General features: G+C 69.8%; 46 protein-coding genes (2 of these 46 only partly in view). 20 read left to right on the forward strand and 26 right to left on the reverse strand.

Going from position 1 to position 56,423, the window contains the following annotated elements; genetic code table 11:
• On the forward strand, window positions 1–1,667 hold the 3' portion of the coding sequence (locus AVTE2539_RS14965) for an EAL domain-containing protein (protein ID WP_284411731.1). Its footprint begins 1,648 nt before the window's first position; the window shows 1,667 of its 3,315 coding nt (coding positions 1,649–3,315); the start codon falls outside the window, past its left edge; its stop codon occupies window positions 1,665–1,667.
• Here AVTE2539_RS14965 and AVTE2539_RS14970 read toward each other — a convergent pair.
• Both AVTE2539_RS14970 and AVTE2539_RS14975 read right to left on the reverse strand, forming a co-directional pair.
• On the reverse strand, window positions 1,625–2,002 hold the full coding sequence (locus AVTE2539_RS14970) for an antibiotic biosynthesis monooxygenase family protein (protein WP_284411733.1): 378 nt from the start codon (window positions 2,000–2,002) through the stop codon (window positions 1,625–1,627). The genes AVTE2539_RS14965 and AVTE2539_RS14970 overlap by 43 nt on opposite strands.
• Window positions 1,999–2,394, reverse strand: coding sequence for an NIPSNAP family protein (locus tag AVTE2539_RS14975; RefSeq protein ID WP_284411736.1), 396 nt, complete (start codon window positions 2,392–2,394; stop codon window positions 1,999–2,001). The genes AVTE2539_RS14970 and AVTE2539_RS14975 overlap by 4 nt, the downstream gene beginning before the upstream one ends.
• 156 nt (window positions 2,395–2,550) lie before the next feature.
• Between AVTE2539_RS14975 and AVTE2539_RS14980 the strand changes: the two genes are divergently transcribed.
• From AVTE2539_RS14980 to AVTE2539_RS14990, 3 genes are all read left to right on the forward strand, one after another.
• A complete protein-coding gene (locus AVTE2539_RS14980) occupies window positions 2,551–3,294 on the forward strand; it encodes an ArsR/SmtB family transcription factor (protein ID WP_284412465.1) in 744 nt (247 codons plus the stop codon).
• A 301-nt stretch (window positions 3,295–3,595) separates the two neighbouring features.
• Complete coding sequence (locus AVTE2539_RS14985) at window positions 3,596–5,938, forward strand: FdhF/YdeP family oxidoreductase (RefSeq protein WP_284411738.1); 2,343 nt, start codon at window positions 3,596–3,598, stop codon at window positions 5,936–5,938.
• A gap of 38 nt (window positions 5,939–5,976) precedes the next feature.
• Complete coding sequence (locus AVTE2539_RS14990) at window positions 5,977–7,092, forward strand: catalase family protein (RefSeq protein WP_284411740.1); 1,116 nt, start codon at window positions 5,977–5,979, stop codon at window positions 7,090–7,092.
• A gap of 60 nt (window positions 7,093–7,152) precedes the next feature.
• On the opposite strand, the gene AVTE2539_RS14995 is transcribed toward AVTE2539_RS14990, so the two are convergent.
• Window positions 7,153–8,397, reverse strand: coding sequence for a BaiN/RdsA family NAD(P)/FAD-dependent oxidoreductase (locus AVTE2539_RS14995; RefSeq protein ID WP_284412467.1), 1,245 nt, complete (start codon window positions 8,395–8,397; stop codon window positions 7,153–7,155).
• 8 nt (window positions 8,398–8,405) lie between these two features.
• Window positions 8,406–9,530: a sterol desaturase family protein gene (locus AVTE2539_RS15000; RefSeq protein ID WP_284402889.1), complete on the reverse strand. Its 1,125-nt coding sequence runs from the start codon at window positions 9,528–9,530 to the stop codon at window positions 8,406–8,408.
• A 119-nt stretch (window positions 9,531–9,649) separates the two neighbouring features.
• On the opposite strand from AVTE2539_RS15000, the gene AVTE2539_RS15005 reads away from it, so the two are divergent.
• On the forward strand, window positions 9,650–10,150 hold the full coding sequence (locus tag AVTE2539_RS15005; RefSeq protein WP_284402939.1) for an acyl-CoA thioesterase: 501 nt from the start codon (window positions 9,650–9,652) through the stop codon (window positions 10,148–10,150).
• A gap of 133 nt (window positions 10,151–10,283) precedes the next feature.
• Window positions 10,284–11,177 carry a hypothetical protein gene (locus tag AVTE2539_RS15010; protein ID WP_284411742.1) on the forward strand — a complete coding sequence of 298 codons (894 nt, stop codon included), beginning with the start codon at window positions 10,284–10,286 and terminating at the stop codon, window positions 11,175–11,177.
• Between the two features lie 63 nt (window positions 11,178–11,240).
• Here the strand turns inward: AVTE2539_RS15010 and cobA are convergent, their stop codons facing one another.
• From cobA to AVTE2539_RS15040, 6 genes are all read right to left on the reverse strand, one after another.
• A complete protein-coding gene (gene cobA / locus AVTE2539_RS15015) occupies window positions 11,241–12,071 on the reverse strand; it encodes a uroporphyrinogen-III C-methyltransferase (RefSeq protein WP_284411744.1) in 831 nt (276 codons plus the stop codon).
• On the reverse strand, window positions 12,068–12,991 hold the full coding sequence (gene ybiB, locus AVTE2539_RS15020) for a DNA-binding protein YbiB (RefSeq protein WP_284411746.1): 924 nt from the start codon (window positions 12,989–12,991) through the stop codon (window positions 12,068–12,070). Before ybiB ends, cobA begins: the two co-directional genes overlap by 4 nt.
• A 64-nt stretch (window positions 12,992–13,055) precedes the next feature.
• Complete coding sequence (locus AVTE2539_RS15025) at window positions 13,056–16,004, reverse strand: nitrate reductase (RefSeq protein ID WP_284411748.1); 2,949 nt, start codon at window positions 16,002–16,004, stop codon at window positions 13,056–13,058.
• A gap of 743 nt (window positions 16,005–16,747) precedes the next feature.
• A complete protein-coding gene (gene nirD, locus AVTE2539_RS15030; protein ID WP_284411750.1) occupies window positions 16,748–17,146 on the reverse strand; it encodes a nitrite reductase small subunit NirD in 399 nt (132 codons plus the stop codon).
• A 66-nt stretch (window positions 17,147–17,212) separates the two neighbouring features.
• Complete coding sequence (gene nirB / locus AVTE2539_RS15035) at window positions 17,213–19,657, reverse strand: nitrite reductase large subunit NirB (RefSeq protein WP_284411752.1); 2,445 nt, start codon at window positions 19,655–19,657, stop codon at window positions 17,213–17,215.
• Between the two features lie 404 nt (window positions 19,658–20,061).
• Window positions 20,062–20,655: a MarR family winged helix-turn-helix transcriptional regulator gene (locus AVTE2539_RS15040; RefSeq protein ID WP_284411754.1), complete on the reverse strand. Its 594-nt coding sequence runs from the start codon at window positions 20,653–20,655 to the stop codon at window positions 20,062–20,064.
• A gap of 110 nt (window positions 20,656–20,765) precedes the next feature.
• On the opposite strand from AVTE2539_RS15040, the gene AVTE2539_RS15045 reads away from it, so the two are divergent.
• The 3 genes from AVTE2539_RS15045 to AVTE2539_RS15055 all read left to right on the forward strand — a co-directional run bounded on the left by AVTE2539_RS15045 (window position 20,766) and on the right by AVTE2539_RS15055 (window position 23,320).
• Window positions 20,766–21,566 carry an SDR family NAD(P)-dependent oxidoreductase gene (locus tag AVTE2539_RS15045; RefSeq protein ID WP_284411756.1) on the forward strand — a complete coding sequence of 267 codons (801 nt, stop codon included), beginning with the start codon at window positions 20,766–20,768 and terminating at the stop codon, window positions 21,564–21,566.
• A gap of 101 nt (window positions 21,567–21,667) precedes the next feature.
• Window positions 21,668–22,744: an alkene reductase gene (locus AVTE2539_RS15050; protein WP_284411758.1), complete on the forward strand. Its 1,077-nt coding sequence runs from the start codon at window positions 21,668–21,670 to the stop codon at window positions 22,742–22,744.
• Between the two features lie 141 nt (window positions 22,745–22,885).
• Entirely contained in the window at window positions 22,886–23,320 is a 435-nt protein-coding gene (locus AVTE2539_RS15055; RefSeq protein ID WP_284411760.1) for a GNAT family N-acetyltransferase, read from the forward strand.
• A 19-nt stretch (window positions 23,321–23,339) separates the two neighbouring features.
• On the opposite strand, the gene AVTE2539_RS15060 is transcribed toward AVTE2539_RS15055, so the two are convergent.
• The 3 genes from AVTE2539_RS15060 to AVTE2539_RS15070 are packed head-to-tail and all read right to left on the reverse strand — an operon-like array spanning window position 23,340 to window position 29,432.
• Window positions 23,340–24,980, reverse strand: coding sequence for an efflux transporter outer membrane subunit (locus AVTE2539_RS15060; RefSeq protein ID WP_284411762.1), 1,641 nt, complete (start codon window positions 24,978–24,980; stop codon window positions 23,340–23,342).
• Window positions 24,977–28,135, reverse strand: a complete 3,159-nt coding sequence (locus AVTE2539_RS15065) for an efflux RND transporter permease subunit (RefSeq protein ID WP_284411764.1) — start codon at window positions 28,133–28,135, stop codon at window positions 24,977–24,979. The genes AVTE2539_RS15060 and AVTE2539_RS15065 overlap by 4 nt, the downstream gene beginning before the upstream one ends.
• Before the next feature lie 13 nt (window positions 28,136–28,148).
• Window positions 28,149–29,432 carry an efflux RND transporter periplasmic adaptor subunit gene (locus tag AVTE2539_RS15070; protein WP_502868931.1) on the reverse strand — a complete coding sequence of 428 codons (1,284 nt, stop codon included), beginning with the start codon at window positions 29,430–29,432 and terminating at the stop codon, window positions 28,149–28,151.
• A 572-nt stretch (window positions 29,433–30,004) separates the two neighbouring features.
• On the opposite strand from AVTE2539_RS15070, the gene AVTE2539_RS15075 reads away from it, so the two are divergent.
• The 3 genes from AVTE2539_RS15075 to AVTE2539_RS15085 all read left to right on the forward strand — a co-directional run bounded on the left by AVTE2539_RS15075 (window position 30,005) and on the right by AVTE2539_RS15085 (window position 33,082).
• Window positions 30,005–31,654 (forward strand): methyl-accepting chemotaxis protein, encoded by a 1,650-nt coding sequence (locus AVTE2539_RS15075; RefSeq protein WP_284411768.1) that lies wholly within the window; start codon window positions 30,005–30,007, stop codon window positions 31,652–31,654.
• A gap of 141 nt (window positions 31,655–31,795) precedes the next feature.
• Window positions 31,796–32,452, forward strand: a complete 657-nt coding sequence (locus tag AVTE2539_RS15080; RefSeq protein WP_284411770.1) for a DUF937 domain-containing protein — start codon at window positions 31,796–31,798, stop codon at window positions 32,450–32,452.
• Window positions 32,453–32,635: 183 nt separating this feature from the next.
• Complete coding sequence (locus tag AVTE2539_RS15085) at window positions 32,636–33,082, forward strand: CBS domain-containing protein (protein ID WP_272568313.1); 447 nt, start codon at window positions 32,636–32,638, stop codon at window positions 33,080–33,082.
• 31 nt (window positions 33,083–33,113) lie between these two features.
• On the opposite strand, the gene AVTE2539_RS15090 is transcribed toward AVTE2539_RS15085, so the two are convergent.
• The 3 genes from AVTE2539_RS15090 to AVTE2539_RS15100 are packed head-to-tail and all read right to left on the reverse strand — an operon-like array spanning window position 33,114 to window position 35,247.
• Entirely contained in the window at window positions 33,114–34,040 is a 927-nt protein-coding gene (locus AVTE2539_RS15090; protein ID WP_284411772.1) for a DUF2145 domain-containing protein, read from the reverse strand.
• Window positions 34,041–34,066: 26 nt separating this feature from the next.
• Window positions 34,067–34,528 carry a hypothetical protein gene (locus tag AVTE2539_RS15095; protein WP_284411774.1) on the reverse strand — a complete coding sequence of 154 codons (462 nt, stop codon included), beginning with the start codon at window positions 34,526–34,528 and terminating at the stop codon, window positions 34,067–34,069.
• Window positions 34,529–34,587: 59 nt separating this feature from the next.
• On the reverse strand, window positions 34,588–35,247 hold the full coding sequence (locus AVTE2539_RS15100; RefSeq protein WP_284411776.1) for a DUF3313 domain-containing protein: 660 nt from the start codon (window positions 35,245–35,247) through the stop codon (window positions 34,588–34,590).
• A 159-nt stretch (window positions 35,248–35,406) separates the two neighbouring features.
• Here AVTE2539_RS15100 and AVTE2539_RS15105 point away from each other — a divergent pair, with 159 nt between their 5' ends.
• A complete protein-coding gene (locus AVTE2539_RS15105) occupies window positions 35,407–36,027 on the forward strand; it encodes a TetR/AcrR family transcriptional regulator (RefSeq protein ID WP_284403023.1) in 621 nt (206 codons plus the stop codon).
• A 164-nt stretch (window positions 36,028–36,191) separates the two neighbouring features.
• Complete coding sequence (gene treF, locus AVTE2539_RS15110) at window positions 36,192–37,862, forward strand: alpha,alpha-trehalase TreF (protein WP_284411778.1); 1,671 nt, start codon at window positions 36,192–36,194, stop codon at window positions 37,860–37,862.
• Between the two features lie 37 nt (window positions 37,863–37,899).
• Here treF and AVTE2539_RS15115 read toward each other — a convergent pair whose 3' ends face one another.
• From AVTE2539_RS15115 to AVTE2539_RS15140, 6 genes are all read right to left on the reverse strand, one after another.
• On the reverse strand, window positions 37,900–39,315 hold the full coding sequence (locus AVTE2539_RS15115; RefSeq protein ID WP_284411780.1) for a hypothetical protein: 1,416 nt from the start codon (window positions 39,313–39,315) through the stop codon (window positions 37,900–37,902).
• A gap of 119 nt (window positions 39,316–39,434) precedes the next feature.
• On the reverse strand, window positions 39,435–39,692 hold the full coding sequence (locus AVTE2539_RS15120) for a hypothetical protein (protein ID WP_284411782.1): 258 nt from the start codon (window positions 39,690–39,692) through the stop codon (window positions 39,435–39,437).
• Window positions 39,693–39,883: 191 nt separating this feature from the next.
• Window positions 39,884–40,690, reverse strand: a complete 807-nt coding sequence (locus AVTE2539_RS15125; RefSeq protein WP_284411785.1) for an ABC transporter ATP-binding protein — start codon at window positions 40,688–40,690, stop codon at window positions 39,884–39,886.
• Entirely contained in the window at window positions 40,687–41,634 is a 948-nt protein-coding gene (ntrB, locus tag AVTE2539_RS15130; protein ID WP_092745760.1) for a nitrate ABC transporter permease, read from the reverse strand. The genes AVTE2539_RS15125 and ntrB overlap by 4 nt, the downstream gene beginning before the upstream one ends.
• Before the next feature lie 54 nt (window positions 41,635–41,688).
• Window positions 41,689–42,933 (reverse strand): CmpA/NrtA family ABC transporter substrate-binding protein, encoded by a 1,245-nt coding sequence (locus tag AVTE2539_RS15135; RefSeq protein WP_284411788.1) that lies wholly within the window; start codon window positions 42,931–42,933, stop codon window positions 41,689–41,691.
• Between the two features lie 419 nt (window positions 42,934–43,352).
• The gene (locus AVTE2539_RS15140; RefSeq protein ID WP_272568327.1) at window positions 43,353–43,979 is read right to left on the reverse strand and encodes an ANTAR domain-containing response regulator; all 627 of its coding nucleotides are present in this window, start codon (window positions 43,977–43,979) and stop codon (window positions 43,353–43,355) included.
• 243 nt (window positions 43,980–44,222) lie between these two features.
• Between AVTE2539_RS15140 and AVTE2539_RS15145 the strand changes: the two genes are divergently transcribed.
• Window positions 44,223–45,374, forward strand: a complete 1,152-nt coding sequence (locus AVTE2539_RS15145) for a branched-chain amino acid ABC transporter substrate-binding protein (RefSeq protein WP_284411791.1) — start codon at window positions 44,223–44,225, stop codon at window positions 45,372–45,374.
• A gap of 40 nt (window positions 45,375–45,414) precedes the next feature.
• On the opposite strand, the gene AVTE2539_RS15150 is transcribed toward AVTE2539_RS15145, so the two are convergent.
• Window positions 45,415–47,805, reverse strand: a complete 2,391-nt coding sequence (locus AVTE2539_RS15150) for a peptidase S53 (protein ID WP_284411793.1) — start codon at window positions 47,803–47,805, stop codon at window positions 45,415–45,417.
• A gap of 212 nt (window positions 47,806–48,017) precedes the next feature.
• Between AVTE2539_RS15150 and tsaD the strand changes: the two genes are divergently transcribed.
• Window positions 48,018–49,058, forward strand: coding sequence for a tRNA (adenosine(37)-N6)-threonylcarbamoyltransferase complex transferase subunit TsaD (tsaD, locus tag AVTE2539_RS15155; protein WP_284411795.1), 1,041 nt, complete (start codon window positions 48,018–48,020; stop codon window positions 49,056–49,058).
• 179 nt (window positions 49,059–49,237) lie between these two features.
• Here tsaD and AVTE2539_RS15160 read toward each other — a convergent pair whose 3' ends face one another.
• Together AVTE2539_RS15160 and AVTE2539_RS15165 are read right to left on the reverse strand one after the other, a co-directional pair.
• Window positions 49,238–49,663: a CopD family protein gene (locus AVTE2539_RS15160; protein ID WP_284411796.1), complete on the reverse strand. Its 426-nt coding sequence runs from the start codon at window positions 49,661–49,663 to the stop codon at window positions 49,238–49,240.
• Window positions 49,660–49,986, reverse strand: coding sequence for a DUF3817 domain-containing protein (locus AVTE2539_RS15165; protein ID WP_284411798.1), 327 nt, complete (start codon window positions 49,984–49,986; stop codon window positions 49,660–49,662). Before AVTE2539_RS15165 ends, AVTE2539_RS15160 begins: the two co-directional genes overlap by 4 nt.
• A gap of 112 nt (window positions 49,987–50,098) precedes the next feature.
• Between AVTE2539_RS15165 and AVTE2539_RS15170 the strand changes: the two genes are divergently transcribed.
• The gene (locus AVTE2539_RS15170) at window positions 50,099–51,082 is read left to right on the forward strand and encodes a GlxA family transcriptional regulator (RefSeq protein WP_284412469.1); all 984 of its coding nucleotides are present in this window, start codon (window positions 50,099–50,101) and stop codon (window positions 51,080–51,082) included.
• A gap of 122 nt (window positions 51,083–51,204) precedes the next feature.
• Here AVTE2539_RS15170 and AVTE2539_RS15175 read toward each other — a convergent pair whose 3' ends face one another.
• Entirely contained in the window at window positions 51,205–51,582 is a 378-nt protein-coding gene (locus tag AVTE2539_RS15175) for an Hsp20/alpha crystallin family protein (protein WP_284411800.1), read from the reverse strand.
• Between the two features lie 346 nt (window positions 51,583–51,928).
• Between AVTE2539_RS15175 and AVTE2539_RS15180 the strand changes: the two genes are divergently transcribed.
• The 3 genes from AVTE2539_RS15180 to AVTE2539_RS15190 form a co-directional block, all read left to right on the forward strand.
• Window positions 51,929–52,738 (forward strand): DUF2242 domain-containing protein, encoded by an 810-nt coding sequence (locus AVTE2539_RS15180; RefSeq protein ID WP_284411802.1) that lies wholly within the window; start codon window positions 51,929–51,931, stop codon window positions 52,736–52,738.
• A 219-nt stretch (window positions 52,739–52,957) separates the two neighbouring features.
• Window positions 52,958–54,376 (forward strand): branched-chain amino acid ABC transporter substrate-binding protein, encoded by a 1,419-nt coding sequence (locus AVTE2539_RS15185; protein WP_284411804.1) that lies wholly within the window; start codon window positions 52,958–52,960, stop codon window positions 54,374–54,376.
• Window positions 54,377–54,501: 125 nt separating this feature from the next.
• A protein-coding gene (locus AVTE2539_RS15190; RefSeq protein WP_284411806.1) for an RHS repeat-associated core domain-containing protein crosses the window boundary here: on the forward strand, window positions 54,502–56,423 show its 5' end (the start). 3,055 nt of this gene lie beyond the right edge of the window; only the first 1,922 of its 4,977 coding nucleotides appear in the window; the start codon lies at window positions 54,502–54,504; its stop codon lies off the right edge, out of view.

Here is a 56,423-nt window from a genome sequence, read left to right on the forward strand (position 1 = left end):
AGAACCTGGGCTTCCTGCTGGAGGACCCGGGCGAGCCGCCGCTGGGCGCGCGCATCGCCCGCACGCTGCTGGACAAGGAGTCCTGGCAGGGCGAGGTGCGGTTCCGCCGCCGCTCGGGCGAGACCTACCCGGCCTGGCTGATGGTGTCGGCGGTGCGCGAGGGCGGCAAGGGCGGTGCCGTGGCCAACCACATCGGCATCGCCATCGACATCACCGACCGCAAGCGCAACGAGGAGCGCATCCAGTTCCTGGCCCACCACGACGTGCTCACCGAGCTGCCCAACCGTTCGCTGTGCGTGCAGCGGCTGCAGGCGGCCATCGCGCATGCCGCCATCACGGGCGAGCGCGTGGCGGTGCTGTTCATCGACCTGGACCGCTTCAAGTCCATCAACGACACGCTGGGCCACCACATCGGCGACGGACTGCTGCGATCGGTGGCGGCGCGGCTGCTGCAGGCCGTGCGCACGCACGACACCGTGAGCCGCCTGGGCGGCGACGAGTTCGTGATCGTGATGCGCGACGTGGAAGGCCCGGACGACGTGCTGCAGGCCGTGGAGCGCCGGCTGATCCCGCTCATCCGCCAGAGCCACCCGGTGCAGGGGCACGAGCTGAACGTGTCGTGCAGCGTGGGCATCGCCGTGTACCCCGACGACGGCACGGGGCTGGACGAGCTGATGCGCCGCGCCGACGCCGCCATGTACGAGGCCAAGACCACCGGCCGCGACATGGCGCGCCTGTATTCGCTGGAGACCGACCGGCGCGTGCAGGCCCGCCAGGCCATGGAGCAGATGCTGCGCCGCGCGCTGGAGCGCCACGAACTGGAGCTGCACTACCAGCCGCGCGTGGACACGCGATCGGGCCGCCTCACGGGCGTGGAGGCGCTGGTGCGCTGGAACCACCCGGTGCTCGGCCAGGTGCTGCCGGGCGAGTTCATCCCCATCGCGGAAGAGGCCGGCCTGATCCGCGCGATCGGCGGCTGGGTGCTGGAGCAGGCCTGTCTGCAGTGGACGCGCTGGCAGGCCGCGCACGGCGGCGGGCGTCACGCCGCAGGCCCGGGAGCGCAAGGCGCGGAGGAGGGCCAAGCCATCGCCCACGACGCCCGGCGGGCGCGGCCGCCCGTGGCGCTGGCGGGGCTGCCGGTGTCGGTCAACCTCTCCGCCGCGCAACTGGCCGACCCGGCCCTGGTGCCCGACATCCGCGCCCTGCTGGCGCGCTGCGGCATGCCCCCCAAGTGGCTGGAGCTGGAGCTGACCGAGTCGCAGCTGATGGAAAACGCCGAGGCCACGCAGCAGCAGCTGGCCGCGCTCAAGGGGCTGGGCGTGCAGCTGTCCATCGACGATTTCGGCACCGGCTATTCGAGCCTGGCCTACCTCAAGCGCTTTGCCATCGACAAGCTCAAGGTGGACAAGTCGTTCATCCGCGACATGCTGACCGATGGCGCGGACATGGCCATCACCCGCGCCGTCATCGCGCTGGGCCACACCCTGGGCCTCAAGGTGGTGGCCGAAGGCGTGGAGGACCTGGCCACGGCGCAGGCGCTGGATTCGCTCGACTGCGACGAACTGCAGGGCTACCACTTCAGCCAGGCGCTGCCCGTGCCGGCCCTGGAGGCCTGGGTGCGGGGCTACGCGGGCGAGCGCCCGCGGCTGGCGCTGCTGCCGTCGTGAACCGTGCGCGAATCGGCCGGCGCCTGCGCGCGCTCGTTCAGCCCGTAGTCGCGCAGCACGGCCGCCACGCGCAGGCGGTAGTCGGCGAACACGCCCGCGCGGCCGGCGGCCTGCGCATGGCGGTGGCTCTCGCACTGGCGCCACCGCGCCACGGCGGCCTCGTCGCGCCAGAACGACAGCGACAGCAGCTTGCCCGGCTGGCTGAGGCTCTCGAACCGCTCGATGGAGACGAAGCCGTCCATGCGCTCCAGCTCGCAGCGCAGCGCGGCGGCGGTGTCCAGGTAAGGCTGGCGGCCTGCGGCACTGGGCACGACCTCGAAGATGACGGCGATCATGCGCCGGCCCCGGCGGCGGGCGGCTCCCCTGCGGATGCCAGCGGCGACAGCGGCGGGTGCGGCGGCAGGGCAGGGCGCTGGAACGTGCCCTCCACCACCTCGGCGAACGTGCGCTGCTCGCGCAGGATGAAGCGCTGGCGCTGCGCCCGCTCGAAGTTGGCGCGGCCTTGCGGGTCGGTCCGCAGACGCGCGCGGTAGGCCTCGTAGGCCGCGAGGCTGTCGAACGCGATCAGGCCCCAGGCCTCGTCGTTGGTGCCCTCGCTGGGCACGAAGTAGCCCAGCAGGTGGCCGCCGCAGCGCGGAATGATGTGGCCCCAGTGTGCGGCGTACTCGCGAAACGCGGCGATCTGGAAGGGGTCGAGCTGGTAGCGGATGAAGCAGGTGAGGGCCATGGAGGGTTCCTTGGGTAGAAGGTTGGGGGCGAAGGCACGGGGCCGGCGGGGCGCCGCATCCGCACGGCATGGTGGCCATTGGGCCGCGTTCCGCGGGGTCGATGCTTCGCCGTGGAACGAAGCATCGCGGCCGGCGCCTGCGGCACACTGGCCGGCATGAACACCAACCAGATCGCGCACATCGCCGCGCTCGTGGGCGAGCCGGCGCGCACCGGCATGCTGCTGGCGCTGATGGACGGGCGGGCGCTCACGGCGCGCGAGCTGGCCGATGCCGCGCACATCACCCCGGCCACCGCCAGCCGGCACCTCGCGCTGCTGGTGCAGGCGCGCCTGCTGTCCGTGCAGAGCCAGGGCCGCCACCGCTACCACCGCCTGGCCTCGGCCGAGGTGGCGCGGCTGCTGGAGGGGCTGATGCAACTGGCCGCGGGCCAGGCCCCGTTGGCGCGTCCGGTGGCGGTGGGCCCGCGCGATGCGGCGCTGCGCAGGGCGCGCACCTGCTACGACCACATCGCCGGGCGCCTCGGCGTGGCGGTGGCCGAGCACCTGCTGCAAGAGGGCGCGATCGTGTTCGACACCGAGGCGGGCGGGCAGGTGACCGACCGGGCCGCCGCCGTGCTGGGGCGCCTGGGGCTGGACCTGGCGGGCCCGTCCGCCGGCCCGCCCCACCGGGGCCCGCGCCCGCTGTGCCGCCCGTGCCTGGACTGGAGCGAGCGGCGTCCGCACCTGGCCGGGCGCCTGGGCGCGCTGGTGTGCGCGCACTGCCTCGACCAGGGCTGGCTGGTGCGCCGCGAAGGCTCGCGCGCGCTCGCCATCACCCCACCCGGGGCCGCCGCCCTGCAGGGCTGGCTGGGCACCGCGCGCTGGAGCGGCGTGGTGCAAGCGCCATCGCCCGGCGCCTGAAACGACGAAGGCCCTCCCTGGCCTGCAGCGGCAGCCGCCCGGCCCGCCGCGCTGCCCCGTCGGCGAAGGACCCATCGGCCCGCTGTCGGCCAACGCGCATGGCCATTAGGCGCTCCATCCGACAGGGCCTGCACGGCCCCCAGCCGCGTAATCGGGGGCCACGTCCCATTGCCCGCCGAGCCCCGCATGCCACCCCCTTCGATCGATCGATTCCGACACCGCCATCCACTGCGCGCCCGCCCTGGCTTCCTGGAGCGGGCCGCTGCCCCGCACCGCCACAGGCCCGCGTTGAAAGCGGTCCATGTCCGATAAGCCGTCGCCCTCCACCCAAGACCTGGCCACGCCAGCCAGCAGCGCCTCCCCGGATGCAGGGCAGGATCCTCCGCCGTCCGGCGGCTGGGGCTCCGTCAGAGCGGTCGCCGGCACCTTGCTGCGCGATCGCCCGGGCGTCACGGTGATCAAGGCGCTGGCCCTGCAGAACAAGCACGACGGTTTCACCTGCTCCAGCTGTGCCTGGGCCAAGCCGCTGCATCCGCATCCCGCCGAGTTCTGCGAGAACGGCGCGAAGGCGACGTCGTGGGAGCTGACGGACCGGCGCCTGGACGCCGCCTTCTTCGAGGCCCACCCCTTGGCGGAACTCGCCGGCTGGACCGACCACGCGCTGGAGGCGGGTGGGCGGCTGACGGTTCCTCTGCGCTACGACGCCGGCCGGGACCGGTATGTCGAGGTCTCCTGGCAGGAGGCCTTCGACGGCATCGGCCGGGAGCTGAAAGCGCTGCAGCCCGATGCGGTGGTGTTCTACGCGTCGGGCCGGGCGTCGCTGGAGACGTCGTACCTGTGGCAACTCTTCGCCCGGCTGTATGGGACCAACAACCTGCCCGACAGCTCGAACATGTGCCACGAGAGCACGTCGGTCGGCCTCAAGCAGTCCATCGGGTCGCCGGTGGGCACGGTGGACCTGGACGACTTCGACCAGTGCGACGCCATCTTCTTCTTCGGCCAGAACGTCGGCGTGTCCAGCCCGCGCATGCTGCATCCCCTGCAGGACGCGCGGCGCCGGGGCGTGCCCATCGTGACCTTCAATCCGCTGCGCGAGAGCGGCCTGGTGGCGTTCAACAACCCCCAGTCGCCGGTGGACATGCTCACGCCGGGCAGCACCGCCATCAGCACGCAGTACCTGCAGGTCCGGCCCGGGGGCGACATCGCCGCGCTGACCGGCCTGTGCAAGTTCGTGATCGAGGCGGACGACGCCGCGCTGGCATCGGGCGGCCCCCGCGCCATCGATGCCCGGTTCGTCGCCGAGCACACGCAGGGCTACGACGAACTCGCGCAGGCGATGCGCGCCGCCTCGTGGGCCGACATCGAAAGCGACTCCGGCCTGCCCCGCTCGGCGCTGGAGGAGGCCGCACGCACCTACCTTGCGGCCGAACGCGTCATCGGCATCTACGGCATGGGGCTCACGCAGCACCGCGAGGGCGTGCTGAACGTGCAGATGCTCGCCAACCTGCTGCTGCTGCGCGGCAACGTGGGCAAGCCCGGTGCCGGGCTGTGCCCGGTGCGCGGGCATTCCAACGTGCAGGGGCAGCGCACGGTGGGCATCACCGAGAAGCCGGAACTCGCCCCGCTGGACCAGCTGGCCTCGCAGTTCCAGTTCGAGCCCCCGCGCAAGAAGGGCCTGGATACCGTCGCCGCCTGCCGGGGCATCCTGGACGGGTCGGTGCGGGCGTTCCTCGGCCTCGGCGGCAATTTCGTGCGCGCGGTGCCCGAGACGGGGCTCATCGAGGCCGCGTGGCGCCGGATGCGGCTGACCGTTCAGATCGCGACCAAGCTCAACCGCAGCCACGTGATGCATGGCGAGGTGGCCTACCTGCTGCCGTGCCTGGGCCGGGTGGAGATCGACCGGCAGGCCAGCGGCGAGCAAACGGTTTCGACCGAGGATTCGACAGGTTTCATGCACCCCTCCCGTGGCGTGGCCGAGCCGGCGGCCGCGACGCTGCGCTCCGAGCTGTCGATCGTGGCGGGCATCGCGCAGGCCACCCTCGCGCCGAACGCCTGCGTTCCGTGGGCCGGGTGGACCGACGACTATGCCCGCGTGCGGGACGCCATCGCGCTGACCTTCCCCAGGATCTTCCACGACTTCAACCGCCGGTTGGCCGTCCCGGGCGGCTTCGCGCGGCCCATCGCGGCCCGCCATCGGGTGTGGGAGACCGACAGCGGCAGGGCCGCTTTCGTCGCGCCCGGCGGCCTGCAGGCCGATCCGGACCAGGTGCCCACGCCCGTGGACGGCGAGGTGCTGCGCCTTTTCACGATCCGCAGCGACGACCAGTTCAACACCACCATCTACAGCCTGAACGACCGCTTTCGCCGGATCGAGGGCACGCGCCAGGTGCTGTTGATGAATGCCCACGACATCGAGCGGCTCGGCTTGCAGGCCGGCGCCCGCGTGACGGCGCGCACGCAGTGGCGGCAGGACGACGTGCGCCGCGAGGTGTCCGGACTGACCGTCGTGGCCTACGACCTGCCGCGCGGTGCCGTGGCGGGCTACTACCCCGAACTCAATCCGTTGATGCCCCTGGACCACCACGCCAGGGAAAGCCACGTTCCCGCCGCCAAGTCCATTCCCGTCCGCCTGTTCCCAGGCTGATGCGCCCGCCCCAATCCTCTCACTGCCAAGGACCCGCCATGCGCCAAGACCCCGCCAGCCAGTCGCCCGTTCGCTACCACCCTGCCGTCGAGCAGGCCGATCCCGACGAGGCGCAGGTGTTCGCCGATCTGGACCAGACGCTCGCCAAGATCCGCGAGACGACGTTCGAGCACAGCGGCCACGCGCGCCGCAGCGTCCATGCCAAGGCGCACGGCGTGCTGCGGGCGCAATTGACGGTGCTGCCGGACTTGCCCGAGCCGCTCGCCCAGGGACTGTTCGCCCGGCCCGGCACGTACGACGCCATTCTGCGGTTCTCCACCAATCCGGGCGACGTGCTGGACGACAAGGTGTCCCTGCCCCGGGGCCTGGGCTTGAAGGTCCTCGGCGTCGAGGGCGCGCGGCTCCCGGGTTCGGAGTCCGACACCACCCAGAACTTCGTCTTTGCGGACAGCCCGGTCTTCGCCGCGCCCACGGCCCGGAAATTCCTGAGCAACCTCAAGCCCCTGGCGGCCACGACCGATGTGGCACAGGGGGCCAAGAAAGCGCTGTCGGCCACCCTGCAGGTGGCCGAGAGGGTCGTTGAGGCCTTCGGCGGCAAGAGCGGCAAGCTGATCTCGCTGGGCGGGCATGCCCCGACGCACGTGCTGGGCGCCACCTTCTTCTCGGGTGCGGCATTGCGCCACGGCCAATACATCGCCAAGCTGTCGCTGGCGCCGGCATCGGACGCTTTGAAGGCGCTGGTGGATCAGAAGGTCGATTTCGACGGCCGGCCCGATGGCCTGCGCGAGGAGGTGGTCCGCTTTATGGCGGTGAACCCCGCGCAGTGGGACCTGCGGGTGCAGCTGTGCACCGACCTGGAGTCGATGCCGGTCGAAGACGCGTCCGTGGAGTGGCCGCAGGAACAGAGCCCCTACATCACCGTGGCCCGGCTGGTGGCGCAGCCGCAGACCGCGTGGAGCGAGGCCGTGGCCGCCGTGTCGGAAGACGGGCTCTTCTTCAGCCCCTGGCGCGGTCTGGCGGACCACCAGCCCCTGGGCAACGTGATGCGCGCCCGCAAGCTGGCGTACGAACGCTCCGCGCAGTTCCGCGCGGACCGCAACCAGACGCCCGTGCGCGAACCGAGCGAGATTCCGCCGTCCATCGGGCGTGCATGACCGCAGGCCCTGGCCTCGTGCCGGGGCCCGGGCTGGCGCCGGTGCCCGTGCCGGCGGGGCTCAGCCGCCCGGCAGCGCCTGCGCACAGGCGTGCGCGCTGGCCCAGGCCCACTGGAAGTTGTAGCCCCCCAGCCAGCCTGTCACATCGACCACCTCGCCGATGAAGTACAGCCCCGGCTGGGCCTTGGCTTCCATGGTCTGCTGCGACAGCGCCCGCGTGTCCACGCCGCCCAGCGTCACCTCGGCCTTCTTGTAGCCCTCGGTGCCCGTGGGCACCAGCTCCCAGCGCGACAGCCGCTCGGCCAGCCGCGCCAGCGCCTTGTCCGAGGCCTCGTTGATGGGCCGCTGCCAGTCCGCGTCCTGCTGCACCCAGGTGTCGGCCAGGCGGCTGGGCACCAGGCCGGCCAGTTCGTTGGCGATGCGCTTTCTCGACCGCGCCTTGGCCTGCGCGAGGAGAGCGGGCAGGTCGGTGCCCGGCGCGAGGTGGATGGACAGGGGCAGGCCCTCCTGCCAGTAGCTGGAGATCTGCAGCACCGCCGGGCCCGACAGCCCCCGGTGGGTGAACAGCAGGTCTTCGTGGAAGGCCATGCGCGCCTTTCTGGCGCCCGTGGAAATCTCCACCGGCAACGCCAGCCCGGCCAGCTGGGCGTAGGGCGCCCAGGCATCGCCGTCGAACGTCAGCGGCACCAGCCCTGGGCGGCGCTCCACCAGCGGGATGGCGAACTGCTGCGCGATCCGGTGGCCGAAGTCGGTGGCGCCGATCTTGGGGATCGACAGCCCCCCGGTCGCCACGACCACGCTGCGGGCCAGCACGGGACCGCGATCGGTATCAATTTGATAGCAGAACGCCCTAGTGGAATCTGTGCTGGAGGCCGAAAAGGCCACATTTTTCACCCGGCACGGCTGCCAGCGCTGCACGCCGCCCGCGGCGCATTCGGCCAGCAGCATCTGGATGATGTCCTCCGCCGAGCGGTCGGCGAAGAGCTGGCCCTTGTGCTTTTCGTGGTGGGCGATGCCGTGCCGGTCCATCAGCGCGATGAAGTCGGCCGGCGTGTAGCGCGACAGCGCCGAGCGGCAGAACTGCGGGTTCTGCCCCACGAAGTGCTTGTGCGGCGCGGCCGGGTCCAGGTCGCGGTTGGTGAAGTTGCAGCGCCCGCCACCCGAGATGCGGATCTTCTCGGCCACTTTTTCGGCGTGGTCGATCAGCAGCACCGAGAGGCCGCGCTGCCCCGCCTGCGCGGCGCAGAACAGGCCCGCCGCGCCGGCGCCGATGACGACGGCGTCGAACTGCTGCGCCGTGTCCATGGAAGCCACTAGCCCTTCCACGTGAACGGGAACTTGAGCTGTTTCATGAACCCGTTGGGCACGTAGTCGCCCAGCACGCCGTAGTGCTCGGGCCAGAGCTTGGTGCTCTTGACCGCCGTGCCGAACGCGTAGTCGATGAAGGCGAAGTGCGCCGCGTAGTTCTTGTCCAGCGCCTCCTGGTCCTGGCTGTGGTGCCAGTGGTGGAAGTTGGGCGTGACGATCAGGTAGCGCAGCGGCCCCAGGCGCACGCTCACGTTGGCGTGGTTGAACACCGCCTGGAAGCCCACGATCACGATGTACGCGTCGATCACCTCCTTGGAAAAGCCCAGCACATAGATCGGTGCCAGCACCAGCGTGCGCGTGATCAGCAGCTCCAGGATGTGCTGGCGAGAGCCGGCCATCCAGTCCATGCTTTTCACGCTGTGGTGCACCGCGTGCAGGCGCCACAGCACCGGCACCTCGTGGTAGGCCCGGTGCGTCCAGTACTGCACCAGGTCGGCCACCAGGATGATGAGGAACAGCGCCACCCAGAAGTTCAGCCCCTGCACCCAGCCGCGGACGCCGTCGCTCGCGGCCCAGCCGAAGAACTTGTGCACCAGCAGGTTGGTGGCCAGCAGCACGAAGCCCACCACCATGTGGTTCACGATGAAGTGGTGGAAGTCGGTCTGCCACTCGGCGCGGAACACCGGCTGGTCGCGCCGCAGGGCGAACAGCTTTTCGATGAAGATGAAGATCAGCGCGCTGCCCAGCAGGTCGAGGATGAACCAGTCCAGGCCGATGTAGGGCGTGTTGTCCGCGAAGTCGTTCACCGGCACCTTGTGCCCGCCCAGCAGCGCGGTGGACACCACCAGCAGGAAGGCCGCCGCCGACAGCCAGCGCGAGCGGTTGAACAGCATGTTGACGAGCGAGATGCCGCCCGCCGCCACCAGCGCGGCCAGCATGATCATGCGGATCACGTCCACGTTGTAGCTCTTGCGCAGCTCCGGCGTGGTGAGGTATTGCGGGAAGTGGAAGGCCAGCACCCCCAGCATGCACAGGATGGCCAGCGACAGGGCGATGACGCCCGAGACCAGGCCGCGGCCGGTGCGCAGTTCGCCATGGCTGGCGGTGAGTTCGTTGAGTTTGTCGAGCATTTTTTCTCCGGGCGGGAACGCCGGGCGCGAGTGTAGCGAAGCCGCATCACCGGCCCGATCCGCGCCACGCAAGGCCCGTGCCGCGGGCCCTCGCGCTTCTAAAATCGCGCGCCATGACGATCAACCTTCCGGCCAACCAGCTCAGCATGACCGTGCTGATGTCCCCCGACATGGCCAACTTCTCGGGCAACGTGCACGGCGGCGCGGTGCTGCGGCTGCTGGACCAGGTGGCCTACGCCTGCGCCACGCGCTACTCGGGCTGCTACGCCGTCACGCTCAGCGTGGACCAGGTCACCTTCCTGCAGCCGATCCACGTGGGCGAGCTCGTCACCTTCCTGGCCTGCGTGAACTACACCGGCAACTCGTCGATGGAAGTGGGCATCAAGGTGGTGGCCGAAAACATCCGCACCCAGGTGGTGCGCCACGTGAACAGCTGCTTTTTCACCATGGTGGCCGTGGACGAGGACCGCAAGCCCGTCGCCGTGCCGCCCCTGTCGCCCTCCACCGCCGACGAGCGCCGCCGCTGGGAGGCCGCGCTGCTGCGCAAGGCCCTGCGCAAGGAGCAGGCCGAGCGCTTCGAGCAGGTGCGGCTGGCGGCGGCGGGGCCGGCCGGCCTGTAGGAGACGTCAGAGACGCGGTGGCCGTGCGCCGGTGCGCGCACGGCTTCGCATGGTGGCATGCCCCGGTCGGGCCTGCCGCCCACCATGCTCCCCCACCGCCCGCCCGAGGGCGGGGCGCCTAAGGGAGCGAGCCATGAAAACCACCGACCGGGCCGGGTCCAGCGCCAGCGCTGCGGCCCCGGCCTTGACCACCCCATCCACTGCATCCCACGCACCCGTGTCACCCGCTGCTGCCTTGCCGCCACGGCGCCGTGCGCGCAGCGCGGAGCCGCCCGCCGGGTTTCCGGTCGACACCCGGGCGCGGGCGGCGGGCGCCGGGACCAGCGCCTCGGGCGCGAAGCGGCGCAGGATCGACCCCACGGCGTTGCCGCAGCCGGGGCGGCCCCAGGGGCGGGCTGCGGAGACGGAGGCGGCACCGCGGCGGGCGCGTTCGGCCTCGCCCGACAGCCGGCCGGCGCATTCCGCGGACGCCATGCCGTTCGCGCAGCTGGTCGGCGAGGCAGCGGCCCGGGGGCTGGACCGCGACTGGGGCACCTTGCAATCGGCCCGGGTCAAGAACGGCCACCCGCAGATCCACCCCTGGGAAGAGGCCTTGCACCCGCAGCGCGTCTCCATCCCGCTGGGCAACCCCGGTGGCGTGCGGCTGCCCGAGGTGCTGGACCTGCAGGCCATCCGGGAGGGAACGCCGGTCCTGTGGTCGATCGGCATGGGCGCCACGCTGCACCTGGGGCCGCACGCGCGGGTCGAGACGCCGGCCGGCGAGCCCGCCGGCAAGGAGCGCCGGATGGGCCACCCTTCACTGGTCGCGGGAACCCGGGACGAGGCGACCGGAGGCTGGTGGGGCAAGCAGACCCGCATCTCGGGCGAGCTGCTGTGGGATGCCCAGCGCGAGACGTTCTTCATCACCAACCAGTCGGGCCGCTACTCCAGGCACCCCGACCGCGGCGCCCCGCAGATGGCCCAGGTGGCGCGGCATTTCGAGGAGGGCGGGATGGCGGTGGAGGTGCGGCTCATCGGGGCGCCGTGAACGCGGGCGCGTCGACGATGCATCGGCGCATCGCGGTCGCTTGCCCGCAGCCCGCCGCGCGCCTCAGCCGCCCGCTGCGTTGCGCTTCGCGGAGGGCAGGGGGGCCGCGCTGCGGGTGCTGCCCCTGGCCGCCGCCACGCCGCTCACCACGTCGCCCACGACGATGACCGAGGGGCTGGCGAGCTGCTCGCGCTCGATGGTGGCGTGCAACTCGCCCAGGGTGGTGAGCGCGTGGCGCTGCTGGGGCAGGCTCACGTGCTGGATGACGACCACGGGGGTGCTGGCGGGCAGGCCGGTGAGCAGCTCCTGCTGGATGTGCGCGGCGCTGCTCACGCCCATGTAGATGACCAGGGTGAGGCGTGCATCGCGCGCGGTGGCGGCCAGCTGGCGCCAGTCGGTGCCGGCGTCGCCGGGCTTGGCGTGGCCGGTGACGAACACCACGCCATGCGCGTGCTCGCGGTGGGTGAGGGGCGTGCCCAGCAGCGTCATGCCGGCCAGGCCCGCGGTGATGCCGTTGACCACCTGCACGTCGATGCCGGCCGCGCGCAGGTGCTCGACCTCTTCGCCGCCGCGCCCGAAGATGAACGGGTCGCCGCCCTTCAGGCGCACGACGTTCTCACCCTCGTTCACGGCCATGACCATGAGCTTTTCGATGAAGGCCTGCGGCGTGCTCTTGCAGCCGCCGCGCTTGCCCACGTGGACGATGCGCGCGCCGGGCGGGGCCATGGCCACGATCTCGTCGCTGACCAGGTCGTCCACCAGCAGCACGGTGGCGGCCTGGATGGCCTTGAGGGCCTTGATGGTGAGCAGTTCCGGATCGCCCGGGCCGGCGCCGACCAGCGTGCAGCGGCCGGGGGCGACGCCTTCGAAGGCGGGAGTGGATGGGCGATTCATGGGTTTGTCTCCAAAGGGATTTGCCCGGCCAGACGCAAGATGTGTTCCACCTGACGGGACAGCGGCGCAGGCACCGGCAGCGCGCCGTCGAGCACCTGGCGCGTGTAGCGGGCGGTGGTGTCCACGTCGATGTCCTGGGGCAGGCCGGGCACCTCGCTGGCGGTGCCGGGCTGCTGCTCTTCCCACAGATGGTGCGCGCCGGCGACGAAGGCGTCGTAACGGGGCGTTCGGCGCGGATCGGCGGCCACTTCGCCCTCCAGCCCGCGCGAGAGCAGGGCGTTCATGCCCAGCGTGCCGAAGGTGGCGTGCAGCATCTCCTGGTATTCGGGGTGGGTGTAGGCGGTGACGACCAGCGACGGCCCGGCGCAGGGGTTCATCAGCTTGACCACGCTGTGGCCCGGGTTGCGCAGGCCGATGGCTTCGCGCGCGGCCAGCAGGCGGGCCAGGCCCGGGTGCAGGGCTTCGGTGTGAATGTGGGTCACGGTGCCGTTTGCTATCTTTTCAGGAGCATCCAGGGCAGATATTCCTAGGGCGTCGAGCACATCCGATGCCAAAACCCGCCGCGCCTCGGTGCGCATGCCGTGCAGCAGCACGGGCAGGCCCTCGCGCGCCAGCAGCAGCGCCAGCAGCGGGGTGAGCACGGGCAGCTTGCGCGCGCCGTTGTAGCTGGGCAGCACGACCACGGGCCGGTCGCTGGCGGGCAGGCGGGCCAGCCGCGCGTGGGTGGCATCGAGAAAACCGCACATCTCCTCGGCGGTCTCGCCCTTGATGCGCATGGCGATGCAGAAGGCGCCGATCTCCAGGTCGGTGACCTGGCCGTCCAGCACCTGGCCGAACAGGTCGTTGGCCTGCTCGCGGCCGATGGCGCGGGCGCCGCGCGCGCCGCGGCCGAGGTCCTTGAGATAGTGGCTGATGGCCATGGCGTGGGGTTTTTCTGGCGGATCGAAGGGGACCGGATTCTCCCCCACTTCTGCCAACTTTTGGTTATATGGAGAGGGCGGCGGCGGGGGCCTGCGGGGTGGCGGGGGCCAGCGGCCCGGTGGCGCGCACCATGCGTTTCAGCTCGGGCACGCACGAGCCGCACTGGGTGCCGCAGCGCAGCGCGCCCTGCAGCTGCGCGAGCCGGTCGGCGTCGGTGCCGTGGCACTGCGCCAGGTGGGCGGTGATGGCGGCGTCGGTCACGTTCAGGCAGGAGCACACGGGCTTGCCGCGCGACTGCACGGCCTGCGCGCCGGAGGGCGCCTGGGCGCCGGGCACGAGCAGCAGGCGGCCGTAGCCTTGCGCGGGCAGTTCTTCCTGCAGCAGGGTCTTGAGCCAGACCTCCGCCCGGGTGTCGCCGGCCAGCAGCATGCCGGCCAGCAGGCTGTCGCCGCCCTGGCGCTCCAGCCGCAGCGCGCGGCGCTGGCCCCGGCGGCGGTCGGCGTAGCGCAGGGTGTCGCGGGTGTCCAGGCCCAGCAGGGCCTCGATGCGTTCGATCAGCGCATCGGGCGCGGGCTCGTGGCCGGCGGCGCGCAGCAGCACGCCGTGGCGCTCGCGCTGCGGGCCCGCCAGAGGGGCGTTGTTGCTGAAGGGCACGCAGCTGGCGAAGGGCAGGGCGGGCATCAGCGCGGCCAGCGCCTCGCGCGCGGCCAGGGCGCTGTCGGCCGGCAGCCAGGCCATGGCGAGCAGCCGCCAGGGCAGCTCGGCCTTCAGGATCTTGACAGCGGTGTGCTTGAGTTCGGGCTGCTTGGAGGTGGGGCAGAAGGCGGGCGTGGTGAGCGCGTTCACGCCCGCCAGCGGCGTGCCGGTGGACGACTGCCCGCTCAGGTATTCGCTGCCCCAGTGCATGGCGATGAAGGCCTGCGACAGGCCCACGTCGGTGCTGCCCTGCACCGGCACCACGATGGCGCCGCGCGCGCTGGTGACGTGCACCAGATCGCCCTCGGCCAACTGGCGGCGCGCCATGTCCTGCGGGTGCATCTGCACGCTGGGCTCGGCCACGTGGCCGAACAGGCGGCCCAGCGTGCCGGTGCGGCTCATGCCGTGCCACTGGTCGCGCAGGCGGCCGGTGGTCAGGCTGAACGGGTAGCGCGCCTGGCGCGGCTCGGCCACCGGCTGCCAGGCGTTGGCAGCGAAGCGCGCGCGGCCGTCGGGGGTGGGGAACACGCCGTCTTCGTACAGGCGCGCTTTGCCCAGCGGGCGGGGCGGGGCCGAAGGATCGGCATCGGCATCGGTTTTGTCGGCGGTGCCGGCCGGGAAGGGCCACTGCTGCGGGCCCTGCGCATCGAGCAGCGCCCACGACAGGCCGGTGATGTCCAGGTCGCGCCCGCGCGTGGTCTCGCGGTGCTCGTTCCACACGGCCTCGGCGCCGCGCTCGGCCTCGCCGTCGCCAGTGGCATACGGAAAGAGCGTGGGCCGCCCCGGGCGCAGCCGCGCCTCCAGCCGGTGGGCGAACTGCACGGCGATGGCCCAGTCGTGGCGCGTGTCGCCGGGCGCAGGCACCGCGGGGCGCACGCGGGAGATGCGGCGCTCGCTGTTGGTCACCGTGCCGGTCTTCTCGCCCCAGGTGGTGGCGGGCAGCAGCAGGTCGGCGTACTGCGCGGTGGCGGTGGTGGCGAAGGCCTCCTGCACCACCACGAACTCGGCGCGCTCCAGCGCGCGGCGCACGGTGGCCTGGTCGGGCAGGCTCTGCGCCGGGTTGGTGCAGGCGATCCACAGCGCCCGGATCTCGCCGTCGGCCGCGGCCTGGAACATCTCCACGGCGGTCTTGCCGGGCGTGCCCGGCACCTCGGGCACGCCCCACAGGGCGGCCACTTCGGCGCGGTGCTGCGGGTTGGCCAGGTCGCGGTGGGCCGACAGCAGGTTGGCCAGGCCCCCCACCTCGCGCCCGCCCATGGCGTTGGGCTGCCCGGTGAGCGAGAACGGCCCCGCGCCCGGTCGGCCGATCTGGCCCGTGGCCAGGTGCAGGTTGATGAGGGCGGCGTTCTTGGCCGTGCCGCTGGTGCTCTGGTTCAGGCCCTGGCAGTAAAGGCTGAGCGTGGGCTGGCGCGCGGCCGTGGCGGCCCCCGCGCCCGGGTGATTGCCGACACCGGCGAACCAGCGCGCGGCGGTGGCCAGATCCGCCTCGCTGATGCCGCACACCTCGGCCACGCGGGCGGGCGTGCAGTCGCGCACCACGGCCTTGAGCGCGTCGAAGCCGGTGGTGTGCGCGGCGATGTAGGCGCTGTCCACCCAGCCTTCCCACAGCATGAGGTGCAGCATGCCGTGGAACAGCATGACGTCGCTGCCCGGCTGGATGGGCAGGAACAGATCGGCCAGCCCGGCGGTCTCGGTGCGGCGCGGGTCGGCCACGATGATCTTCATGCCCGGGTTGGCGGCCTTGGCGTCCTCGATGCGGCGAAACAGGATGGGGTGCGCCCACGCGGTGTTGCTGCCCACGATGAAGAGGCACTGCGCGTGCTGCACGTCGTCGTAGCAGGTGGGCGGCGCGTCGGCGCCGAGCGTGGTTTTGTAGCCGGCCACGGCGCTGCTCATGCACAGGCGCGAGTTGGTGTCGATGTTGTTGGTGCCAACCAGGCCCTTGGCGAGCTTGTTGAAGACGTAGTAGTCCTCGGTGAGGAGCTGGCCGGAGACGTAGAAGCCGACGGCGTCGGGGCCGTGCCGGGCGATGGTGTCGGCGAATTTTTGTGCGGCGGTGTCGAGGGCTGCTTCCCAGGCGATGGGCTGGGGTTTGTCGCCGCGCTGGGGGCGGTGCTGGGGGGTGAGCAGTCTTGTCTGGAGGGTGACGGGGCTGGCGGCGGTGAGGTGGAGGGTGGAGCCCTTGGTGCACAGGCGGCCGAAGTTGGCGGGGTGGGTGGGGTCGCCTCTCACGCCGGTGATCTGGGGGCCGGTGGATTCGATGATCACGCCGCAGCCTACGCCGCAGTAGGGGCAGGTGGATTGGGTTTGGGTCATGGCGTGGGTCTTTTGTTGGGCTGGTTGCCGGGTTTTTTGTTGGGTGGGGTGCTATTGTTTTTGTAGTTGCTGGATGGTTACGTTCCGGGGCCGGGAGTTGCGCCCGGCGGCGCACTCACTTTCTTTTGCTTCGCCAAAAGAAAGTAAGCAAAGAAAAGGCGACCCTGCTGGCTGCGTCCCCGTTCGCCTTTCGGCGAACGGGGAAACCTGCGGTGCTCGGTCGCGGGTCGCGCTGCGGAACTCGCTGCGTTCACTGCGTGAACTCCGCTCGGACAACCGCAGCGAGTCAGATGACGAAGGCAGGTGTGTCCTGCGGCACACCTGCCCGCCCCGCGCCCTGCGCTCCTCGGCGCATCCAGAAGGGAACCCGCCAGCCGGGCCATCGCTGCGCTCGGCCCGGCCTTCGCGGCGCGCAGCGCCTGCGCGTTGGGGGCCGAGCGCAGCGATGGCCCGTGTGTGGGCTGTTGGGTTCCCTTCTGGATGCGCCGAGGAGCGCAGCGGCTGGCGGAAAAAGGGCCGCGCGCTGTCTGAGCGCAACGCAGTGGAGCGAGTTTGCGCGGACCCCGCCAGCCGCGAGCACCGCAGGTTGCCCGGAGCGAAGCGCAGGGACGCAGCCAGTAGGGTCGCCTTTCTTTTGGGTACGTTTCTTTGGCGAAGCAAAGAAAAGTACCTCGGCCGCCGGGCCGAGACCCGGCCCCGGGAGAAAAATCCGCAGCCACCGCAAAAACAAAACACAGCCAGCCTCAAGCATCCAACCCAGAACCAACAACACCCCGCCTCAACGGCCCCGCCACCGGCCGCAAAAACTCCACCGCATGCCCCGCCAACTCCCCCGCATCCAAAAACACCTCCCCCCCCTCCACCTTCACCGCAAACTTCGGCGTACACCCCTCGTCCGGCGCCGAAGCCTGCCCATCGCACAACCCGATCGTCCAGTTGTGCAGCGGACACGCCACGCTCGTCCCGAACACGATCCCCTGCGACAGGGGCCCCCCCTTGTGCGGACACCGGTCCAGCAGCGCGAACACCTCGTCCGCACCGTTGCGGAACACCGCCACGTCCAGGCCCTGCGGCCGCGCCACGCGGCGCGAGCCCAGCACGGGAATGTCGTCCACACGGCAGATGTATTTCCAGTCGCTCATGGCGGCTCCTTGCGAATCGGGGGGATGAATGAATGAAAGGGGTGGTGGCAATGGCTGGGCCGGGGCTCACGGCGCGATGGCGGCGAACTGCCGCGTGTCCACGCTGGCTTCCTGGAAGTCGAACCACGGGTCGGGCTCGCCGTCCAGCGCGAACTGCAGCTGCTCCCACAGCGCCTTGCGGCCTTCGTGGTCTTCGAGGATGCGTTTTTTCACGTGATCGAGGCCCACGCGGTTCACGTAGTGCACCGTGCGCTCCAGGTACCAGCCTTCCTGGCGGTACAGCTCGCAAAAAGCCCCGGTGTACTCCAGCACCTCGGCCGCGGTCTTGAGCTTGGTGAAGAAGTGCGCCACCTCGGTCTTGATGCCGCCGTTGCCGGCGATGTACATCTCCCAGCCGCTGTCCACGCCGATGATGCCCACGTCCTTGATGCCGCTCTCGGCGCAGTTGCGCGGGCAGCCGCTCACGGCGAACTTGACCTTGTGCGGGGCGTACATGCGCCACATGGCGCGCTCCAGGTCCTTGCCCATCTGCGTGCTGTCCTGCGTGCCCATGCGGCACCATTCGCTGCCCACGCAGGTCTTCACCGTGCGCAGGGCCTTGGCGTAGGCGTGGCCGCTGGGCATGCCGATGTCCTTCCACACGGCCTGCAGGTCTTCCTTCTTCACGCCCAGCAGGTCGATGCGCTGGCCGCCGGTCACCTTCACGGTGGGGATCTGGTATTTGTCCACCACGTCGGCGATGCGGCGCAGTTCGCTGGCCGTGGTCTCGCCGCCCCACATGCGCGGGATCACGCTGTACGTGCCGTCCTTCTGGATGTTGGCGTGGCTGCGCTCGTTGATGGCGCGGCTTTGCGGGTCGTCCTTGGCCTCTTTCGGCCAGGTGCTGATGAGGTAGTAGTTGACGGCCGGGCGGCAGGTGGCGCAGCCGTTGGGCGTCTTCCATTCCAGGAAGGCGAACACGTCGCCGATGGACAGCAGCTTGTTGGCGCGGATCGCATCGCGCACCGCCTGGTGGCCGTGGTCGGTGCAGCCGCACACGGCCTTGGTCTTGGGCGTGGCGGAGTAGTCGCCTCCGGCCGTGAACATGATGATCTGCTCTACCAGGCCCGTGCACGAGCCGCAGCTGGCGCTGGCCTTGGTGTGCTTTTTCACGTCGTCCAGCGTGAACAGGCCCTTGTCCTTGATGGCTTTGCAGATGGCGCCCTTGGTCACGCCGTTGCAGCCGCACACCTCGTCGGTGTCGGCCATGGCGGCGGCCTTGCTGTGGCCCTGGTGGCCCGCGTCGCCGATGTTGCTCTCGCCGAACATCAGCTTGTCGCGGATGTCGCCCACCGTGCGGCCGTCGCGCAGCAGCTTGAAGTACCAGCTGCCGTCCACCGTGTCGCCGTAGAGGCACGCGCCCACGAGCTTGTCGTCCTTGATGACGAGTTTTTTGTACACGCCGCCGAAGGGGTCGCTCATCACGATTTCCTCGGTGCCTTCGCCGCCCTGGAAGTCGCCCGCGCTGAACAGGTCGATGCCCGTCACCTTGAGCTTGGTGGAGGTGAGCGAGCCCTGGTAGCGCCCGATGCCGAACTCCGCCAGGTGGTTGGCCAGCACCTTGCCCTGCTCGAACAGCGGCGCCACCAGCCCGTAGGCGATGCCCCGGTGCGCGGCGCATTCGCCCACGGCGTAGATGCGCGCGTCGGTGGTGGTCTGCAGCGTGTCGCTCACCACGATGCCGCGGTGGACGTGCAGGCGCATCTTTTCGGCCAGCTGCGTGTTGGGGCGGATGCCCACGGCCATCACCACCAGGTCGGCGGGCACCTCGGTGCCGTCCTTGAACCGCACGGCGGTGACGCGGCCGTCCGGCCCGCCCACCAGCTCCTGCGTCTGCGCCTTCATCAAAAATTGCATGCCACGCTCGGCCAGGGACTTTTGCAGCATCTTGCCCGCCACGTCGTCCAGCTGGCGCTCCATGAGCCAGTCGCCCACGTGCACCACGCTCACCTGCATGCCGCGCTTCATGAGGCCGTTGGCGGCCTCCAGGCCCAGCAGCCCGCCGCCGATGACCACCGCATGCTGGTACGTGGCGGCGGCGTCGATCATGGCCTGCGTGTCGGCGATGTCGCGGTAGGCCAGCACGCCTGAAAGTTGATTGCCCGGAATCGGCAGGATGAACGGGTTGGAGCCGGTGGCAAGAATCAGCCGGTCGTACTCGGCGCTGATGGCCTCGCCCGCCGCGTTGGTGGCGTGCACCACGCGGCGCACGCGGTCCACTTCGTGCACCGTGAAGCCCGTGTGCAGGTGGATGCCGTGCTCCTCGTACCAGGACCAGTCGTTGAGGATGATCTCGTCGATGGTCTGCTCGCCCGCCAGCACGGGCGACAGCAGGATGCGGTTGTAGTTGGGGTGCGGCTCGGCGCCGAACACCGTGATGTCGTAGAGGTCCGGAGCGATCTTGAGCAGCTCTTCGAGCGTGCGCACCCCGGCCATGCCATTGCCCACCATCACCAGCCTGGATTTTTTCATCGTGACCCCCATGGGTGCCCGCCGCGGCGCTGCAAAAACGAATGAACAGCGCCTGCCGGCAGACGAAGCCGAAACCAAAAACAAAAAAGGCGTCCGCACAGGGCGCGGGCGGTTGAAGCCTGCACTGCCTGTGGGGACGCCTTCGTCCTGACCGCCCCGTTTCCGCCATTGGAAGGGGCCAGCCATGTGACCGGCATTGGTCACGGGGACGCTGTTGCAATGCGCGTGCCAGGTCTGGGTGGGATCGGAGGGGTTGAAGGGAAATCGGGCCCCAGTGCATATTCCACTAGGGCATTGTGCTATTGATTTAATAGCGTCAGGTGGTGTGGCGTGGCCTGCACGGAGGCGAGGGCAGGGCGGGGGGCGACCCGCCTTGGTGCATGGCGCCCAGGCCGGTGCGTGGGTCAGTCCTCTTTTGCTGGCGGCGCGCTACGTGAGGGCGGGGGCACCCGCGCCGGGTTCTCTGCCTGATAGGCCACCATGAACGCATCCGACGCCACCTGATCGGCCAGCGCCCGCAGGCTCGCGGCCGAGGCCGGGCCCAGGACGGCCTCGACCCGCTCGTTGGCGGCGGCCCAGCGCCCGATCGCTTGCGCCAGCAGTTGCTTGCCGCGCGCGGTGAGCACGGCGTGCTTGGTGCGCCGGTCCTGGGCGTCCTGCTGCAACTCGGCAATGCCGTCGCGCACCAGGGGCCTGAGGGCATGGGTCAGCGCCGATAGTTGAATGGCCAGCCGGTTCGCCAGGTCCTGCAGGGTCGGCCCCTGCCCATCGGCACTCTGGAACTTGCCGATCTCGACGATCAGCGCCAGCTGCGTCGCCTTGATGTTCAGGGGCGCGAGGGCGTCGTCGTACAGCTGCCCCAATCTGCGCGCCGCCAGGCGCACCGACGTGTTCGTGCAGACCTGCACACCGGTCGCGGCGGTGACCTCCGCGATCGCCTGATTCAAGGCGCAGTCGGCATCCGCAGCCGCACCGACGGGGTGGTTCGTAATTCCCATATTTTCCAAATGGTTGAGTGCTGCACTATTCGGAATGCATTGCTGGCCTGTTCTACATTTGAGCCCTCAACTTATTTGGTTGAGCCCTCAATTTTATTGGAGAACACCCGATGACCCGTCCCCATTCCAACAAAGTCGCATTGATCACCGGGGCTTCTTCCGGCATCGGTGCGGTCTATGCCGATCGCCTCGCTGCGCGTGGATACGATCTTATTCTGGTGGCCCGGCGTGCCGACCGCCTGCAAGCCCTCAGCGCCCGGATCGCCGAGGCCCACGGCGTGAAAGCCGAGCCGGTGGTGGCGGACCTCGGCAAGGCCGAGGACCTGGCCCGCATCGAAGCCCTCCTGTCCACCAACGAACGCCTGCACATCCTGGTGAACAACGCCGGAATCGCCCGCCTGGGGCCCGTCGCCCAGCGGTCTGCCGATGACGCGGTGTCCCAGATCGACCTCAACATCACCGCCCTGACGCGGCTGACCCAGGCGGTGCTGCCCCCCTTCATCGCCAGGAAGCAGGGCGTGATCATCAACATCGCCTCCGTGCTGGGCATCCATGCGCTGCCCGTCAGCGCGGTCTACAGCGGCACCAAGGCTTTCGTCCTGCAATACACCCGAGGCCTGCAGCAGGAACTGGCCGACACGGGGGTGCAGGTCCAACTGGTCCTGCCCGCATCGACCGCCACCGAACTCTGGGACCTGTCGGGCGTGCCGCTGGCGGCACTCAACCAAGACACCGTGATGACCACCGAGCACCTGGTCGACGCCGCGCTCGCCGGGCTGGACCAGGGCGAAACGGTCACCTGGCCGTCCGTCGCCGACACCGGCCTGTGGGATCGCTACGAGTCGGCCCGCGCCGCGCTGCTCGCCGGCAGCCAGGTGGGAACGCCGGCCCCTCGCTACAACGTCGTTTGACGCCCGCCCATGGACCCCACCGCCATCGGACGCGGTTCTCCGCACGCCGATGGCCTTTTCCTCCGTCGTTTTCGCCCTGCTTTTTTCCAAGGACAGCCCCGATGCTTTTCGAACCCTTTTTCTTGCGCAACATCCCCCTGGCCAACCGCGTGGTGATGTCGCCGCTCACCCGCAGCCGCGCGGTGGACCACAACACGCCCAATCCGCTCATGGCGACCTACTACGCGCAGCGCGCGACGGCCGGCCTCATCGTCACGGAAGGCACGTCGCCGTCGCCCAACGGCCTGGGCTATGCCCGGATTCCCGGCCTGTTCAACGATGCCCACGTGCAAGGCTGGAAGCGGGTGACCAGCGCCGTGCACGCCCAGGGCGGCAAGATCGTCGTGCAACTGATGCACACGGGCCGCGTGGCCCACCAGGCCAACCTGCCCGCCGGCGCCGAAGTGCTCAGCGCGTCGGCCGAGGCATGCCCCGGCGAGATGTACACCGATTCGCAAGGCAGCCAGCCGCACACGCCACCGCGCGCCATGACCGAGGCCGACATCCAGGCCGTGATCGGCGAATACGCCACGGCCGCGCGCCTGGCCATCGAAGCCGGGTTCGACGGCATCGAGCTGCACGCGGCCAACGGGTATCTCCTGGAGCAGTTCCTGAATGCCAACATCAACCGCCGCACGGATGGCTACGGCGCAACCGCCGAGGGGCGCAACCGGCTGGTGCTCGAAGTGGCGCGGGCCACCGCCAAGGAAATCGGCGCCGAACGCGTGGGCATCCGCCTGTCGCCGCATGGAGTGGTCAACAGCGCGGGCGCCTTCGACGGCGTGGACGGTCAGTACCTGGCCCTGGTGAAGGCGCTGTCCGCGCTCGGCCTCCTGTACGTCCACGTGCTGGACCACTCGACCATGGGAACGCCACCGGTTCCCGCCCAGCTCAAGGCCGACCTGAAGGCGGCGTTCGACGGCCCGTTCATCCTGGCCGGCGGCCTGGACAAGGCCGGTGCGGAGCGCGCGCTGGAGGGCGGCCTGGCCGACCTCACCGCCTTCGGCCGTGCATTCATCGCCAATCCGGACCTGGTCGAACGGATGCGCCAGGGCGCGCCGCTGAACGCGCCCGATCCGGCCACGTTCTATACGCCCGGGGCCCAGGGCTATACGGACTATCCGGCGCTCGCCGGTTAGCCACCGTTGGTGCGTATCGAGGCGGCGAGGAGAGCGCCGCCCCGGGCCCATGGCCTTCGGCTGCGGCCACCTTCCTTCGGACGCCTGGCCCGGCCCGCGCGGGCGCGCGCCTAGGCTCGGTGCCCACGGAGGTTCAAAACAATGTCGTACCAAGAGATGAAAGCCGGCGTCGAGCTGCTGCCCGCCCAAGCCCCGAAATTCGAGACCGAGCGGTTCGTGGTCGTTCCGCTGGGGGCCGAGCCGGCGCGCGACCTGCTGAACGTGCTGCTGCAGGACGAACGGCTGGCCGGTCAACTGCCCTGGATGGTGGAGAAATCCGCCGATGGCGCGCGCAAGGAGGCGTTCCTGATCGGCCTGCAATGCGCCGCCGAGACCACGCTGGTCTGGGGCATCGTCGAGCGGGCGCGCAGCGCCTACATCGGCGCGGTGCTGGCGCGCAGCACGCTGGAGGGCCTGGACGTGGAGGTGCTGTGCGCCTCGCAGTTCTGGAACCAGGGCGTGGCCGACGAGGCCGGCCTGCCAGTCGCGGACTGGCTGGAAGAGCACGCCGCCGTCGAGTTGGTGCCGGCGGACTGAGCCCCTGGGCCGCAGCCCCTCAGCGCATCGGGTCGTCCGCCACCCCGGCTCCATTGGCAGCCCAGCCACCCCCCAGCACCTTGTACAGCGTGACCCGGTTGGTCTGCTCGGCCAGCAGCAGGGTGATCTGCGTCTGCTGCGCCGCGTACAGCGAGCGCTGCGCGTCCAGCACCGTGAGGAAGCTGTCGGCCCCCAGCCGGTAGCGCGCGTCCGACAGGTCCAGCGCGCGCTGGGTGGCGTCCAGCAGCGAGCGCTGGGCGGCCAGGCGCTCGTCCAGCGTGGCGCGGTCGGCCAGCGCGTCGGACACTTCGCGGAACGCGGTCTGGATGGATTTTTCGTACTGGGCCAGGGCCGTGTCGCGCGCCACTTCGGCCACGCGCAGGTTGGCGTTGTTGCGGCCGGCGTCGAAGATCGGCAGGCGGATCTGCGGCGCGAAGCTCCAGATGCCGTTGCCGCCGTCGAACAGGCCCGACAGCGCATTGCTGGCCGTGCCGATGGAACCGGTGAGCGTGATGGACGGAAAGAACGCCGCGCGCGCCGCGCCGATGCTGGCGTAGCTGCCCTGCAGCGTGCGCTCGGCCGCGCGCACGTCGGGCCGGCGCAGCAGCACGCCGGAGGGCAGGTCGGCGGGCACGGCGAGCAAAGCGGCGACCGGCGTGGTGGGCACGATGGCGGTGCTGGTGTTGCGGGGGGCGCTGCTGCGCGAGGTGCCGTCGGCCGTTGCCGTTGCCGTGGCGGGCGGCACCGTGGCGGGCGCTGCATTCGCCGCGGCGGCCAGGGCCACGGGCGGCAGCAGGTCGTCGGGGACGGCGGCGCCCACCAGCAGCGCGAGCGCGTTGCGGTCGCGCGCGACCTGGGCGGTGTAGGTGGCGACGTCGGCGCGCGCGGTGTCCACCGTGGTCTGCGTTTGCGCCAGGGTCAGGCCCGAGGTGGCGCCCAGCGCATGGCTGCGCTGCGTGAGGTCCAGCGACTGCTGGCGCGTGCGCAGCGTGTCGCGTGCCAGTTGCAGGCGGCGGCCGTCGGCATCGAGGGTGAGCCAGGCGTTCACCGCCTCGGCCACCAGGCTCAACTGCACGCTGCGGCGGTTCTCGGCGGCGCGGAAGAACTCCTGCAGCGCGGCGTCGTTCAGGTTGCGCACGCGGCCGAAGAAGTCGATCTCGTAGCTGGCAAAACCGAGTTGCGCGCTGTATTGCCCGCCCACGTTGGAGCGGCCCGCGGTGGTCAGGTCGTCGGCCGTGCGGCTGCGGCTGCCCGCGCCGGTGGCGTTCACGCCGGGGAACAGGTCGGCGCGCGAGACGCCGTACTGCGCCCGCGCCCGCTCGATGGCCAGCACGGCCACGCGCAGGTCGCGGTTGTTGGCCACGGCCATCTCGGCCAGGGCGCGCAGGCGGGGGTCCTGCAAGAATTCGGCCCATTCCAGGGGGCGGTCCAGCGGATCGGCCGGGACCGCCGCGGCGGACCCGTCCCCCAGGGCGGCGGGAGCGGTCACGGCCACCGGCACGGAGCCCGTGCCCAGGGCGGCCGGCACCGGCAGCGCGGGCGCCTGGTAGGGCGGCGCCAGGTTGGTGCAGCCGGGCAGCGCGGCCAGCGCCACGGTGGCGGCCACCGCCCAGGCCAGCGGGCGCAGGGCGGGGAGGGTGGGGGCTTGGCGCGGCGTCATGCGGGGGCTCCGGTGGGCTGGCCGCCGGCCTTGGCGGCCCGGTTGGCGAAGAAGCCGCGGATGAGAACGAAGAACACGGGCACGAAGAAGATGCCCAGCACGGTGGCGGAGATCATGCCGCCCAGCACCGCGGTGCCGATGGCCTGCCGTCCGCCCGCGCCGGCGCCCGTGCCGATGGCCAGCGGCAGCACGCCGAAGCCGAAGGCCAGCGAGGTCATGAGGATCGGGCGCAGCCGCAGGCGCACGGCCTCCTGCGTGGCGTCGATCACGCTCTTGCCCTGGGCCTGCAACTGGGTGGCGAACTCCACGATCAGGATGGCGTTCTTGGACGACAGCCCCACGGTGGTCAGCAGCCCGACCTGGAAATACACGTCGTTGGACAGCCCGCGGATGCCGATGCCCAGCAGCGCCCCCACGATGCCGAGTGGCACCACCAGAATCACCGAGAACGGCACCGACCAGCTTTCGTACAGCGCCGCCAGGCACAGGAACACGAACAGGATGGACACGGCATACAGCAGCGGCGCCTGCGAGCCCGACAGGCGTTCCTGGTAGGAGGCGCCCGTCCATTCGTAGCCGATGCCGGGCGGCATCTCCTTCATGATGGTTTCCACCGCGTCCATGGCCGCGCCGGAGCTGACCCCCGTGGCCGCGTCGCCCACGAATTCGTAGCTGGGGCTGCCGTTGTAGCGCTGCAGCTGGGGCGAGCCGTAGGTCCAGCTGGTGCTGGAGAACGCCGAGAACGGCACCATCAGGCCCTGGCTGTTGCGCACCGTCCAGGGCGCGATGTCCTGCGGCAGCATGCGGTAGGGCGCATCGCCCTGCATGTACACGCGCTTGACCCGGCCCTTGTTCAGGAAGTCGTTCACGTAGGTGCCGCCGATGGCGCTGCCCAGCGTGTTGTTGACGTCGGTGGTGGCCAGGCCCAGGGCGCCGGCCTTGGCGTCGTCGATGGCCACGCCCAGCTGCGGCGTGTCGTCCAGGTTGTTGCTGCGGGTGTTGGACAGCTCGGGCCGCTGGCCGGCCAGTTGCAGCACCTTGTCGCGCGCGGCCACGAGCGCGTCGTGGCCCAGCCCGTTCAGGTCCTTGAGCTGGAAGTTGAAGCCCGCATTGGCGCCCAGGCCGCGCACGGCCGGCGGCAGCACGACGAAGATGCGCGCGTCGCGGATCCTGGACAGATCGCGCGTGGCCTTGCGGGCGATGGCGTCGGCGCTTTGCGAGGCCAGGGGGCGCTCGCTCCAGTCTTTGAGGCGCACGAAGCCGCGCGCCGAGCTCTGGTCGCCGTTGGAGCCGGTGATGGAGTTGAAGCTCACCACGTCGGGCTGCGCGGCGAAGTACTTCTGCACCTCGGCCATCACCACCTGCAGGCGGGTGTTGGAGGCGCCCGGGGGCAGGGTGATCTGCACCTGCACGGCGCCCTGGTCCTCGTTGGGCAGGAACGAGGTGGGCAGGCGCATGAACAGCACGGCCATGCCGCCCACGATGAGCGCATAGACCAGCATCATCCGCCCGCCGCGGCGCACGATGCGGCCCACGCCGCGCTGGTAGCCGTCGGCCGTGCGGTCGAAGCGGCGGTTGAAGCCGGTGAAGAAGCGGTCCACCCAGCCCAGCACGCCCCGGCGCGGCGCGCCGTGCGGGCTGTGCTGGCCCTGGGGGATGGGCTTGAGCAGCGTGGCGCACAGCGCCGGCGTGAGCGTGAGCGCCACCAGCACCGACAGCACCATGGCCGAGACGATGGTGATGGAGAACTGCCGGTAGATCACCCCCGTGGAGCCGCCGAAGAACGCCATGGGGATGAACACCGCCGACAGTGCGAGCGCGATGCCCACCAGCGCGGGCGTGATCTCGGCCATGGACTTGCGCGTGGCCTCCTTTGGGGGCAGGCCCTCCTCGCTCATCACGCGCTCGACGTTCTCCACCACCACGATGGCGTCGTCCACCAGCAGGCCGATGGCCAGCACCATGCCGAACATGGTCAGCGTGTTGATCGAGTAGCCCGCCACCGACAGCACGCCGAAGGTGCCCAGCAGCACCACGGGCACCGCGATCGCCGGGATCAGCGTGGCGCGGAAGTTCTGCAGGAAGATGTACATCACCAGCACCACGAGCAGCATGGCCTCGACCAGCGCCTTGACCACCTCTTCGATGGAGGCGCTCACGAAGGGCGTGGTGTCGTAGCTGGTGAAGGGCTTGAGCTGGTACGGAAAGAACGGCTGCAGCTCGGCGATCTTGGCGTTCACCGCGTTGGCCACCGCCATGGCGTTGGCGCTGTCGGCCAGCACCACGCCCATGCCGGCGCCGGGCTGGCCGTTCAGGCGCGAGGTGATGGTGAGGTTCTCGGCGCCCAGTTCGATGCGGGCCACGTCTTTCAGGCGCACGATGGCGCCGTCCACGGTGGACTTGAGAACGATGTTCTCGAACTCCTCGCGCGACTGCAGCTTGCTGCGCGCGGTGATGGTGGCGTTGAGCTGCTGCTCGCCCACGGCGGGCAGGGCGCCCAGCTGGCCGGCGGAGACCTGGGCGTTCTGCGCGTTGATGGCGTTGCCGATGTCGGACGGCATGAGCGCGTACTTCTCGAGCTTGGCCGGGTCCATCCACACGCGCATGGCGTAGGGCGTGCCCAGCGTGGCCACGTCGCCCACGCCGTCGATGCGGCTGATGACGTCCACCAGGTTGCTGGAGATGTAGTCGCCGATGTCCACCTGCGTCACGCTCGGGTCGGGCGAGGTGAAGGTGACGATCATCAGGTAGTCGTTGCCGCCCTTGGTGACGGTGACGCCCCGGCTCTGCACGGCGGGCGGCAGGCGCGACATGGCCTGCTGCAGCTTGTTTTGCACCTGCACCTGCGCCACGTCGATGTTGGTGCCGGCATTGAAGGTGAGCGTGGTGCGCGAGCCGCCCGAGGCATCGCTGGTCGAGCCCATGTAGATCAGGTTGTCGAGGCCCTTCAACTGCTGCTCGATCACCTGCGTGACCGATTCCTCCACCGTCTTGGCCGAGGCGCCGGTGTAGGTGGCGCTGATGGACACGCGCGGCGGTGCGATGTTGGGGTACTGCTCCAGCGGCAATGTCTTGATGGACATGGCCCCCGCCAGCATGATGACGATGGCGATGACCCACGCGAAGATGGGCCGGTTGATGAAGAACTGTGCCATGGCGGGCGGTCCTTCAGCGGGCGGCCGGGGCCGCAGCGCCGGACGCCGCGGGTGCCGCCGCCGATGCGGCCGGTGCCGCAGAGGACGCGCCGCCTGCCGGGGCTGCCGCCGCCTTGGCCGCCACCTCCACCGGCTTGACCGTGTCGCCCACCTTCACGCGCTGCAGCCCGTCCACCACCACGCGGTCGCCGGCGGCCAGGCCGCCCACGGCCTGCCAGCGGTTGCCCACGGCGGCCTCGACCTGGATCTTGCGGCGCTCGACCTTGTTCTCGGCATTGACCAGCAGCACGCTGGCGTTGCCGGCGGTGTCGCGCGTCACGCCCTGCTGGGGCACGAGCAGGGCCTGCTCGTTCACGCCCGTCTCCAGCACCGCGCGCACGTACATGCCCGGCATCAGCAGGCCGTCCGGGTTGGGGAACACCGCGCGCAGGGTGACCGCGCCGGTGGCGGGGTTCACCGTCACGCCGCTGAACTGCAGCCGACCGGCCTGGGCATAGGTGCTGCCGTCCTCCAGCTTGAGCGCCACGCGCGCCTGGCCTTCGCCCGCGCGCTGAAAGCGCCCCTTGGCCAGGTCGGTCTTCAGGCGCAGCACGTCGGTGCTGGACTGGGTCACGTCCACGTAGAGCGGGTCGATCTGCGAGATGGTGGTGAGCGCCGTGGTCTGGTTGGCGGTGACCAGCGCGCCCGGCGTCACCGCCGAGGTGGTGGTGCGGCCCGAGATGGGCGCCTTGATGCGGGTGTAGCCCAGGTTGATGCGGGCGTTCTCGACCGCCGCGCGGTTCACGGCCAGGTCCGAGCGGGCCTGCACCAGCACCGCCTGGCTGTCGTCATACACCTGGCGGCTGATCGCATCGATCTTGACCAGCTCGGCATTGCGACGCGCGTTGGTCTCCGCCGTGCCCACGGTGGCCTGGGCCTTGCCCAGCGAGGCTTCGGCGCTCGCCAGCGCCACCTCGAAGGGCGAGGCATCCAACTGGTACAGCACCTGCCCGGCCTTCACGTCCGCCCCTTCGGTGAAGAGCCGCTTTTGCACGATGCCGCCCACCTGCGGCCGGATCTCGGCGACCAGGAACGCGCTGGTGCGCCCGTGCAGCTCGGTGGTGATCGACTGCCGCTCGGGTTGGATCGTGACCACGCCGGCTTCCACCGGGGCGCGCGGCGCGGGCTGCTTGGCGGCCTTGTCCGAACACCCGGCCACCACGAAGGCGGCCGCCAGCACGGCAGCTCCGGCCCGGCGCAGGGCACCGGGGGCAGCGGTCGTACGGGAAGGGGTCAAGGAAGAGGGCCGTGGGGCCATGGCAGCGGGGGCGGAGGGCAGCGAGCGTGTGGCAGGGCGTGGGCAATTCATGGACAAGGCACGGCTTTCGTTGTGGCGAGCATTCTGACGGTCAATTGAAAAGATCGTGTGAAGCTGTAGCAGGCTGGAAAGCCCTCCGGCGGGCCTCGTGTCCGGACCTTGCAACCTTCATGCCGCGTGCGGGCCGCGCGTGCCCCTCGCAGGCGGTGGCGGGCCCCTCGGGCGCTGGCCCCGGGAGTGTGTGGCCGCGCTGGCGGGCCGCCGGCCGGCCGGGCCGTCGATCCGAAGGGTTTCTGCGGGGCGGAACGGGGTTTTGAGAGCCAAATCGCCCGCATGCCGGCGTTTTCATTGTCTTGTTAGCTATTTAATTGATAGCAAATGGGTGGTCGGGAAACGACGGTCCGCGTTCGTAGCGCCCCCGGGCTCTTGACCCAGATCAAGCCCCGGCCGAAAGGTTTCCACAAGCCGGGATGTGCCACCTACCATCGGCCGCACTGCATCCCGCAGGGGCCCGCGGCGCCGTGCCGCACCGTCCGTACGAGACAAAAGCTTCTTCCCCAGAAAGGCTTCCCATGCGAAGAAATCTTCCGGTCAGCACGCAGGAATACCCGTTTCCTTCCGGCGAAACCCTGGTGTCCACCACCGACCTGAAAGGGCGCATCCTGTACTGCAACCCGATGTTCATCGAGGTGAGCGGCTACGAGCGCGAGGCCCTGCTGGGCCAGCCCCACAACCTGATCCGCCACCCCGACATGCCCGAGGAGGCGTTCCGCGACATGTGGGACACCATCGGCCAGGGCAGGCCCTGGTCGGCCGCGGTGAAGAACCGGCGCAAGAACGGCGACTTCTACTGGGTGATGGCCAACGTCACCCCGCTGATGGAGGGCGACCGCCCCGTGGGCTACCTGTCGGTGCGCACCGAGGCCACCCGCGAGCAGGTGCAGGCGGCCGACGCGCTCTACGCCCGCATGCGCGCCGAGGCCGAGGCCGGCCGCCCAGTGCACGTGCTGCGCGCGGGCCGGCTGGCACGCCTGACCGCCCTGGGCCGCGTCGCGGAGTGGACCCGCATCGGCGTGGGCGGCCAGGTGGCCATGGCGTTCCTGGCCGTGCTGGTGGCCGCCTTCCTGGCGGGGCTCGTGGATGAAGAGCAGGGCCTGTTCTCGGCCGCGGCCTGGGCTGCCGTGGCCGGCGTGGCGATGGCCGCCTTCGCCCAGGTGCGCCGCGTGGCCGTGCTGCCGCTGTCGGACATGGTGCGCGCCGCCAACCGCATGGCGGCCGGCGACCTGACCGAGCGCCTGCGCGTGACCCGCTCCGACGGCGTGGGCGACCTGCAGAAGGCGCTGAGCCAGCTCAACGTGAACCTGCAGTCCATCGTGCGCGATGCGTTGCAGGAGACCGAGAAGATGCGCGTGTCCAGCCGCGCCATCGCGCAAGGCAACCAGGAGCTGTCCGGCCGCACCGAGACGCAGGCCAGCAACCTGCAGGAGACGGCCGCCTCGATGGAGGAGATCACCGGCACCGTGCAGCAGACGGCCGAATCGGCCCGCCAGGCGGCCGACCTGGCGCGGCAGGCCACGGGCGTGGCCGAGCGCACCAGCGGCGCGGTGGACGGCGTGGCCGCCACCATGCAGCAGATCCAGGCCGCCTCGGGCCGCATCGGCGAGATCACGCAGCTCATCGACTCCATCGCCTTCCAGACCAACATCCTCGCGCTGAACGCGGCGGTGGAGGCGGCGCGGGCGGGCGAGCAGGGCCGGGGCTTCGCGGTGGTGGCCGGCGAGGTGCGCAGCCTCTCGCAGCGCACGCTGACCGCCGCGCGCGAGATCCGCCAGCTCATCGACCAGTCGGCCGAGAAGGTGGGCGAGGGCCGCCAGCGCACTGAGAGCGCGCAAAAGACCATGCAGGAGTCGCTGGACCTGGTGCGCCGCGTGGGCGCCCTCATCGGCCAGATCCACAGCGCGGCCGACGAGCAGCAGGCCGGCATCTCGCAGGTGAACAGCGCGGTCTCCCACCTGGACGGCATCACCCAGCAGAACGCGGCGCTGGTGGAGGAGAACGCGGCCCTGGCGCTGGAGCTGCAGTCCCAGGCGCAGACGGTGTCGGACGCGGTGCAGGTGTTCCGCGTGCACGGCGGCCCGCGCGGCGCCGCGGCGTCCGATGCCGTGGCCCTGCGCAGGGCGGCGCGCCCCGGCCCATCGCTCATCGCCGCGCGGGGGGCCTGAAGGCAAATGCGGTGGCAGCGGGGGGGGGGGGGGGGGGCGCCCGGCCGGATAGCATGGGGCCCGGGGCCGATGTCCGGCCGCCACGCCCACGGCAACGCCACGCGCTGCCAACCGCACCGAACGTTGATGAAGGAGCCGCCCATGAACCCGTCCACCCCCTCCCTGGCCGATGAACTGATGGCCCAGTTGCAAGGGGCCCCGCTCCAGCAGCTGTCCAGCCAGCTGGGCACGGACGCCACGCAGACCCGCTCCGCGGTGGCAACCGCACTGCCCCTGCTGCTGGGCGCGCTGGGCCGCAACGCCGCGCAGCCACAGGGCGCCGAGGCCCTGCTGGGTGCCCTGCAGCGCGACCACCAGCCGGCCGCCGTTGGCGGCGCGGGCGGGCTGGACCTGGGTGGGCTCCTGGGGTCGCTGCTGGGCGGCGGCAGTGCCGCCGGCGGCGGGCAGGGCGCCGACATCCTGGGCCACGTGTTCGGCAGCCAGCGCCCGCAGGCCGAGGCCGGGCTGGCCCAGGCGACGGGCCTGGGCGCCAACGCGGGGCAACTGCTCCAGCTGCTCGCGCCCATCGTGATGTCGCTCCTTGCGCAGCGGGTGCAGGCCGGCGGGCTGGATGCCGGCAGCCTGGGGCGCACCCTCGGCCACGAGCGCGACCGCGCCCGGCAGCCGGGCGGCCTGGGTGGCCTGGGTGGCCTGGGTGGAGGCGTGCTGGGCAGCCTGCTCGATCAGGACGGCGACGGCCAGGTCGGCCTGTCGGACCTGGTCAAGCTCGGCGGCGGCCTGTTCGGCGGGCGACGCTGAGCTGAGAGCGCAAGCGCGGTCCGAGGGCCCGGCGACCGGCGACCGGCGACCGGCGACCGGCGGCGCGCGGGTTTGCAACCAACTGCATCGCCGCCCCGGGCGGCTTCGCAAACCCCTGTTGCGCGCACCCCGCCGTTGGGCGGAAACTGCAGCCATCCACGCCACTTCACTCAGGGAGGCCCCATGACCGCAGTCGCCGACATCCTCAAGTCCAAGCCCCATGCCCAGGTCCACACCATCGGGCCCTCCGATTCGATGCTCGATGCGCTGCGGCTCATGGCCGACAAGGGCATCGGCGCGCTGCTGGTGATGGAGGGCGAGCAGATCGCCGGCATCGTGACCGAGCGCGACTACGCCCGCAAGGTGGCCCTGCTGGGCCGCACCTCCGGCGCCACCCAGGTGAGCGACGTGATGACCCGGGCCGTGCGCTTCGTGCGGCCGCACCAGAGCAGTGAGCAGTGCATGCAGCTCATGACCGACAACCGGCTGCGCCACCTGCCGGTGGTGGACGACGCCAATCGGCTGGTGGGCCTGATCTCCATCGGTGACCTGGTGAAGAACATCATGTCCGAGCAGCAGTTCATCATCGAGCAGATGGAGCAGTACATCACTGGCGGCCAGCGCAACTGACGCCGCCGCGCAACCGCCCGGCCCCATCAGGCTAGGGATCGAGGGCGATCACCTCGTCCTGCGGCCCGGCCTCGCACCCCGGGCCCAGCGCCTGCCAGCCGCGGCGCACCACGATCTGGCGGCGGTCGTGGCACAGCTCGATGCGCTCCGCGCCCGGCATGCGATCGTGCACGAAGGCCTCCAGCGAGGCCGGAAGGCTCACCCGCATGCGCAGCGCGTAGAGGTCGTCCCTCGGGTGGTCGTCCACATGCACCAGCGGCGCGAAATGCGCGGCGAACACCATGCCGTGCGATCCCAGCCCGATCGGCTCGGGCCGGTAGCCCTCCGAGTGCAGCCACGCCTGCGCGCGCTCGCGCGTTGGGGGCGCGTCGCCGGCCGGCGCCCAGGCGCTGGCCATCATCTCCGCCACCCACTGGTTGCAGTTCTGGTAGCGCGTGCTGAACGGGTAGGCATTGGCGCTGTAGTCGGCCGCCAGGAGGGCCAGCGCGGCGCGCTTATCCTGGGCCGTGCGCTCTAGCGCGTCGGCGGGCAGCGCGGGCAGCAGCACGATGGCAACGTAGCCCCGGGACGGATCGTCCCGGCCCATCAGGAACCCCGGAATGCCCTGGTCGAACAGCCGGGGCCGCGACTCCTCGCAGGTGTAGTACAGCTGGCGCACCGCCCACGGGCGGTCCGGCTGCGGCCGCAGGGCCAGGCCGGCGTGCGAGTAGCGCACCCCGAAGCGGCCCAGGTCCAGGCCCGAGCGCGAGATCAGTGCCACGCGCTGGCCCGAGGCGTCGAGCACCTGCTTGACCACCGCGGCAAAGCGCAGGACGCGGTCCTGATCGGTGGCGCTCAGCGGCGCGGCGGCATCGCACAGGCCCCAGGTGCCGGCATGGGCCGGAACCTCCGCCCCCAGCGCGGCGAGGCCGATGGCGGCGATCCCGGTCCAGCGCGCCAGCGCGCGCCGGTGCCGCATGCGGGATGGCAAGGCGGCACGCCGCATCACAGGGCGAGCGGCCGGGAGTCCATCTCCTCGTACCAGTCGTCGTTGAGCACCAGGAAGAAGGCTTCGCGGGTGTCGCCGCGCGCGAACTCGAAGCCGTAAGGCCGCTCGCGCGCCTGCACCAGGTCGCCGGCGGCGAGCGGCCGCGCGCCCTGCGCCTGGCGCGGCAGGTTCAGCACGAACTCGCGCGCGGCGCCGGTCTCGGTCGCGCGCAGCCTGAGGCCCGTGGCGTCGGGCCGGCCGGGCACCTGCTCCACGCCGATCACGCGGTACTCGCCCTCGGCCAGGCGCCGGTCGCGGCCCCCGCCGCCGCTCGAATGGCCGATCGAGTCCGAGGCGCTCGAGGCCGCCGACCCCGCGCTGGAGGCCATGGAGGTGAACAGTTCCGCATGGCCGGGCAGGGCGGCGGTGGCGAGCAGCGAAGACACGCACGCGGCGCGAACGAAGGCAATCAGGGGCATGGCAATCCTCGGGGCCGCGGCGGGCAGGGGGGCGGGGTGGGTGGGGATCATGGCGGCGGTCACTGGAACTGGGCGGTGAGTTCCTGCGCGCCCTTTTCGATGCCGGCCTGCGCCGCATCCAGGGTGCCGAAGGTCGCGCCGATGTTCAGCGCGTTCGGGTATTGCTTGGTGACGAAGGCGTCGAGCAGCTGGTTCGACACCGCGTCGAAGATCTCCACGGCGTAGCTGACCGAGCCGGTGAAGGTGCCTTCCTTGCCGCGAATGCCCTGCACCAGGTTGTAGGGCCCGCCGCCGATGTCGAAGCGCGTGAAGGTGCTCAGGCCCCGCGTGGTGAGCCTGGCGCCGGTGAGGGTCACGCGCAGGCGCAGCGTGGCGGGGGCGGGCTGGGCCACGATCTGAAAGCGCGTGGCCAGCCGCGCCGTGAACTGCCGGCGCATGTCGCCAGCCAGCTGGCGCCGCTGGGCCTCGGGCACGTCCTCGAACTGGTGGTCGGGCCCGGAGTAGATCACGATGGGGTCGAGGATCACCTTGGTGTACTGGCTCCAGTCCCGGTGCGATGCCACGCGGTAGGGAATGCGGCCGGTGTCGTCGTCCAGGTTGGGCCGCAGCTGGGGCGCGGACTGCAGCCCGGTGTAGGCGATGGGCTGGGTGCTGGCGCAGCCGGCCAGGCACAGCAGGGGCAGGAGCGTCGCGGGGCGCAGAAAAGGGGTGGCATGCATGGAGCTTCTCCAAAAGAAAGGGACGAAGGGGGGCCAGCCCCGGGCCGAGGGGCCAGGGGATGGAGCTATAACTGAACATGAATGTACGGCATAGTATGATTTGCCCGAGGGAGCCCTGTCAAGTAAAGAGTACAAGTTAGTTCACTTTTGGAGATGCGAATGCGGGTCAGGACCCAGGCGCGGCGGGATGCCATCGTGGAAGCGGCGGCCAAATTGTTCGAAGAGGTGGGGTACGAGGCGGCGTCGATGAACGAGCTGGCCAAGCGGCTCGGGGGCTCCAAGGCCACCCTCTACGGCTATTTCCCGTCCAAGGAGCCGCTGTTCGTCGCCGTGGTGCAGTCGCTGGCGACCTCCCACCTGGCCGACGCCACCTCCCACCTGCTGGCGGCGCTGGAAACGCGCCCGCCGATGCGGCCCACGCTGACCCGGTTCGGGGACGAGGCGCTGCAGGTGATGCTGAACGACCGCCGCGCGCTCTCGGTGTACCGCATGGTGCTGGCGGACGCGGGCCGCTCCAACATCGGCGAGCTGTTCGACGGCGCCGGCCCGCGCCAGTGCATCGACGCGCTCACCCGCTTCATGGGCGCCGCCATGGCGCACGGCGAGGTGTGCGAGGGCGATCCCCAGGTCATGGCGATGCAGTTCATGGCGTTGCTCACCGCGGAAACCGGGCCGCGCCTGTACCAGCAGGACCCACCGGCCGTCTCCGTCGCCGACATCCACGCGCGGGTGGTGCGGGCCGTGGACTTCTTCCTGCGGGGCGCGGCCCCCGGGCGCTAGGTGCGACCCGAAGCGCGCCGGCATGCCCTGCGGCGCCGACGCCGGTTCGGCGTCTTGTCCTGCGCATTTGCCGGGGTCGCGGGCCAGTGCGGTCGGCTCAGCCGTCGTTCAATAGGGCCATCCCCCGCCGACCCTTCTCTTTGGCCCCTTCGCCTGGAACCCGAATGTCCGCCTTGCCGTCCCGCACCGAGTCTCCCGCCGCACCGCCGCTGTCCTTGCCGGGCGGCGATTCGCCCACTCACCGCGCGCACAGCGCCTCGCGGCGCGCCGCGGCCGCGCTGGCGCCGCCGGCCGACACCCACACGCCCGCGGACCGCTACGAAGAGCTTTTCATCGAAGTGCAACGCCAGCGCATCTTCGAAGACTCCAAGACCTTCGTGGACTGCGCCCCGCGCCAGCCGCCCGAGACCATCCTCGCGGCCTACCGCGCGCAGTGCCAGGCGCCGGGCTTCGACCTGCATGCCTTCGTGCACCGGCATTTCAAGCCCCAGACCCGCGCCTGCGACAGCCCCACGGTCGAACCCGGGCTGACCATGGCGGCGCACATCGATGCGCTGTGGGACGAGCTCACCCGCCACCCGGCCCACCACCCCCCGCGCGGCTCGCTGCTGGCACTGCCGCACGCCTACGTGGTGCCGGGCGGCCGGTTCGTGGAGATGTATTACTGGGATTCGTACTTCACCATGCTGGGCCTGGTGCGCAGCGGCCGGCGGCACCTGCTGCACACGATGACGGACAACTTCGCCTACCTCATCGACACCTACGGCCACGTGCCCAACGGCACCCGCACCTACTACCTGAGCCGCTCGCAGCCGCCGGTGTTCTCGTTGATGGCCGAGCTGTGCGAATCGTGCGCGGGGCACGGCGCCGCGCAGTACCTGCCGCAGATGCGGCGCGAATACGACTTCTGGATGGAGGGTGCCGACACCCTGGCCCCGGGCAGCGCCCACCGCCGCGTGGTGGCGCTGCCGGACGGCGCCGTGCTCAACCGCTACTGGGACGACCGCGACACGCCGCGCGAGGAATCGTGGCGCGAGGATGTGGAGACCGCCGCCCAATGCCAGCGCCCCGCGAACGAGGTGTACCGCGACCTGCGCGCCGCCGCCGAGTCGGGCTGGGACTTCAGCGCGCGCTGGCTGGACGATGGCGCCTGCGGCACCTGCCGCACGCAGACCCTGTCCACCATCGGCACCACGCGCATCCTGCCGGTGGACCTGAACGCGCTGCTGCACAAGGCCGAGACCACCATCGCCCGCCTGAGCCGCAGCGTGGGCGACACGGCCACGGCCGACGCGTTCGACCACCGGGCCCGCCAGCGCGCCGAGGCCATGTCCCGCGTGCTGTGGAACGCCGAGGCCGGCGCCTTTCTCGACCACGACTGGCAGGCCGGCACGCCACGCCCCTCGCTCAATGCCGCCACCGTGGTGCCGCTCTTCACCGGCACGGCCACGCCCGAGCAGGCCCATGCGCTGGCCGCCACCGTGCGCCGGCGCCTGCTGGTGCGGGGCGGCCTGTCCACCTCGGAGACCGCCAGCGGCGAGCAGTGGGACCGCCCCAACGGCTGGGCACCGCTGCAGTGGATGGCGGTGGAAGGTTTCGCCGCCTACGGCGCGGCCGACGAAAGCTGCCGCCAGCTGTCGGACGACATCCGCACGCGCTGGGTCAAAACCGTGCAGGACGTGTACGACCACGAGGGCAAGCTGGTCGAAAAATACTCGCTGTGCGAATCCGGCGACAGCCCCTCCACCGGAGGCGATGGCGGCGAATACCCGCTGCAGGACGGGTTCGGCTGGACGAACGGGGTGGTGCGGGGCTGGCTGGACGACCCCGCCTGACGGCCCGGCGGCCGCGCCACCCGTCGGACCACGTCCCTTATGAGGGAATGGCCCAGACCGTCGTGGTGGCCCGCGTCGGGGTATTGGCCTTCGTGGTCACGATGCACGCGGTGCCATGGGCGCCATCGGTGCCGAAAGACATCACCACGTCGGGATTGCCGACGGGGTAGGCCAAGATGTACATCAAAGGAACGTAGATAATGCTTTTGACATTATCGCCGTTGTAGGTCACGCTGTTTTCGCCATTCACCGCGAGCCGGTCGCCCAGGCGGTTGGTGAGGGGCTGGCCAGTGAAGGCAGATAAAGGAACGGGGTTGAAGGGGGTCGATCCCGTTATTTTCTGTCCGTTGATCGTGCCGCTCATTTGAACCAGCGATCCATTGGCGGGATCGTATTTTCGGGTGAGTTGCAGGTGGATATTCTGCTCGGGCATGTCTAGAATGCCATCCTTGAAACTCATTGTGAATGGATTGAAATAATAGGCCTGGGAATTGATGCCATCCGTCGAAATGCTGATGGCCACGAAATTCAGATCCCAGTCGGTGCCCGGCAGCAGCGTTGCGTATTGCGCCTGGATGGAGACGAAAGACCGGCTTTGCAGGGTCTCGATGTCGAATTGGAAGGGGTAGTAGCCGCTGAAATCCGCCAGTTCGCACCCGCTGAGGTCGTATAGCGCGAAGTCGGGTTTCGCGGCCTGGGGAATGGTGACGAGCGACCGGATCTGCGCGGGCTTTTGCCCATCGGTCACCATGTTGTTGCAGGCGAAACCCTGCTCGGCAGCGGTGCCCATGATGAGCGACACGGTCTCGCTGCCCTGGGCGACCGTGAAGAAGTACATGTTCAGGTTGTACGCATAGGTGTGCACCGGCTGGAGATTCCCGGTGGTGCCAGGGTCGTACTGCAGCTGGTTGTCCGACCCGATCCGCATCACCTTTTTTCCGGTCGCCGTATCGACGTAATCGCCGGCGAAGAGGGCGGCGGCAATGGGGTTGTTGTAGGTGGCGCCGGAGACATCGACCTTCGTTTGCTTCGGCAAGGTGATGCTTCCCGAACAGAAGGCCACCGGCCCGTACGTGTCGCCCGCGCGGGTGAACTCCAGCTCGACCGTGAGCCCCTGGTCGGACGTCTGGTGCAGGGTCTTGCCGTCGAAGCTTCCCGTGAAGGGGTAGCGGGTGGCGGAGGTTCCGTCCAGCGAGATGATCAGCGACACGTGGTACGCGGGGGCGATGGTGCCTGCTTGAAACACCATGTTGGTGTCGACCGCGAAAAAGGCGCCCTGGGCGTTTCCAAGGGTGTAGTAGCCGTTGAATGTCTGCAGCGCCGGTGCGTCGGGCCGGGCGGAAGGCGAAGCCCCGAGCGCTGGTTGGGCGGGGTTCAACAGCTGCAGGTGATGGGCTTGCGTGTCCTCGATGGAAATCGAGCGCGGCACGGACGGAATGGGGGTCGGGGTCATGGTGGAGGGCGTTTCAAGGGTTGCGATCTGCCGAGGCCGGCAGGGCGGAGGGGCCCGCCCAGGGGCTCAGCGCTTCCTGGGCGGCGGTGGCGTGCGCGGCGATGGGCGCGGGCGCAGCCTCAGGATGGGGACCAGGCCACCGTCAAAGCCCCTGCGGGATCTTTCGTGATGGCAAGCACCCGGATGCAGTCGCCATCGCTGCTTCCGGTGTGGATTACCCGCCTGTTCGGCAGGTTGCAATGGTCCCCGGGGTAATGAACGCTGCTGAGCGTGGCGTTGACGCCGGCACCATTGTCGATGGTGGTGATTTTCTGGTCTGCCATGGCGTCGCCAATCCCCGTTTTGGTGAATAATGCGCAAATATCGTGATATTCCATTCCCCTGATCGGGGTGCTGAACTGGAACCAGGATTTTCACGGTGGCGCACGGGCCACTGCGCGATATTATGGGGACGGCTTTCTAATAGATTGAAAAATCCCTGAAAATTGCTTAAACGATCTGATAAAACATGAAAAACAATCGGAGCGCACGGCCTGCGCGGTGCCGTGCCTCCGGGGCCGCCGCTGCCTCAGGCTGCCTTTTCCACATGCGCCTGGCGCGTGTACAGGAAATCGATCACCGCCTTGCGGCTGCGCAGGTAGCGCGGGTCTTCGGCCAGGGCCACGCGGTTGCGGGGGCGCGGGATGTCCACCGCCAGCACCTCGCCGATGGTGGCGGCCGGGCCGTTGGTCATCATCACGATCTTGTCGGACAGCAGCACGGCCTCGTCCACGTCGTGGGTGACCATGACCACCGTGCTCTGCGTGCGCGCCACGATCTCCAGCAGCTCGTCCTGCAGCTTGGCGCGGGTGAGGGCGTCCAGCGCGCCGAAGGGCTCGTCCATCAGCAGCACCTGGGGCTCCATCGACAGCGCCCGGGCGATGCCCACGCGCTGCTTCATGCCGCCCGAGATCTCGCCGGGGCGCTTTTGCGCCGCGTGCGTGAGGCCCACCATGGCCAGCGCGGCCTCGGTGCGGGCCTTGAGCTGGGCCTTCGGTTCCCGCTTGCCGAACACGCGCTCGACCGCCAGGTGCACGTTGCCTTCGCAGGTCAGCCAGGGCAGCAGGGAATGGTTCTGGAACACCACCGCGCGCTCGGGGCCGGGGCCCTTGATCTCCTTGTTGGCGCACAGCAGCGCGCCGGCGGTGGGCACGGTGAGTCCGGCGATCAGGTTGAGCAAGGTGGATTTGCCGCAGCCCGAGTGCCCGATGAGGGCGACGAACTCGCCCTTGGCGATGGACAGGTCGATGCCCTTGAGCGCCGGAAACAGCCCCTTGGCGGTCTTGAAGGTCTGGGCGACACCCTGGACCTCGATGAATTTCGCGGGGTTGTTCATGCCTTCACCTCTTCGAACGTGAATGCCGTGGCCAGCTTGACCAGGGCGTATTCGAGCAGCAGCCCGACGATGCCGATCACAAAGATCGCGATGATGATGTTCTTGACGTTCAGGTTGTTCCACTCGTCCCACACCCAGAAGCCGATGCCCACGCCGCCGGTCAGCATCTCGGCCGCCACGATCACGAGCCAGGCGGTGCCCACGGCCAGGCGCACGCCAGTCAGCATGTAGGGCAGCACGGCGGGGAACAGGATGGTGGTGGCGATCTTCCATTCCGAGAGGTTGAGCACGCGGGCCACGTTCATGTAGTCCTGCGGCACGCGCTGCACGCCCACCGCGGTGTTGATGACCATGGGCCAGATCGAGCAGATGAAGATGGTCCAGATGGCGGCCGGGTTGGCGCCCTTGAACACCAGCAGGCCGATGGGCAGCCACGCCAGCGGCGACACGGGCCGCAGCAGGCTGATGAGCGGGTTGAACATGCGCGAGAGGAAGTGGAACCGCCCGATCACGAAGCCCGCGGGAATGCCCACCAGCGCCGCCAGCCCGAAGCCGACCGCCACGCGCTCCAGCGAGGCGAGCACGTTCCAGCCCACGCCCTGGTCGTTGGGGCCGTTGCGGTAGAAGGGGTTGCTGAAGACTTCCAGCGCCTGCTTCCAGGTCTCCAGCGGGCCGGGAATGCTCTGGCCAGTGGTGGAGGACACCACGGCCCACAGCCCGATCAAGAGGCCCAGGCCGCAGGCCGGCGGCAGCACCGCGAGCCAGAAGGCGCGCGAGGCGGCCGCCCAGTCGCGGGGCGCCCGCGGCGGGCTGGGCGGGGCGGACTGCAGTGGTTTTTGCCCCGATGCCGGCGTTTTGATTGCCGGTGTTGCTATTGTTTGCATAGCAGAAGGGGCCGCGGCTGGGGTGGGCTCCGGCGGGGCGTGGAAGACGGCGCTGACCATGGTGGGATTCTCCTGGCGGGGGCTGGGGGCGGGCGGCTCGGGCGGGGCCCGGGGTCAGGCCTTGATCTTGAAGCTGTCGGCGTACTTGGCCGGGTCCTTGCCGTCCCAGACGACGCCGTCCATCAACTTGCTGGAGCGCATGTCGCTCTTGGGCAGGGGCACCTTGGCGGCAGTGGCGGCCTGCTTGTACAGCTCGGTGCGGTTGATCGACTTGGCGACGGCCAGGTAGTCCGGGTGGTCCTTGAGCAGGCCCCAGCGCTTGTGCTGCGTGAGGAACCACATGCCGTCGGACAGGTAGGGGAAGTTCACCGCGCCGTCGTTGTAGAACTTCATGTAGTTGGGGTCGTCCCAGGTCTTGCCCAGTCCGTTCTGGTAGCGGCCCAGGATGCGCTGGTTGATGGCGTCCACGCTGGTGTTCACGTAGGCCTTGCCGGCGATGGTTTCGGCCATCTTGTTCTTGTTGGCGAGGCCCTCGTCGATCCAGCGGCCGGCCTCCAGGATGGCGGCCGTCACGGCGCGCGCGGTGTTGGGGTACTTCTGCACGAACTCCGACGTGGTGCCCAGCACCTTCTCGGGGTGGTCCTTCCAGATGTCCTGCGTGGTGGTGGCGGTGATGCCGATGCCGTCCATGATGGCGCGGTGGTTCCAGGGCTCGCCCACGCAGAAGCCGTCCATGTTGCCCACGCGCATGTTGGCCACCATCTGCGGCGGCGGCACGGTGATGACCTTGGCCCCCTTGAGCGGGTCGATGCCGTTGGCGGCCAGCCAGTAGTACAGCCACATGGCGTGCGTGCCGGTGGGGAAGGTCTGCGCGAAGGTGTATTCGCGCTTTTCCTTGGCCATGAGCTGGGCCAGGCCCGCGCCGTCCACCGCGCCGGCATCGGCGAGCTTCTTGCTCAGCGTGATGGCCTGGCCGTTGTTGTTCAGGGTCATGAGCACGGCCATGTCCTTCTTGGGGCCGCCGACACCCAAGTGCACGCCGTACACCAGGCCGTACAGCACGTGGGCGAAGTCCAGCTCGCCGTTGGCCAGCTTGTCGCGCACGCCCGCCCAGCTCGCTTCCTTGGAGGGCACGATCTTCACACCGTACTTCTGGTCGATGCCCAGCACCGAGGCCATCACCACGCTGGCGCAGTCGGTGAGGGGGATGAAGCCGATCTTGACTTCCTTCTTTTCCGGCGCGTCGGAGCCGGCTGCATGAACCATGGAGCGCAGCGCGGGGCTCACGCCCACGGCCCCCACGGCGGCGGCCTGCAGCACGGTGCGGCGGTGGAGACTGGTTTTGGACAGGTCGGTCATGGAAGGCATCCCTTGGCTTGGCTGGCAACGTGAAAAACAAAAAAGGCGTCCTCACACGCCCGCAGGCTGCCTTGGGGGCAGCGCCGCGAGCGGTGGGGACGCCTTTGTCCGGGTTCTGCCAGGTCGCACCCGCCATTGGGTGGGGCCTGGCAATCGACCAACGTTGGTCTTGCCTCCGTCATTGCAAGCCTTGTGCCAGAGCGGGCCATGCGGGGTGTATGCTATTGTTTTTGTAGCGATATGCCCTCGTGTTGATTGCGCTGGGGGCCTTTTTGCCTCGAACCGTCCGGCGCCGGGCGCCGCGTGGCCCTGGGCCGAAGCGGGCCAAAGCGGGCCGCGGCGCGTGCAGGGCCGGGCACGGAAGCCGCGCGATGGTGCAGTGCCGCACTGCCCTTGTGCAGCGCCGCCGGCCGCGCCGGTCAGCCCAGCAGGTCCGCCACGTCCAGCATGCGCTGGGCCACCTCGACCAGCTTCATGCCCTTGTCCATCGCGCTCTTGCGCAGCTTGTCGTAGGCGGCCTGTTCGGTCAGGCCCTGGCGCTGCATCAGCAGGCCCTTGGCGCGGTCGATGGTCTTGCGGTCCTTCAGCTCGCTGCGCGCATCGGCCAGTTCGGCGCGCAGGGCCTGCTCGTGCTGGAAGCGCGCCATCGCCACGTCCAGGATGGGGCGGATGCGCTGGGGCGACAGCCCGGCCACGATGTAGGCCGACACGCCCGCGGCCACCGCCTGCCGCACGTGGGAGGGATCGTCGTCGTTGGTGAACATCACGATGGCGCGGGGCGCATCGCGGGTGGCCATCACCACGTGCTCCAGCGCGTCGCGGGCGTCGCTCTCGGCGTCCACGATCACCAGGTCGGGCTGCAGCTGCGCGAGCCGCTCGCTCAGGAACACGTCGGCCGGCAGCGTGGCCACCAGGTTGAAGTTGTTTTCCAGCAGGCCGATGCGCAGCGCCCGCGAGCGCTCGGCCTGCAGCTGGGCGTGCTCGTCGTCCTCGGCGCCCACCGCCAGGTCGGGGGCCACCACCACGATGCGCAGGGAGTCGGTCATGCCCCAAGCTTAAGCAATAAATACGCCCATGCTGGTGCGCCGGCGGGGTGCAAACCCCGATGGATCGCCGCGGATACCCGAAAGCGCACTGTGCGGGTGCATTAGCACCGCTTTCGGCCTGGGACGGAAATTGCTAATGGATGTAACTTGCTATGGAGCAGGGGTTACCCGATAGCGTAAGACTCTTCGGTCTTATATACATCCGGATACATGTAAACCACTGAATGGATTGGAGCTGGGTCTATGAGCACACAAGGAAGCAGGCGTGCCGCGCTGCTGGCGATCGCGGCGCTGGCCGCCACGTTGGGGGCAGGGTGCAGCAAGGTGCCCGACACCATCAAGATCGGCGTGGCCCAGCCGCTGTCGGGTCCGCTCGGCGCGCTGGGGCAGGACATGCTCAACGGCGTGACGCTGGCGGTGCAGGAGCTCAACAAGTCCGGCTTCACGGTCGATGGCAAGACCGTCACCCTGGAAGTGGTCGCGCAGGACGACCGGGCCGATGCCGACTCCGGCAAGAAAGCCGCGCAGCAGCTGGTGGAGTCCGGCGTGGTGGCGGTCATCGGCAACCTCAATTCGGGCGTCAGCATCGCGGCGGCGCCCATCTATGCCGAAAAGGGCATCGCGCAGCTGGCCATCTCCACCAACCCGCGCTTCACCGAACTGGGCCTGCAGACCACCTTGCGCCTGGTGGCCAACGACAACCTGCAGGCCCGCGCCATGGGCTCGTTCGCGGCCACGCAGCTCAGCACCGCCAGCTACGCGGTGCTGGACGACGGCACGCCCTACGGCAAGGGCCTGGCCGATGGCGCGGCCAAGCAGCTGGCGACAGAGAAGAAGGAAGTCACCGTGCGCCAGTCGTTCGACGACAAGACCACGGATTTCGACGAGGTGGCCCGCCGCATCCAGACGGCGAAGGTGGGCGTGATCGTCACCACGCTCAACGACTTCCAGGTGCTGGCGCTGCTGCAGGCGCTGCAGAAGATCAACTACACCCAGCTGTCCGTGCTGGGCGGCGACACCATCAAGACCACCGACATGGTCAAGGGCATGGGGATGGTCACGGCCATCTATGCCACCTCGCCCGTGCTGGAGGCGCGCGAGTTCATCACCGGCCGCCAGTTCCTGGACCGCTACAACACCGCATTCAAGAAGCCGCCTGCCTACGGCGGCCACTACAGCTACGACGCCACCTACGTGCTGTCGGCCGCCATCAAGCAGGCCAAGTCCGCCGATCCGAAGGAGATCACCAAGGCCCTGCGGGCCATCAACGGCTACGCGCCCGTCACCGGCACCATGACCTGGGACGAAAAGGGCGAGCAGCGCTACGGCGCCGTGGGTGTGTACAGCCTGCGCGCGGGCAACTGGGAACTGCGCATGCGCTCCGACCGCTGGTGAGGGCCGGGAGCCGCGGCGTGCCGGCGGCCCCCGGCGGCGCTCAGCGGATGGACACCGGCACCGTGGCCTGGGCGGTGCGGCCCAGGGAGTCGCGCGCCACGATGGTCAGCGCGTAGCTGCCAGCCACCGGCGAAGGCCAGCGGGCGGTCACCGTGGTGCCCTGTATCGAAAAGCCCATGCCCAGCGGGGCGCCGGTGATCGTCACGGACAGCCAGGAGGCGCCCGGCGCGGAGACCGTGATCGTGCCGGTGAGTGCCTTGCCGGCCGTGCCGGTCCAGGGCGCGGCGGCCACCGAGAGGCCGCCCGGGGGCGTACTGCTGCCGGCCGCCGCGATGCGCACGGAATAGGTGCCGCGGCCGGTCAGGCCGGTCTTGGTGTCCGTGGCTGCCACGGTCACCGCGTAGGTGCCCTGGACGGGGCGCGCCCAGGTCACGGAGCCGTCCGCGCCGATCGCCATGCCGGACGGCGCGCCGCTCAGCGCGTAGCGCAGGGGGTTCACCGAGGTGGCGGCGCCGCTGAATGCCAGGGGCACGCCTTCGGTGCCGGAGATGCTGCCGCCCGGCACCGAAGGAGGCAGGGGCGCGGTGATGGTCACCGTGTAGGTGCCCTGGCCGCTCAGGCCCGTCTTGGTGTCGCGCGCCGTCACGGTCACCGCGTAGCTGCCCGCCACGGGTGCAGCCCAAGTGACCACGCCCGTGCCGGACACCGCCATGCCCGCAGGGGCGCCCGCCAGGCTGAGGCTGACCGCGTTGGCCGAGGCCACCGAGACGGTGAAGGACAGCGGCTGGCCGGCCAGCCCGCTCACCGCCGCGCTGCCCACCACCGGCGGCGGAGCCGCCACGGTGGATCCTGCCAGCCGGCCGAGCAGATCCGCAGCGCGTGGCGTGCCCAGTCCGGTGAGCTGGTCGTAGCCCGAGCGGGCCGTGCAGGTAGCGCAGGTGCCGTGGCTGCCCGCCGCCACGTCGAGGAAGCCCGCGGCGTAGCTGGCGGGCTGGGCGCCCACCGTGCCGTACAAAGCGGCATGCGGCCGGCCCAGCGCGTCCCCGCCTGCCTGGGCGCGCAGGGCGCCGGCCACCGCCATGAGGCCCGACCACATCGGCGTGGACAGGCTGGTGCCGCCCGCGCTCAGCCATTGCGCTGCGCCCCCGCCCTGGGGCATCACGGCCACGTACTGGCCGGTGGACGGGTCGGCATTCATCGCGACGTCGGCCACCGTGCGGCGCGCCACCGATCCCACCCCGGGCAGGCCGGACTGCTGGTAGGCCGGCGTCGCGAAGTACGCGCTGGTGCCTCCGCCCGTGCCCGACCACGCCACTTCCGAGCGCACGCCCGCTCCGGTGTAGGTCAGCGAGGTTCCGCCCACACCGAGCACGCCCGGCGATGCGGCGGGCCACATCACGCCTGCGCCCGAATCCCCGGTGGCCGCCAGGTAGCCCATGCGCGTTCCGGCGAAGGCGGATTCGAGTCCGCCGCCCCAACTGCCCTCGGGCGCACCGAAGCTCATGGACACCTGTCCCGGCCCCATGGCGTTGGCCAGCCGCACGGCGGCGGTGAGCGCGCCGACCGACGCGTCGGGCGCCTCGATGAGCACGATGCGCGCGGCCGGAGCGATGGCGTGGGACCACTGCAGGTCCAGCGCGATCTCCGTGGCCCAGCCCGCGTCGTAGGCCGGGGCGGTCCCTGTCGGCCCGCCCGCGGACGTGGCGTAGGCCTGCCACAGCTCGCAGCCCGCGGTGGCCGCTGGCGCGGGCAGGGGCAGGGCGGTGCTGGCGGGAAGGACCTTCGCGGTGCAGGCCGGCAGTCCAAATTTCTGGTTGAACGTGGCCAGTTCCGCGGCCGCATTCGGGTTGTGGCGGGCCGCCACGATGTAGATCGTCTGCCCCGCGCCCATCTGCGCTGCCTGCTGCGCGTTGGGGGTTGCGCCCGAGGCGGGCAGCGCCGGCAGGCCGTAGGCCGCGCGCACCTGCGCCGGCGTGTAGGTGGTGACCACGCTGGCGGCGCGGGCCTCTCCCGTGCCGTCTGCCGAGGGGGCCTGCTGCTCCTGTGCGATGGCCGCCTTGATACGGTCCGGTGTCAGGTGCCGCGTCGACAGCGTGGCCAGGCCGGCGTCGATCGCAGTCGATCGTGGCGCCATCGAAGCGCTGGCGGTGGGGTCGGCCGCATCCTCGGGGCCGGGGTCGGGCAGCAGCACGGGCGCGATGTGGAAGGCTGGCCGCGCCGTCAGCTCGGCCGGCACCGCCGTGGGCAGGTCGGCGGACGACGACGACAGCGTGGTCACGCTCGCGGCGGCCTCGCCGTCGCGCGTGGCCGCGCCATCGGTGGTGGAGCCGCCGCCACAGGAGGCGAGAAAGGCCGCCGCCAGAGCGGCCAGGGGCCAAAGGGGGCTGCCGGGGTGGCAGCGGGCGGGCAGGGAGGGGGCGGGACGGGGCATGGAGGTTTCCCTGGGGCGGTGCCGGAGCGGGACGGTTTTCGAACGCGGGCCCCGGCAGGGGTGGATGGACCGGCCCAATGTAAGTGTTTGTTTCTTCTGGGGCGATCAAATATTTCAAATAAAACATTTGTTTCATTAAAAATGATAAAAATGATTTTACGCACCTGGGGTACTGCCTCATGGCCTTGGCGGCCGCACTACACTGCAGGCCCATGAGCCAGCTGATCCTCGGAATCGAATCCTCCTGCGACGAAACCGGCGTGGCGCTGGTGCAGTCGCCCACCGGCGACGGGGTGCCCACGCTGCTCGCCCATGCCCTGCACAGCCAGATCGAAATGCACCAGGCCTACGGCGGCGTGGTGCCCGAGCTGGCCAGCCGCGACCACATCCGCCGCGTGCTGCCCCTGACCGAAACCGTGCTGGCCGAATCCGGCCGGCGCCTGGCCGACGTGGATGTGGTGGCCTACACGCGCGGCCCGGGGCTGGCCGGCGCGCTGCTCGTGGGCGCCGGCGTGGCCTGTGCCCTGGGCGCGGCGCTCGACAAGCCCGTGCTGGGCGTGCACCACCTCGAAGGGCACCTGCTTTCGCCCTTCCTCAGCGCGGACCCTCCGGAATTTCCCTTCATCGCGCTGCTGGTCTCGGGCGGCCACACGCAACTGATGCGCGTGGACGGCGTGGGCCGCTACGAAATGCTGGGCGAGACCATCGACGACGCCGCGGGCGAGGCCTTCGACAAATCCGCCAAGCTGATGGGCTTGGGCTATCCCGGCGGGCCCGCGCTGTCGCGGCTGGCCGAGCAGGGCGACCCGGCCGCCTTCAAGCTGCCGCGACCGCTGCTGCACAGCGGCAACCTCGATTTCTCGTTCGCCGGCCTCAAGACCGCCGTGCTCACCCAGGCGCGCAAGCTGGGCGACGACCTCGACGCGCGCAAGGCCGACCTGGCCGCCAGCACGCAGGCCGCCATCGTGGACGTGCTGGTGCGCAAGACGGCCGCCGCGCTGCAGCAGACCGGGCTGCGCCGTGTGGTGGTGGCGGGCGGCGTGGGGGCCAACCGGCACCTGCGCGAGCAGCTCAATGCCGCCTGCGCCCGCGCCCAGGTGCGCGTGCACTACCCCGAGCTGCACCTGTGCACCGACAACGGCGCCATGATCGCCATGGCCGCCGCCATGCGCCTGCAGGCCGGCCGCCAGCAGGCCAACCGCGACTACGCCTTCGACGTCGAGCCGCGCTGGCCCCTCGATACGCTGCAGTAAGGAGCGGCGGCCGGAAGTGGCGGCCAGACCGCTGAGCAACCGCTGGCAGGCGATGGCGCCGTCGAGCGGACGCCTTGCCAGCCGGGTGAACCGTTGTCGCTCGAAGCGGATTCGCCGCTGGCCGCAGCCCGCGACCAGGCGTGGGGACGCTCTGCCACCGGATGGGCGAACTTCGGCGACTACGGCTTCACTGTCACCAACACGGCGATGGCCGCCGAAAGCGCGGCGACTGCCGTGGGGCCGTGTCGAAACAGCGACGGCTGGGGCCCGGTCTCGCTTTGCAGGCGCCGGCGAAGCGTCGCCGACATCACCCCGTGAATCGCTGAAAGGGCGATGACCAGCGCCATCTTGCCGAAGAGCCAGCCTTGTCCGATCCAGCCACCCCCTGCCGCGAGCCCGAGGCCAAGCACCCACACCAGCGCCATGGACGGTGCGGTCACGCGCCGGTCCCACTGAAGCACCGCCGTACCCAGGCGCTTTTCATGCGGCAGGAGCACGCCGCCGGCCGCGGGCCATCGCGATGCCACCACAGACAGCAGCAGCAGGCCTCCCACGAAGATGAGGGCCGCGCCGACGTGCAGGCCCTTGATCCACAGGTACGTCATCGAAGAACCCACCTGCTGTAAAGCCCTCCGAAGGGTAAGCAGGCAGCGAGCATCAGCTTTCCCGCGGCCTGCTTTGAAAGGCCTCCGCTTGCCACTGCTCGCACTGCGGCCCATCCCAACGCGAGGAATGCAAACCCGTGTATCGGCCCCATCACTGAGACGGCCATGGGAAAGCCCCCCAGGTGCTTCAACGGCACCGCGACAAGAAGCAGTGCCAACAGCGTGGTCGCTTCCAGGACGCACCAGGTGCGTAGCGCTGCGACACCGTGAGCGGGCCCATCCGGGCGGGCACAAGAGTCAGGGGCTGGATCGTGATGCGTCATTCCCCATTCTTGCTGGAACCCCTACACTGGGACAGTGGCAAGAATGCCAGTATTCGATGGTTTTGAGACAGCGCCGCAGATTGCGCTGCACGGCTCTGGTGCCCCCTCCCGCATGACCTCAACGAGACCTCCGCTTCAAAGACCCCATCGCATTGCATGTCTGGCGCTCCCGGGCGTCTTGTCGTTCGATCTGGCGACCGCCTGCGAGTCCTTTCGATTTGCGACGAATGCTTCTGGCGCGCCCTGCTACCAGATCGCGGTATGCGCGGAGCAGCAGGAACTCGACGCAGGCCCCTTCGCCATACGCATCAGGCACGGCCTGGAACCGCTCGAGACGGCTGACACGATCGTCGTGCCGGGCATCCTGCTGCCTTCGCCACCCCTGTCTCTTGCCGCCTCGCAAGCTCTGCGCCGGGCGGCCAAGAGAGGCGCTCGCATCGCTTCCATCTGCTCCGGCGCCTTCGTTCTCGCGGAAGCGGGTTTGCTGGATGGGCTGCGGGCGACCACCCATTGGGTGGCCGCGCCGGCACTGGCCCACCGGTATCCCGCGATCGATGTCGATCCGTCGGTGCTGTTCGTCGACAACGGACAGATACTGACCTCTGCAGGGGCCGCTGCGGGCCTGGACCTCTGTCTGCACATGATCCGCGCAGACTTTGGAGCCGCCGTCGCTGCGCACGTGGCCCGGCTGTCCGTGGTGCCGTTGCAGCGCGAAGGGGGACAAGCGCAGTTCATTCCACCGCCGGCACAGGCCACCGACAAAAGCCTGCAGCCCCTGGTCAGTTGGGCCCTGGCAAACCTTCATCGGCCAATGACCCTCACGTCCCTGGCCCGGCAGGCGTGCAGCAGCACCCGGACGCTGCACAGGCGGTTCAGTGAGCAGTTCGGAGAGTCGCCCGCGCAGTGGCTGTCCCGGATGCGCGTGCAGAGGGCGCAAGAACTGCTGGAACGCAGCCGTCTCTCGGTGGAGCAAATTGTCAGCCAGGTGGGCCTGGGTTCTGCCGCGAACTTCAGGCTGCAGTTCCAGCGGATCGTCGGCGTGAGTCCAAGCCACTACCGCAAGAGTTTCGGCCGGCGCCTCGGTACGGGCGATTAGCCCGTTCGCAGCCCGTTCAGCCGTGAAACGGCGCCCGTCCATGGAGACGCCGGGGACACAAAAAAGCGCCCTGGCGTTTCGGCCAGGGCGCTTTGCGTTCTGCCTGCCTCGGCGGGACGGCCTCAGGCGATGGTCAATTGCGTGGCGCGGCTCACCGGCACCACCTTGCCCAGCACCAGCGTCAGCACGCCGTTTTCCAGCTTGGCGGAGCTGGTGGACACGTCGATGTCCGCCGGCAGCTCCCAGGCGCGCTGCACCTGGCGCGGCGCACCCTCCACGCTGGTCAGGCGCACCTGATTGCCTTCGATGGTCAGCTGCAATTGGTCACGGCTCAGGCCGGGCAGATCCATCTGCAGGGTGACGGTCTTTTCGTCCTGCTGCACGGTGTAGCCGGCGGCGGCCGGGGTGGCCAGGGTATGGTTCAAAAAGCGCTGCAGGGCCACGTCGGCGGAGCGGGGGGCGTTGAAAGCGGCGCGGCGGATCACGGGGGCGAAAATCATGGAAAAACTCCTGGAAAAACAGTGTCTTCGCGGCTCCCGGGTCGTTCGCCGCATGGTCCACAAATGTGTGTGGCGCGCTGCATTTCAAGGGCTTTTGAGCACGCGAATCGGCGCTTCACGCGCATTGGATCGGCCTGGGGATGCCTGCCGTTTTTACAAGGTGCCCCCGCGCACGGGGTTGCGCGGCCGGAACCCGCGCGGCGCTGCCGCATCCCATGTGCAGCCGCCCCCGCGCCGGTTGCGCGGGGTTACATCCCTTTGTCCGGACGCGTCTTTCGCAGCCTTCACAATGCACGCTGATCAGGGAATCGCCATGCCTACTTTTCGTCCATCACCTTCAAGCTCCATGCCTTCGCGCCATCCCCGCACCGTCTGGGTGCTCGCGCTGTCCGCCGCGCTCGTCGCCACCCTGGCCGGTTGCGCTTCCAGCTCGGTCCCCGGCCTGGACCGCACGCCGCGCTTCGACCCGGACGACTTCGACAGCGCCAGCATGCACACCCGCCACATCAATGCACCGCAGGCGCGCGTGTGCGAAGGCGCCCGCCGCGCCCTCCTGAGCCAGGGCTACCTGGTGAGCACCGCCAGCGCCGAAGTGGTGGCCGGGCGCAAGTACTTCCAGCCGTCCAGCGACATCCACTACGAGGTCGAGATGCGCGTCGTCTGCGCCACCGAGGGCGGCGACAAGACCCGCACCGCCGCCTTCGCCAGCGCCCTGCAGGACCGCTACGTCATCAAGAAGATCAACAACTCCGCCTCGCTCGGCGTGGGCGCGCTGGGCTCGGTGTCGCTGCCGTTTTCCGCGAGCGACGACACGCTCGTCAAGGTGGGCAGCGAGACGGTGACCGACCCGCGCTTCTACGACCGCTTCTTCCAGCTGTTCGACCGCTTCGTGCCCGCCGCGCGCGAGCAGGTGGGGCAGGCATCGCCCGCGGTTCCGCCCACGGTCGCCAACGAAACCGCGAAGAAAGAGGCCCGCGAATCCGGCGAGGTGCACGAGATCCTGCCCATGCCCGTCACCATCCCCGCCCCGGTGCCTCGCCCGCCGGCCGTCACCGGCTTTCCGATGCCGCCCGCCGCGAACGCCGGGGTGGAAACGCCAGCGGCCGAACCAGCTGCGGCGCCTGCTTCGGCACCGGCCTCCACGCCGGCGAACTGAACGGCGCACGGCGCCGGGAGCGCGGTGCCTGCCGCGCGATGTCCACAGGGCCCCGTGCGATGCTGTTCCGCGGCCGGGCCGGGCGGGCCGCCTGAGGGCGGGCGGCGGTGATGGCGCAGCGCTGGGGCGCCATCTGCGCTTGGCCGCTCCGATACACTGCGCGCCTTTCCCATCCCGGGCGGCTGCCCTGCCGGCAGCGCGGCCCACAGGACCGCTCGCATGACCCATTCCTCCTCGCCCGCCGCGCGCCGCGCGCGCACCCTGGCCGTGGCCGCCGCCACGCTCGCTCCCCTGGCTTTCATCGCGGCCAGCGCCGCGCAGGCCGCCCCGGCCGCCGCCGCTGCGGCCTCGGGCCCCGGTCCGGTGGTGTCGCCATCGGCCGCTGCGACGGCCCAGGCCACGCCCGCCAGCGCGCCGCGCAAGGCGGCCGCAGCCACCGGCGCGCCCATCCAGGTTGCACTCATCGAAAGCATGTCCGGCCCCTTCGCCAACACCGGCGAGGCGGTGTTCCGCAACGTGCTGTGGGCCACCGAGCGGGTGAACGCGCGCGGTGGCGTGCGCCTGCCCAACGCGGCCGGCGGTGCGCGGCCCCTGGTGATCGAGCGCTACGACAGCAAGGGCCAGAACGAAGAGGCCCTGTCCGCCCTGCGCGCGGCCATCGACGACGGCGCGCGCGTCATCCTGCAGGGCAACTCGTCGGCCACCGCCGCCGTGCTGATCGAGGCCATCAACAAGCACAACGAGCGCGAGCCGGGCAAGCGCGTGCTGTTCCTCAACTACTCGGCCGTCGATCCCATCCTCACCAATGAAAAGTGCAGTTTCTGGCACTTTCGCTTCGACGCCCACGCCGACATGCGCATGGCCGCGCTCATGGACGTGATTCGCGAGGACAAGGCCCTGAAAAGCGTCTACCTCATCGGGCAGGACTACAGCTTCGGCCAGGCCGTGCTGCGCGAGGCCAGGAAGCAACTGGCCGCCCAGCGCCCCGACGTCGCCGTGGTGGGCGACGAGCTGCACTCCGTCGGCCGCGTGAAGGACTTCGCCCCCTACGCCGTCAAGATCAAGGCCAGCGGCGCCCAGGCCGTCGTCACCGGCAACTGGGGCAACGACCTCACCCTGCTCGTCAAGGCCGCGCGCGAGGTCGGCTACGACGGCATGTTCTACACCTTCTACGGCAACGCCTTGGGCGCGCCGGCCGCGCTCGGCGATGCTGGCGTGGGCAAGGTCGTGGCCGTGGCCGACTGGCTGCCCAACGTGCCGGGCGCGCAGAGCGAAGCCTTCTACCGCTCTTTTCGCCAGCGTTTTCCGCAGCCCGCCGACGACTATGTGCACATGCGCATGCAGCTCATGGTGGAGACCCTCGCCCAGTCCATCGAACGCGCCGGCAGCACCGACGCCACCGCCGTCGCCCGCGCCATGGAAACCGCGAAGGTGCAGCTGAACGGCCAGGCCGGCACCATGCGCGCGGCCGACCACCAGTTCCAGCAGCCCCTGGCCGTGGGCGTGATGGACCGGCAGGGCGCGCCCGGCGTGCCGTTCGACGTGGAAGGCTCAGGCTACGGCTTCCGCGTGGTGCGCCAGATCGCGGCGGAGAAGGCAGAGCAGCCGCAGAGCTGCCGGATGGTACGGCCGCAGTGACGTGATTTTTGGTTAACATCGTGCGTTTCGGCGCGGCCCCTGGTGCGGGGCGGCCGGGCGCACGGCGGAAAGAGACATGCTTTGTTCCGCGCATTTCTGAATGGCATCGAGGGGGGATTCAAAGAATGAGAATAAAGATACTTTTGTCGGCATGGTTGCTGGCCTTCCTGCCAACGGCGTTGGCAGGGGTGGTGAGGTTCGAAGTCGAGCCCAAGTTCACCTACCAGTCGGTGGCATGGCTGGGCGGCGGAGGGGGCTGGCCCAGCGTCGTGGTGGAAAAAGCCGAAACCATGGGCGAGGCCTATTCCATCGCGGCCCAGCGATACCACGACACCAGTTGCCATCCCACGGACGAGGGTGGCGTTTTCTGCCGCAGCGCAAAAGCACCCGTCATCCTGGGCGGTACCGTGAATGGATTGCCGGCGAGCTTCTACTCGGAGGGCAGCCCGGACCTGGGCTCCGGCAGGGCGGCCGCCGTCCAAGTCACGTTGGGGTATGAGTGCCCCACCGTTTTCGACGCCAGCGTCGTGTCGAAGGACGTCGAAAGGACGCAAAACGGCTCGAACGAGCAGATCACGTGCGTGCTGTACGTCGCCAATGACGATTCCTGCGACGACTGCGATGCCCAGGGCAATCCGGTGTTGCCCAGCACGGGGCAGAAGATCCAGTCCGAGCTGGATTACCCGATGGCCAAAACGGGCCTGGTCTTCGAGCGGGTCTACCGAAGCACCAAAGGGCGGTTCTACTCAACGCTCGATCAAGGGTGGTACGGAAACGTCTCCAACCAGGGCAATCCCTGTTACCCGGCCTTCTGGTGGAAAAACCGCACCGAAACCGCGTCCCATTGCTATCAGGTCACCAACAACCCGCATGTCTGGCAGCTGGGTGCCGGGCGCTTCAGTATGTACCGGGGCGAGCCCGGCAACCTGAGCGAGGTGTCCCTCGGGGAATACGCCTTCGTCGCGCCGAGTGGTTCCGGCGGGGGCTACGTTCGCTCCAGGGACAACTTTCTCTACGCGCTGGATTCGCGTGGACGGGTGATCCGGAAGATGTCTGCCCATGGCCGCGTCGAGCTGTCGTACAGCTATTTGGAATCCAATGATCCCTCGTCGTACTCCGGACTGTCCGGCCTGCTCGCCCAGGTGACGGACCGGTTCGGCCGGGCATTGAAATTCAGCTACGACACCTCGAACCAGTTGGCGTCGATGGTCGATCCCGCGTCCCAGACGTATCGGTACGAATACTCCGGGCCGCACAGGCTCAGCAAGGTCGTCTTTCCCGACGGTGCCTCGAAAACCTACCACTACGAATTCGCCGCCCAAAATGGCTGTGCTGCGCCCTATGGCGACAACCTGCTGACCGGAATCACCGACGAGGCCGGTCACCGCTACGCCACCTACCGATACCTCTGCGACGGTCGGGCGGCCAGTTCGGAGCATGCAGGCGGGGTGCATCGATACAGCTTCAGCTACTACTCGTCCACGCCGAGTGAAACCACCGTGACCGACCCTCTGGGAACACAGCGCCGTCACGGCTTCGAAAAAATCGGTGAGAAGTATTGGCCGAGCCAGGTCACCATCGCGAGCCCCGTCGATCCCGCGATCGCGTCCAGCCAGGCGTTCTGGCGGGATGCCAAGGGCAGGGTGCTGCAGCGTTCGGATTCGGGCAACTTCACCTGTTTCGAATACGACCAGGCCCGTGGCCTGCAGACATCGAAGACGCAGGGGCTTCCTCCAGGGCTCGCGTGCTCCACACTCGCCTCCGGCCAGTACGGCTTTCCGGAAGCGGCCCGCAGGACTTCCTACCAGTGGCACCCCGTGTGGACCTTGCCCACGCGTGTGGCCGAGCCACGCAAGCTGACCACCTACGTGTACCACGGCCAGCCCGATCCGCTGGCCGGCGGCGCCGTGCTGCGCTGCGCGCCCGCCTCGGCGCTGTTGCCCGATGGTTCGCCCATCGCGGCGCTCTGCAAGAAGGTCGAGCAGGAAACGGCCGACGCCAACGGGGGCAGCGGCTTCGCGGCTCAGTTGGTGGCGGGTGGGGTGTC

It is taken from the genome of Acidovorax sp. SUPP2539 (assembly GCF_030158975.1).
Lineage (GTDB): Bacteria > Pseudomonadota > Gammaproteobacteria > Burkholderiales > Burkholderiaceae_C > Paracidovorax.

Bases quoted from the DNA above. Each gene is read 5' to 3' on its own strand.
- AVTE2539_RS15140 (WP_272568327.1), bottom strand. From the start codon at position 43,979: ATGACCGACTCCCTGCGCATCGTGGTGGTGGCCCCCGACCTGGCGGTG.
- AVTE2539_RS14995 (WP_284412467.1), bottom strand. From the start codon at position 8,397: ATGGACACGGCGCAGCAGTTCGACGCCGTCGTCATCGGCGCCGGCGCG.
- nirD (WP_284411750.1), bottom strand. From the start codon at position 17,146: ATGAGCGACTGGAAATACATCTGCCGTGTGGACGACATTCCCGTGCTG.
- AVTE2539_RS15135 (WP_284411788.1), bottom strand. From the start codon at position 42,933: ATGACCGACCTGTCCAAAACCAGTCTCCACCGCCGCACCGTGCTGCAG.
- AVTE2539_RS15120 (WP_284411782.1), bottom strand. From the start codon at position 39,692: ATGGAATATCACGATATTTGCGCATTATTCACCAAAACGGGGATTGGC.
- AVTE2539_RS15100 (WP_284411776.1), bottom strand. From the start codon at position 35,247: ATGCATGCCACCCCTTTTCTGCGCCCCGCGACGCTCCTGCCCCTGCTG.
- AVTE2539_RS15185 (WP_284411804.1), top strand. From the start codon at position 52,958: ATGACCCATTCCTCCTCGCCCGCCGCGCGCCGCGCGCGCACCCTGGCC.
- AVTE2539_RS14975 (WP_284411736.1), bottom strand. From the start codon at position 2,394: ATGGCCCTCACCTGCTTCATCCGCTACCAGCTCGACCCCTTCCAGATC.
- AVTE2539_RS14985 (WP_284411738.1), top strand. From the start codon at position 3,596: ATGTCCGATAAGCCGTCGCCCTCCACCCAAGACCTGGCCACGCCAGCC.
- AVTE2539_RS15095 (WP_284411774.1), bottom strand. From the start codon at position 34,528: ATGCCCCTGATTGCCTTCGTTCGCGCCGCGTGCGTGTCTTCGCTGCTC.
- AVTE2539_RS15040 (WP_284411754.1), bottom strand. From the start codon at position 20,655: ATGGGAATTACGAACCACCCCGTCGGTGCGGCTGCGGATGCCGACTGC.
- AVTE2539_RS15145 (WP_284411791.1), top strand. From the start codon at position 44,223: ATGAGCACACAAGGAAGCAGGCGTGCCGCGCTGCTGGCGATCGCGGCG.
- AVTE2539_RS14980 (WP_284412465.1), top strand. From the start codon at position 2,551: ATGAACACCAACCAGATCGCGCACATCGCCGCGCTCGTGGGCGAGCCG.
- AVTE2539_RS15065 (WP_284411764.1), bottom strand. From the start codon at position 28,135: ATGGCACAGTTCTTCATCAACCGGCCCATCTTCGCGTGGGTCATCGCC.
- AVTE2539_RS15055 (WP_284411760.1), top strand. From the start codon at position 22,886: ATGTCGTACCAAGAGATGAAAGCCGGCGTCGAGCTGCTGCCCGCCCAA.
- ntrB (WP_092745760.1), bottom strand. From the start codon at position 41,634: ATGGTCAGCGCCGTCTTCCACGCCCCGCCGGAGCCCACCCCAGCCGCG.
- treF (WP_284411778.1), top strand. From the start codon at position 36,192: ATGTCCGCCTTGCCGTCCCGCACCGAGTCTCCCGCCGCACCGCCGCTG.
- AVTE2539_RS15150 (WP_284411793.1), bottom strand. From the start codon at position 47,805: ATGCCCCGTCCCGCCCCCTCCCTGCCCGCCCGCTGCCACCCCGGCAGC.
- tsaD (WP_284411795.1), top strand. From the start codon at position 48,018: ATGAGCCAGCTGATCCTCGGAATCGAATCCTCCTGCGACGAAACCGGC.
- AVTE2539_RS15105 (WP_284403023.1), top strand. From the start codon at position 35,407: ATGCGGGTCAGGACCCAGGCGCGGCGGGATGCCATCGTGGAAGCGGCG.
- AVTE2539_RS15025 (WP_284411748.1), bottom strand. From the start codon at position 16,004: ATGACCCAAACCCAATCCACCTGCCCCTACTGCGGCGTAGGCTGCGGC.
- AVTE2539_RS15060 (WP_284411762.1), bottom strand. From the start codon at position 24,980: ATGACGCCGCGCCAAGCCCCCACCCTCCCCGCCCTGCGCCCGCTGGCC.
- AVTE2539_RS15045 (WP_284411756.1), top strand. From the start codon at position 20,766: ATGACCCGTCCCCATTCCAACAAAGTCGCATTGATCACCGGGGCTTCT.
- AVTE2539_RS15165 (WP_284411798.1), bottom strand. From the start codon at position 49,986: ATGACGCATCACGATCCAGCCCCTGACTCTTGTGCCCGCCCGGATGGG.
- AVTE2539_RS15010 (WP_284411742.1), top strand. From the start codon at position 10,284: ATGAAAACCACCGACCGGGCCGGGTCCAGCGCCAGCGCTGCGGCCCCG.
- AVTE2539_RS15090 (WP_284411772.1), bottom strand. From the start codon at position 34,040: ATGCGGCACCGGCGCGCGCTGGCGCGCTGGACCGGGATCGCCGCCATC.
- AVTE2539_RS14990 (WP_284411740.1), top strand. From the start codon at position 5,977: ATGCGCCAAGACCCCGCCAGCCAGTCGCCCGTTCGCTACCACCCTGCC.
- AVTE2539_RS15000 (WP_284402889.1), bottom strand. From the start codon at position 9,530: ATGCTCGACAAACTCAACGAACTCACCGCCAGCCATGGCGAACTGCGC.
- AVTE2539_RS15085 (WP_272568313.1), top strand. From the start codon at position 32,636: ATGACCGCAGTCGCCGACATCCTCAAGTCCAAGCCCCATGCCCAGGTC.
- AVTE2539_RS15080 (WP_284411770.1), top strand. From the start codon at position 31,796: ATGAACCCGTCCACCCCCTCCCTGGCCGATGAACTGATGGCCCAGTTG.
- AVTE2539_RS15180 (WP_284411802.1), top strand. From the start codon at position 51,929: ATGCCTTCGCGCCATCCCCGCACCGTCTGGGTGCTCGCGCTGTCCGCC.
- AVTE2539_RS15115 (WP_284411780.1), bottom strand. From the start codon at position 39,315: ATGACCCCGACCCCCATTCCGTCCGTGCCGCGCTCGATTTCCATCGAG.
- AVTE2539_RS15070 (WP_502868931.1), bottom strand. From the start codon at position 29,432: ATGGCCCCACGGCCCTCTTCCTTGACCCCTTCCCGTACGACCGCTGCC.
- AVTE2539_RS15160 (WP_284411796.1), bottom strand. From the start codon at position 49,663: ATGACGTACCTGTGGATCAAGGGCCTGCACGTCGGCGCGGCCCTCATC.
- AVTE2539_RS15125 (WP_284411785.1), bottom strand. From the start codon at position 40,690: ATGAACAACCCCGCGAAATTCATCGAGGTCCAGGGTGTCGCCCAGACC.
- AVTE2539_RS15050 (WP_284411758.1), top strand. From the start codon at position 21,668: ATGCTTTTCGAACCCTTTTTCTTGCGCAACATCCCCCTGGCCAACCGC.
- AVTE2539_RS15170 (WP_284412469.1), top strand. From the start codon at position 50,099: ATGACCTCAACGAGACCTCCGCTTCAAAGACCCCATCGCATTGCATGT.
- cobA (WP_284411744.1), bottom strand. From the start codon at position 12,071: ATGAATCGCCCATCCACTCCCGCCTTCGAAGGCGTCGCCCCCGGCCGC.
- AVTE2539_RS15075 (WP_284411768.1), top strand. From the start codon at position 30,005: ATGCGAAGAAATCTTCCGGTCAGCACGCAGGAATACCCGTTTCCTTCC.
- AVTE2539_RS15175 (WP_284411800.1), bottom strand. From the start codon at position 51,582: ATGATTTTCGCCCCCGTGATCCGCCGCGCCGCTTTCAACGCCCCCCGC.
- AVTE2539_RS14970 (WP_284411733.1), bottom strand. From the start codon at position 2,002: ATGATCGCCGTCATCTTCGAGGTCGTGCCCAGTGCCGCAGGCCGCCAG.
- nirB (WP_284411752.1), bottom strand. From the start codon at position 19,657: ATGAAAAAATCCAGGCTGGTGATGGTGGGCAATGGCATGGCCGGGGTG.
- ybiB (WP_284411746.1), bottom strand. From the start codon at position 12,991: ATGGCCATCAGCCACTATCTCAAGGACCTCGGCCGCGGCGCGCGCGGC.